Raw genomic sequence first — 57671 nt, forward strand, 5'->3', positions numbered from 1 at the left:
AGGCCTCGTCGCTGCGCACGGTGATGACGGTGCTGACCGTCCCCATGTAGTCGCAGCGGCGTCCGAAGGTGTATTGATTACCGACCTTCTCCGGCTTGTCCGAGACGCAGCTTCCGATCGGTCCCGAGGCAAAGGTCGCCTTCATGGCGTGGGTCGGGTCGACGCAGCGCGTCGTCTCCGCGTTAACCATCCGATACTTGAAGTTCTTGTTGGCGGTCCTGACCACATCGAGCGTTCGCACGAAGCGCCACAGACCTTTGCGGAAGCTCGGGCCAGAAAAGGCTTGATCGCCCTGAGCCGGCGCTGCTGCCGCGGCCCGGCCGTTCGCCGGTTGAGGAGCTTGAGTCTGCGCATGAGCTGCCAGCGCAGGCAGTGAGACAATCATCAGGGTCAGTAGCGAACGTGCGATGCCACCACGGAAGTCCATTCCCACCCCCGATGTCGTCCGAATGCGTTCGTGATGCGATCCGGTCAGCTCATTGAAGCAATCTCCGGAACACGACTCAATACATCACACCACTTGCAGGGCGAATTGTGGCCAGTAAAGGTGCATTAACGCTACCGGCCAGCTTGCAGCCGAATTCAGACTCACTGCAGCAAACTTGCAACACCTGACGCGCCATTCGCAATAGTGCCGGCCGATCTCCCCGCACCGCACTGGGCAGAGAGGTTTGACCTTAGAGGTTTTTTTTGCTCATTTAGCGCGAGATATTTTCCTCAATTACTTAGCCTATCGCTGGACGAGGGGGCACTGATGCGTATTCGATTTGGCTACACGGTCGCAGGCATTTTGGCCTTGGGCGCAACGCTGTTCGGCAACTCCGGGCCAGCGGCGGCAGCGGACCTTGGTCTGGTCACAAAAGCACCGGTCGGCACCTGCACCGAGATCGTCTTCACCTGCGAGAACGGCCATCAATATCCGCTGTGCCCCCGCGCTGTGTCGGTCGAGGGCGAAGTGGTCACGGCCTCCCTGCTCACCGGCCGTGGCGGCATCCATGTGCGGCACGTTCCGATGGGCGTCGGCTATCGCTATGCGGGCCGCGGCGTCTGGCTGGACGGCTTCCGGGAGAACGCGCTGCTCAACTTCGGCAAGCGTCACCAGGTGGCGTGCACCATCGCGCATTCCTGAGTTCGCGCTCTGCGTCGCTCCGATGGGCGTGACGCAGAGCACCTCAAGCGGCCGAACTCCTCACCCCTTGGTGCGGAGCACGACGCGCGACGAGCGCGAGAACATATACGCCTTCGGATTGACGTAGACCGGGCAGTAGTCCTGCCACTGGTACAGCTGCCAATTCCATTTCCAGCAGCCCGATACGATCTGGGGCTCTTGCACGTAGTCCAGCCGGTACGGCGGATCGCCAAACGGATAGTAGTCGCCGCACCGCGCCGCCGTCGAAGACAGAACGACGATGGAAGCGGCGGCGGCAATGATCACGGAAAATGACTTGTTCATAACGCCCCTCGATCGAATGACGTGACCGCGCGAGAGTGCCAAATCCGCCGGTCCTTATCAAGGTGCCGCCCGCCTCGTGACCGGCTCGCCGACTGTTCTAGACGGCGCGATTCTGCGTCGGCGCGCGGCCGCCGCCATCGGCGACCAGCACCGCGCCGGTCACGAAGGACGCCTCGTCGGAGGCCAGGAACAGGCAGCACGCAGCGATCTCGGCGGGCTCGGCCATTCGTCCGAGGGCAATGCGTCGTTCGACGCCGCGAATCTCGACATCGGCAGTGGTGCCGTTCTGGTCGGCGAGCAGCTGCATTTCATGGGCGCTCATCGGCGTGCGCACCCAGCCTGGCGCCACCGCATTGGCGCGGATGCCGTCGACGCCGTGCGCGTAGGCCAGGGAGCGCGTGTAGGCGACGACGGCCGCCTTGCTGGCGGCGTAGCTTGCGCTATCCGGGCTGGCATTGAACGCGGCAACCGAGGCGACGTTCACGATCGCGCCGCCGCGCTGCCGGAGCAGCGGCAGGGACGCGCGACAGACGCGCATCGTCCCCGTGAGGTTCACGTCGAGCGTTTTGGCCCAGACCTCGTCGGAGACGCTGGCGGGCTGATCCGGCACGATCAGGCCGGCGGCGTTGACCACGATGTCGAGCCACGCCCCGCAGGCGGTGACGGCCTTGGCGATGTCGTCAGGCTTTGTGACGTCGCCATGGATCGCCTGCCCGCCGCACTCCATTGCTGCGGCCCGCAGGTCGTCGTCGCCAAGGCCGAACAGCACGACGCGCGCGCCGCTCGACGCCAGCAGCGCCGCCGTCGCCCGGCCGATCCCCGTGGCTGCGCCGGTCACCAGCGCCGTCTTTCCGTCGAGCCGCGGCATCAGGGCATGATCCGAAAAAGTGGAAACCGGTTTTCCGAGAAGACCTTGCCCATCTAGACTCCCCACTGCCGTTCGACGGCAAATCCGGTTTCCGGCAGCGTCGAGCCGCCGTCGACGACGATGGTCTGCCCGGTAACGTATTTGGCCTCGGAGGAGGCGAGATAGAGCATCGCGCAGGCGATGTCGTCGGCGCTGCCCATGTGCCCCATCGGGATAAAGCGCTCGAGCTTCGCCCTGTTCTCCGGCGCGCTCATGGTGCCGCGGCCGGGCTTCTCGATGAAGCCGGCCTCGACGCCGTTGACCGTGATACCGTCGCGCGCGAGCTCGAAGGCGGCGCCGCGGATGAATGCGTTGACGCCGGCTTTCGCCGCCGAATAATGCGCGCCGCCGCCCATCGCGACGCGCGCGGAAACCGAGGACGTCACGAGGATGCGCCCGAACCTGACGGCACGCATGTGCGGAATTGCGGCCTGTGCGAGCCAGATGCTGGCGCTGAGGTTCAGCGCCAGCGTTTCCTCGAGTTTCGCTTCATCAAGCTCTTCAAGCGATGACCACGGACAGCCGCCGGCATTGTGCACGACGATATCGAGCCGGCCATATCTCGCGGCCACACTGTCAACCAGAGCCCGCAAGCTGCCGCGATCGAGCCCGTCGAACGGGACGCAATGCGCTGACCGTCCTTCGACCACAAGTTCGCGCGCCAGCGTCTCGGCCACATCAAGCGTCCGGTTGGCGATCACCACGGTCGTGCCGGCCTCTGCGAGCCGTCTGGCGATGGCGGCGCCGATCCCCCTGCCGCCGCCGGTGACGATGGCAACCCGGCCGTCAAGATTGAACGGAGGCGCCTGCATCAGATCGCTCCCGCGCCGCGCAGCAAGTCGATGAAACGCGCCAACACCGCCGAGTGTGTGTCGACGTCGCGCGCCGACGTCGCCGGACACATCAGCAGCATGGTGTGGAACGGGGTCACCAGAATGCCCTCGTTGATGTAGAACGCATGCAGCAGGGTCTCGAGATCGGGTTGCCGGCCGGCAATGACGTCGGCGCCGCTGCGTGGCGGCTGCGGCATGAACATGATCTCGGCGCGCGCGCCGATCTGCGTGACGTGCCAGGGCAGACCGGCCGACGCGATCAGGCGGCGAGCTTCCTGCGCAAGCCAGCTCGCGGTCCCGATCATCCGCTCGTAGTTCGCAGAGGTCAGCACCTTCTCCAGCACCGCGCGCATGGTCGCGACCGTCAGCGCGTTGCCGGCGAGCGTGCCGCCGAATCCAAGATGCGCCGACTGCCGTTCGCGCGGATTGACGTGGGGGACGATCTTCCAGAGCCGCTCCGCGATCTCGTGGCTGAGACCAAACACGCCGGCGGGGATGCCACCCGCGATCGCCTTGCCCGCGACGAAAATATCGGGCTCGAGCCCATGGCTCTCGGTATAGCCGCCCGGCCCGCAGGACAGCGTGTGGGTCTCGTCGATGATGAGGACGGCGCCGGCGCGGCGCGTCAGGTCACGCAACGCCCGGTGAAAACCGGGATCGACCGGGATCATGCCGAAATTCGTCATCAGCGGCTCGGTCAGCACGCAGGCGACGTCGCCATGCGCAAGCGCGGCCTCCAGCCCGGCGACATCGTTGAATTCGACGACCCGGCTCATGGCATCATGATCGATGCCGTTGGGGTGGATCATGTTGCGCAGGCCGACGCGGCCGTCGCGGATCTCGACATGCGCCTCCTCGACGCCGCCGTGATAGCAGCCGGAGAACACCAGCACCTTGCGCCGGCCGGTGATCATGCGCGAGATGCGGATCGCGGCGCGGTTGGCGTCGGTCGCCGACGTCGTCAGTGTCCAGTATTTCGGACCGAAGCGGCGAGACAATTCGGCGCCCACCCAAAGGCTGTCTTCCGTCGGCAGCATCATGGTCGCGCCACGCTTGAGCTGACCGAGCGCAGCCTCGGTCACCGCCTCGGGCGCGTGGCCGCACATGCCGCCGGTGTCGCCAAGGCAGAAATCGATGTAGTCGCGGCCGTCGATGTCCCTGATATGCGCACCCTGCGCCTCCTCGGCATAGACAGGGAAGCCGCCGGCCCAGCGCCGCATCCAGTGCGACGGGCCGCCGTAGAGGTAGTGCAGCCTTCCCTCCTGCCAGGCCGCGGCCGATCGCGGGTGCAGCACGCGAAAGCGCTCCTGCTCGGCATCGAGCAGTCGGTTCAGAACGCCGGCGCGTTCGGCAGTTGCGGCCGTCATAGCGCGATCCAGGCGGTCTTGAGGTCGGTATAGGCGTCGAGGGCGTGCAACGACTTGTCGCGTCCGAAACCGGATTGCTTGAAGCCGCCAAGGGGCACCGTGATGTCGGCGCCGCCATAGGCGTTGACGTGCACGACGCCGGCCTTGATGGCGCGCACCATGCGATGCGCCGTCGACAGACTTGCGGTCCACACCGCCGACGCAAGCCCATAGGGGGTCGCATTGGCGAGCGCTATGGCATCTTCCTCACCCTCGAACCGCGTCACTGCCAGCACCGGGCCGAACACCTCCTCGCGCCAGACCTGCATTGTCGGCGTCACCTCGGTGAGGATCGCAGGCGCCATGAAGTTGCCGCCGCTCTCGACGCGGATCTGCTCGCCGCCGACCAGCCGCGTCGCGCCCTGCGCTTCCGCGTGAGCAACGGCGTCCAGGTTCTTGCGCAACTGTGCTTTGCTCGAGATGGCGCCGATATCCGAGGTCAATTCGAGGGGATCGCCGACGCGGAGCTTGGCGGTGGCGTCGAGCAACTCGGCCATGAAGCGATCGTAGATCGAGGACTGCACCAGCAGCCGCGATCCGGCCACGCAGACCTGGCCGGAGTTTCTGAAGATCCCGCTCGCCGAGACCTTGGCCGCATGCCTGATGTCGGGAGCATCGGCGAACACGATGTTGGGCGACTTGCCGCCAAGCTCGAGATGGACACGCTTCAGGTTCGATCGCGCCGAGCATTCCAGGAGACGCCGGCCCACCGCACCCGATCCGGTGAAGGCGAGCACATCGACATCCATGTGCAGCGCAAGCGCCTCGCCGGCGGATGCGCCGCGGCCGGTGACGACGTCGAGCACGCCATCGGGTAACCCCGCCTCGGCCGCGAGCTCGGCAAGCCGCAGCAGCGTCAGCGACGCGAGCTCTGGCGGCTTGACCACGACCGAATTTCCGGCGGCAAGCGCCGGGCCGATCTTCCACACCCCGATCATCAGCGGGAAATTCCACGGCACGATCACACCGACGACACCAAGCGGCTCGCGATGCACGAGCCCGAGCACATCGCCTGAGGTCGGCGCGATCTCGCCATAGACCTTGTCGATCGCCTCGGCGTAGTAACGGATGGTGCCGGCGGCCGAGAGCGGTTCGGCCTTGTAGGCCATGCTGATCTCGGTGCCGTTGTCGCGCACGCCGAGCACCGCAATCTCGAGCGCGTGCCGCTCGACGAGGTCGGCAAATCGCAGCAACACCTTCTTGCGCTGCGCCGGCGCCGCGCGCGACCAGCTGCCCTGCTCGAAGGCCTGCCGCGCATGTCTCACTGCGGCGTCGACATCGGCCACGTCGCCGTCAGCTATGCTGGTCAATAGCTGACCGTCGATCGGCGACACGACATCAAGCCGTGCCTCGCTGATCGCGGGCGCCGGCCGGCCGCCGATGAAGAGCTGCTGGGCCGGAATGACCGCCGCGCGTAGTCGATCGATCTGGGCTTGCTGCATGCGAGATCATTATGACGATGACAAAAGCGGCTTCCGAGCAAGACCGCTGACACGGCGCAATCCTCGCCAAATCAAGGCTTTGGCAGCAATCAACCGATAGGTGGATGTCACGGCAAGGCCCGTCCCCATAGCGTGATCGCACGATGGCCGAGCGCTCCGCCTGCGTTATGCAAACCGGTTGTCACCCTCCCTTACGCCTGCCGGCGAGCCGAAGGTCATGCCTGAGATGACGCAGCCCCGCATTCTCCTGATCGGAACGGGAGACACCAAGGCCGACGAACTGCTGTTCATGAGCGAGTGCATCGCGCGCGCCGGTGGCCGAACCATCATGATGGACATCAGTGTGCTCGGCGATCCGCCGTACCAGGCGGCCCATGACAAGCACGCGGTCGCGGCCGCCGCACAGACCACGATCGAGGCGATCGCATCGAGCGGCGACGAGAATTCCGCGATGTCGCTGATGGCGGTCGGCGCCGCCAATCTGGCGCGCGCGCTCGCGGAGCGCGATGCCATCGACGGCGTCATCGCGATCGGCGGCACGATGGGCACCGACCTTGCGCTCGACGTCGCGCAGGCGCTGCCGCTCGGCCTGCCGAAGCTGATCGTCTCGACCGTCGCCTTCTCGCATCTGATCCCGCCCGAGCGCGTCGCCGCCGATCTGATGATGATCCTGTGGGCCGGCGGCCTTTACGGCCTCAACGGCACCTGCACCGCCGTGCTGTCGCAAGCCTGCGGCGCGATCGTCGGCGCCGCCAGAAGCGCAATCAAGCCGCGCAAGGACCGGCCGGTTGTTGCGATCACCTCGCTCGGCAAGAGCTGCCTGCGCTACATGGTCGAGCTCAAGCCGCAGCTCGAACGGCGGGGCTACGAGGTGGTCGTCTTCCACACCACCGGCATGGGCGGCCGCGCGATGGAATCGATCGCCGCGCAAGGTGGCTTTGCCGCGGTGCTGGACCTCAGCTTGCAGGAGGTCGCCAACCAACTCACCGGCTCGGTGGTCAATTCCGGCGCTGACAGGCTGGAGAATGCGGGCAGAGCCGGCATTCCGCAGATCGTCGCGCCGGGGGCGATCGACATGGTCGACTTCCCGGCATGGCTTGGGGTTCCGAACGAGCTGTCGGATCGTCCATTCCACGCGCATAACCGGCTGCTTGCGTCGGCAACGTCGGGATCCACTGATCGCCGACGGATCGCCCGCGCGATTGCCGAGAAACTGTCCCAGGCTAGCGCTCCGGTTGCCTTCGTGCTGCCCGCCGGCGGCATCCAGCAATGGGATCGCGAAGGCGAAGCCTTGCACGATTCCGACGCCCTCGCCGCCTTCGTCGACGCCATGCGATCGGCGATCAAGGCGCCGGTCGAGCTGCACGAGATCAAGGATCACATCAACAGCACCGTATTCAACGAAACGGTGCTCGGCATCTTCGACCGATGGGTCGCTGCCGGCATTGTCCCTCGCGGCCGCACCACGGCTGCCGCATGAGGAGGCCGCTTGCCCAGGCGCTGGTGCTCGACTTCGGCGGGGTGATCTCGAAGACATTGTTCGAGACCCATGACCTGACCGAGCGTACGCTCGGGCTCGCCCCGTGCACACTGAAATGGCTCGGACCGTTCGCGCCCGACGGCGATCCGCTCTGGACTTCCATGCAGAGTGGCGAGATCTCCGAGCGCGACTACTGGCTGACCCGCAGCCGCGAGGTCGGGCGCCTGGTCGGCGAGGACTGGCGCGACATGGAGACCTTCGTGAAACGCGCGCGCGGCGCCGATCCCGACACCGTGATCCGCCCCGAGGCAGCGCGCGCGATCACCCTCGTCGCCGATGCCGGGTTCCGGCTCGCCATCCTCTCGAACGAACTCGACCTGTTCTACGGCGCCGATTTCCGCAGCCGTCTTTCCATCCTCAAGCGCTTCGACACCATCGTCGATGCCACGCATACCGGAATCCTTAAACCCGATCCCCGCGCCTATCAAAGCGTGCTGGACGAACTGGCGCTGGACGCAGACAATTGCGTCTTCGTCGACGACCAGCGCCGCAACATCGCAGGCGCCGCCGCATGCAACATGCGCACGGTGCTGTTCGATGTGCGCAATCCGGCCGCGTCCTACAGCGAGGCGCTGCGGCATTTCGGGCTGCAATTCGACTAAAACGTTTTCGAGCGAAGTGGGAACCAGTTCGTGTGAAGAAAACGCGTCAAAACCAAAATCTGGAGCCCCGTTCCGATTCCGTCGGAACGGAAAAGGCTCTAGCCGGACAGAGAGCGATCATGCGCGACAGAAATTTCCTGGTTGAGAACAACGCCAAGCCGATCTGGCACCCGATGGCCCATCCCGCCGAAATGCGGGCGCAGCCGCCGCGGATCGTCATGAAGGGCAAAGGCGTTGAAGTCACCGATATCGACGGCAAGACCGTGATCGATGCGGTCGGCGGATTGTGGAATGTCAATCTCGGCTACAGCTGCGATCCGATCAAGCAGGCGATCGCGGACCAGCTCAGCGCCCTGCCGTATTATTCTGGCTTCCGCGGCACCTCGAGTGGCCCCTCGATCGAGCTCGCCTACGAGCTCACCGAATGGTTCAAGCCGGAAGGCATGGTGCGCACCTTCTTCACCTCGGGCGGATCGGACTCGGTCGAGACCGCACTGCGGCTCGCGCGGCAATACTGGAAGATCAAGGGTCAGGCCGATCGCACCAAGTTCCTGGCGCTGAAGAAGGGCTACCACGGCACTCATTTCGGCGGCGCCTCCGTCAATGGCAACGCCAATTTCCGTCGTAACTATGAGCCGATGCTGCCCGGCGTGTTCCACATCCCCGCGCCATCGACCTATCGCAATCCCTTCAACGAGACCGATCCCGCAAAACTCGCGCAGCTGTGTGCAGCGGCGATGGAGGAGGAGATCGCGTTCCAGGGCGCCGACACCATCGCGGCCTTCATCATGGAGCCCGTGCTGGGGGCCGGCGGCGTGATCGTGCCGCCGGACAGCTTCATGAAGCTGGCGCGTGAGATCTGCGACCGTCACGGCATCCTGATGATCGCGGACGAGGTCGTCACCGGTTTCGGACGCACCGGCGCGTGGTCGGGTTCGCGGCTCTGGGGCGTGAACCCCGACATGATGACGATGGCCAAGGCGATCACCTCGGGCTATTTCCCGCTCGGTGCGACGCTGATCGGCGAGCAGGTTGCGGAGGCCTTCGAGGCCGACACGACCACGTTCGGCTCGATCGGACATGGCTATACCTATTCCGGCCATCCGGTCGGCTGCGCCGCGGGCCTCGCGGCGCTCGCCGAGACCCGTCGCCTCAAGCTTGACGAGAATGCCGCCGCGCGCGGCGAGGAGCTCGCACGGGCGCTGGCCGCGCTCAAGGCGAAGCACGCGCTGGTCGGCGACGTCAGGGGCAAGGGCCTGATGGCCGCGCTCGAACTGGTCGCCGATCGCGACAGCAAGAAGCCCGCCGACAAGAAGACGATGGCGAAGGTTGCCGATGCCGCCTACGACGCCGGCGTGATGCTGCGCGTCTCCGGCAACAACCTGATCCTGTCGCCGCCCCTGATCCTGACGCCGGCCGACGTGAGGCGGATCGCCGAAGGAATCGACGCCGGGCTCTCAGCGGCTTCCTGACAGCGCACTCACACAAGTCATGGCACGCTCGAACAGCGCACCGTCAGCCTTGTCGCGGTCGAGGCAATCGGCCAGCGATGCGGCCGACATCGTCTGATCGGTGCAGAAGATGCGCATGAAGTCGGCCGCCAGCGCGACCCTGCGCGGCGCGGACTGTCGTTCCCAGTCACTACTGCTCAGATAGAGCAAGGACGCATCGTCAACACTGCTTTCGGGCGAAGCTGTCGCACTTCGCGCAGCCTGCCCGATCGCCAACAACAGCAGCAGCACGGGGGCCGTTGTACCGATGCAATGCACGCGACCGCCCATTTGATGTCCTGGCATTCGCCATCGAGGTTGACAGCGCAGCGATGCTGAAGCTTGTGCGCAACCGTGTCAACCGGCGATCAAGCTTGACCGGGTATCGACGCCCAATTCGGTCCCACTTTGGGCAAGCCTTCTTGACGCCAGCGGAGAAATTCAGCGAACGGCGCGCAAGGCGCGTCAAGTTCCACTGATCGCGCTCCGGCGGCCGTCGCATGCCATGATCATTGGCAAAGGGAGTTCCACATCGAGGTGAGATGTATCGCATGCACGATACTTGCACGCGAGAATCCGACCTCACTGAACACAACCCAGGATAGTAATATCACGCCGAAGTCACGCCACATGCAGAACATCACGATTGCAACCTGCCGCCACATAAGCGCCCTCAGTTGCTCCTTGAATGAATGCGAGCCGCATGATTGCAGCTTGGGACTCAGGGACAGCGATGATGCCGATAGCCGTACACTGGTCGATACGCCTACTTATTGTGCTTGCGACGGCAGTCTCCTCGTGCCCTGTCACCGCTCAGGTGAGCAAAAGCAAACCTTCCACCGTGGCGTCAGCGTCATCAGCCAAGGTCACATTGGGTGCTATCAGGTGGGACAATTGGAGTCTCGACAGTCCCTATGGGCAGGTCCTGGCTGACCCCGGATTGCGGGAGCGCACCCCATATTACGCAGAGCGCCTGCCGAATGGGCAATTGGGCTTTCCCGGAAACACCGAAAGGGCACTCAATGCGGACGTCCATTATGCGAAGTCCGCAGGCCTGGATTACTTCATCTTCGGCTACTACCTGGAGAGTTCCGCCTGGGGGCGTGATCCAAAGCGTGCCGTGGCGCTCAATCGCGCCATGGAGAATTTCGTTCGCCTTCCCAACAAGCTCGGTATCAAATACGCGTTGAATTTCAACCTGTCATTTCCTTCCCGTGACGTGCCAATGGTCAGCGATGCGATCACCAAGGCAGTGCGCGGGCCCGACTACATGCGCACGAACGACGGCTCGGCGCCCGTGTTCTTCCTGGTGAATACCATGACTCCATGGCTGAAAGGCCTCGGGGGCGAGGACAGCGCAAAGGCAGCCCTCAAAGACATCAGGGATCGTGTCAAGGCCGCGACGGGCCAAAATCTCTATCTGGTCGCCTTGCTCTTCAACTTGCCAGAAACAGGACCCGTGGCTCACAGGATCGGATTTGACGCGACCAGCACATATGCCACCGCCCTTGGGTCGAATGGAAAGTCCCTGCCCTATGCAAGTTGCGCCGCCCTTGCGCAGAGCGCATGGCACGCGGAAGCCAAGGATGGCACGGGAGGCTTCCTGCCAACCGTTACGCTCGGGTGGGATTATCGTCCGGCGTTGCGTGATCCGCAGGAAAAGAAAACTCGCAAGCCGAATCCTGATTGGTGCCAGCCCGCCACCGATGAGGAATGGACGCGGCAGATCCGCGGTGCGATCAGCGAGGCGGCCAGCAATCCGCGCAACGGTCGCTTCCAGAGCGTCGTGATTTATGCCTGGAACGAAAGTTCGGAAGGTGGCTGGATTCAGCCAACGTTGTCAGAGGGCGTACGACGGCTCAAGGTGATAGCCAGTGCGACGGGTCGGCATCCGACAATTCCGCCCTTCAAGCTCGTGTGGCCGACCCGGATTGACCCGAAGGCCTGCGCCGTTGCTTCGTCATCCATATCGACTACAACGGCAAGTGCTGGGTGCAAATCCGCCGATGACTCGATGACAACTGCGTGGCCATGTCCGCCGGGCATGCAGGTTGCCAGCGAGGAATTGCGCGAAGGGCCTTCAGAGGAAGGCGACGAAACACCGCTCATCTGGCGAGAGAGGCTCTGCTCACCGCGGGGCAAATGACAGCGACGATCCTATAGCGACAGGGGGTTCCAATGGATGAAGTCTGGAGTGATGAGAACAACTTCGTGGTCAACAACATGAAGTTTAATATAATTAGGCAGAACTTCAACGACGCCAGGACGACGAAAGACACCGTAGCGATCATCAAGAACCGCGGGATGATCGATCGGTACAAGAGCCTCATTCGCGAGAACGAGGTAACCAATATCCTGGAATTTGGTATCTTCGAAGGCGGCTCGGCTTTGCTGCTCGCTGCAATCGAAGAACGCATCAAATTCGTCGGTATCGACATCAGGCCTGCGAGCCCGGCGGTGCTTGGCCTGATACGGGACCACGGTCTGACGGATCGTGTAAAGCTTTACTACAATACATCGCAGGGTGACACCGCGCGTGTCCAGGACGTCATCAGGAAGGAATTCCCTGGACAACGAATCGATATGATCATCGATGATGCCTCGCATCAATACGAGCTCTCCCGAGCAAGCTTTGAGGCGTCGTTCCACTATCTCAAGAGTGAGGGTCTTTATCTGATCGAGGATTGGGCCTGGGCTCATTGGGAGGAGCCATATCAGACGCAGCAATGGACCGACATGCCGGCGCTCACCAACCTGATTTTCGAGCTCGTCATGCTCTGCGGAAGCAGGCCTGACATCATATCGGAAATGAGTGTTCAAAAGGCGATCGCGATTTTTCGCAAGGGTAGCCAGGAAGTCGGCAATTTCAGCCTGTCAAAGCTCTACCGTCATCGCAACAGATGGACCCCCGCCCTGTAGAGACGGCGTCTCACATGCATCTCGGGTGCACCCAACATTGGTGACCCGTCAAAGGGATCACCAATGCCGGCGGCGCGCAGGCCCCCTCATTTCGTTTCCCCGACCGTGGCGACAGGCGGCACGTCGAGCGCGGGATTGCGATCAAAGAAGTTGAACGGACGCAGCCGGAAGCCGTGCCACAGGCCCGGCATAACAGGCCAATCCTCGGCGCGCGGCACGTGGCGGAAGCCGACCGTATACCACAGCACGAGATCGCGGTCCTCGATCGGCCGCTTCGCCGCGGTCCATTTCGGCAGGCCGTCGACCTCGGGGTTTCCGTTCGGATACATGCCCGCAGCGTAACGCTCGTCCTTGGCGTAGGCCGAGGTCCACAGCGTGTAGGCACTGAAACCGGCGCGCAGCTGGATCGGATCGTCCTTGGCGAGCAGCGAGACGTCGGAGTGGCCGGGCATCAACTGATAGCTCGTGCGATAGCCGCGGCCGTTGGTCTTGCCCGTGCTCTCGATCCTGAACTGCGCCGCGTTCAGCGGCATCGTGATCGGCCCTTCGGTCGCAACCGGCCTGGTGTCGACCTGCCAAAGGCTCTTGCGCTGGCCCTGCTCCAGCCGGCGGACATTGAAGCGATCCTCGACCAGCCGGTTCGAGGTGCCGTCGACGTCCATGTCGATCCGGAACGTCATGTAGTGATCGTGATTGACCGCGAGCAGCCGTTCGTCGACCAGCGTCCCAAAGGCGGTATCCTGCGCAGCCGTCGGGTCGCTCAGTGTCTTGCTCGCGACGCCCTTGGTCGCATCGATGCCGTAGGCGCCGAGCCGCACGTCGATATTGCCGGCACGGTCGAACACGTAGTCCACCAGATAGTCGTAATTGCCGACCACCGGCGCCATCCGCACCACCAGCTCGTTGTTCGGCCGCACCTCGGCGGTGTTGTTGATCAGCTCGCTGTGGCGCCAGATCGGATCGCCGGTCGGGCGCTCGAAGATGCAGACCGCGCCCTTGGAAACGACCGGCGCGCCCTTGGTGTCCGAGATCGTCAGGTCGAGATAATGCGCGCCTTCGGGACAATCCACGCCGCGCTGCAATTCGCTGGAGAGCACGCCAAAACCGTACTCGCCGATATCCATATAGGCGCGGAACGACCAGGTCGGCGCAGGATCCATATAGGGCACGAACATCTCGCTCGCAGAGATCTGGTAGGCGATGTCGCGGAGCGTGCCGTGGTCATCGTAGCGGATCAGCGACAGCACGGCGCCGACGCGCGGCTCGAGACGGACATGGAACGACCAGTTGTCCCAGCGGACCTGGCCGCCCTCCACCTTCACATTGCTGCCTTCGGGCGCGGTGATCTCGATCGGCTTCGGCGGCTTGCGATATGTTCCGGAGTCGGCATAGGCGTGCGAGGGCGTCTGCGGCGGTGGCGGCACCACGCCGAGATCGGTCACCGACAGCACCGTCTTGCTCTTGAGATCGACCTGGGCGAACAGGTTCTCGATCGGCTTGCCCCAGAGGTTGTTGGCGGCGCCCGTGGTGTCGACACAGGGAACGTTGAGCAGGCGGCGCCCCCTCAGGGCCGGGTCGCTCACCGGTCCGACGGTCAGCGGCAGACACATCACGTTGCGGAAATCGGTGATGCCGCGCTTGGCCATCGCGGCGATCCAGCGCGGGTCCTGCTTCGGCAGGTCGCCGGCGGAGATCAGCTCGTCGATGGTCAATGCGGCCTCATGATCCCTGACTTCCTGCCAGCCGAGCAGGCTCCGCGCGGCGAGATCGATATGGGCCTCGTAGAGATTCCCGCCGCTCAACAGCGTGGCGCTGGCCCGGCGCGTGAATGGCTGTCCGGGCTTCCACGCCCGCACCTCGTCCTTGGGATCCTCCTCGACCGACATCGAGACGATCCGCGCCGTATTGTCGAGCTTGCCGGCGCTGCGAAGGATATCGGAGACCGAACGGATTTCGTCGGTGGTGAGCCCGTCCATCGGATGCGTTGCGGCCGCCTGCGGCCACATCCGGCGCTCGGCCTGCGCCGGCAGGGGCGCCGCCAATGTCGCTACCATCAGACCGGCCACTGCCCATACGCCATGCCCGGATATCAGAGCCATTCCGCCCTCCACTCAAAGCCAGAACCGTCAGAATACAAGCAACGGCGGCGACGTGAAGGCCCGCCTCATCCGGTAACCTGTTCCGACGCCGCCGGCAGGATCGCGGCCGCGGCCGGGCGTGGCGCGGCGCGGTGGACATCGAGCAGCCGCACGCCGATGCGATCGCGCAAGGCCGGCCAGATGCCGCGCGGCGCCACGATCATCAAGACGACGGCGATGATGCCGAGCCCGACCAGATACCAGCCGCCGGACAGGCCGAGCGGTCCAGTCATCAATTCGCGCAGGCCGAAGAAGATGATGACGCCGAGGATCGGGCCTTCCAGGGTTCCGATACCGCCGATGATCACGATGAACATCATGTAGACGGACCAGTTGACGTCGAAGGCCGCCAGCGGCGCGATGAACAGATTACCCATGAAGCTGAGCGCGCCGGCCAGCCCGCATCCTGCCGCCGAGAGCACGAAGGCGACGAAACGATTGTGCCGGACGTCGACGCCGACGCTCATCGCGGCAAGATCATTGTCGCGTACGCTCATCAGCCCGAGCCCGAAGCTCGACGTCATCATCCTGTACAGCGCCGCGATAGTGACGAGCGCCAGGCCGCCGGCCAGCCAGAACATCGTCGGCTCGAACCAGTCGAAATCGATCAGCTTGCTGGTCGCGAGCGGCACGCCCGACGTGCCGCCGACGGCCTGCGACTTCATCGTGAACGCGCCGATGATCTCGGCGAACACCCACATCGCGATCGAGAAATAGGCGTCGCGCAAACGAAACAGCGGAAAGGCGATGATCGCCGCAACGGCACCCGCCACCAGCGGCGCCACCGGCAGCACCCAGATCGGCGTGACCTCGAGCCAGCCCGAGGTCAGGAACAGCGCATAGGCGCCGAAGGCGATGAAGACCTGGTGGCCGAGCGACACCAGCCCGGCATAGCCCGCCAGCAAGTTCCACATCTGCGCCATCGTCAGCAAGAGCAGGCACTCGGTCGCGAGCCGCAGAAAACCCTCGTTCAGCACGAAGGGCGCGCCGGCAATCAGCGCGACGAGCACGATGGCAGAGGCGGCAAGAATGGTCCGTGTCGGCATCGCCATCACACCCTGCTCGACACGAGACCCGACGGGCGGATCAGCAGCATGATGAAGAACAACAGGTGCGCGTAAAGCAGCCCGGCATTCGGATCGATTTTCAGCCCGATCAATTGCGCCATGCCGAGCGCGATGCCGCCGAGCAGCGCGCCCCAGAACGAGCCAAGCCCGCCGAGCACCACGACCTCGAAGGCGATCAGCAGCCGCTCGGCGCCCGAGAACGGCGTGAAGCTCGAGCGCACCGCGAGCAGCACGCCGCCTATCGCGCCGAGCGCGAGCGACAGGCCCATGACATAGTTATAGACCCGGTCGGGCTTGACCCCGGACAGCCGGACGATATCGCGGCGGTCGGCGGTGGCGCGCACGATCCGGCCGAACTCGGTATGACGCAGCACGAGTTGCAGCGCCATGAACAGCAACGCGGCGAGCACCAGCGTCAGCAGCGGCATGATGCCGATATTGAGACCAGCAATCTCGAGGCTCGCGCGCGACAGCTCGCCGACCTGGAGGCTGCGCACGTCGGCGCCGAACACCTCGACCATGACGTTGCGCAGGATCACCGAGACGCCGAAGGTCAAGAGCAGCGGCGAGAGCGGATCGGGCGACGTCACGACGCGGTTGACGATGGCGGCCTGGTAGAGCCAGCCGACCGCAAAGGACAGCGCGATCACCGGGATCAGCATCAACAGCGGCGAGACCTGCGGAAACAGATTGGCGAGCAGCACGGCGCAGAACGCGCTCAGCACCATGAACTCGCCATGGGCGATGTTGACCACGCGCATCACGCCGAACACCAGCGCGAGCCCGATACCGAGCAGCCCATAGAGCCCGCCGAGCAGAGCCCCGTTGATCAATGTCTCAACCCAGATCATGTCGTGCCAATCCTGGCTAGTTACCGAAATAAGCGTGCGTCAGCTGCTCCGGCTGCAAGCCTTGCGCCGGCCCGGTCAGCGACACGCGCCCCTTCAACAGGCAATAGATCCGCTCCGAGGTCGCGAGCGCGCGCTTGACGTCCTGCTCGACCAGCACGACGGCGGTACCCTCGCGGCGGATGTCGGCAAAGGAGCGATAGATCTGCTCGACCACGACGGGGGCGAGCCCGAGCGAGATCTCGTCGCACAAGAGGAGCCGCGGATTCGACATCAACGCGCGGCCGATCGCCGCCATCTGCTGCTGGCCGCCGGAGAGCTGGCCGGGAAACATCCGCCGCCGCTCCTCGAGGATCGGGAACAGGTCGAACACCCGCCGCAGGGTCCAGCTCCCTTTGCGCCGGTTGACGCTGCCCATCAGCAGGTTCTCCTCGATCGTCAGCGAGTCGAACAGCAGGCGGCCCTCGGGCACCATGATGAGGCCGAGCCGCGACACCTCTTCGGCCGGCATCTGCGAGACGTCGATGCCGTCGAACTCCACCGTCCCTCGCCGCTCCTCATTGAGACCGACCAGCGCCTTCAGGAACGTCGACTTGCCGGCGCCGTTGGCGCCGACCAGCGCCACCGCCTCGCCGTCCGCGACGGTGAAATTCATGTCGAACACGGCTTGCAGATCGCCGTAGAAGATCTGCAGGCCGTTCACATCAAGCAACGCCATCGGCCTTCAATCCCATGTAGATCTCGCGCACCACCGCGCTGTCCATCACCTCGGCCGGCGGCCCCTCCAGCACCTTGCGGCCAAAGTCGAGCACCAGGATGCGATCCGACACCGCGCGCAGCGCGTGCGGAATATGCTCGATCCAGATCATGGCATGGTCCGCTTTCACGCCCTGGATGATGGCAACAAGGCGCTCGACCTCGGGCTCGGTCAGCCCGGCGGCGATCTCGTCGAGCAGGATCAGCTTCGGCTTCGAGGCCAGCGCCTTGGCGAATTCCAGCCGCTTGCGGTCGATCAGCGGCAAGGCGCCGGCGAGCTTGTCGGCCTTGGCGTCGAGCCCGGTGCGCTGCAGCACCTGCATCGTCCAGCTCGATGCCGCCTCGCCGGTGAGGCCGGCGCCATAGGATGCCGCGACCAGCGCATTCTCGTAGACCGACAGATGCGGGAACGGCTGCGGAATCTGGAACGCCCGCCCGAGCCCCATTCGCGCCCGGCGATACGGCGGCAGCGCGGTGATCTCCTTGTCGTCGAGCATGATCGAACCGCCGTCGGCCGTGAGCAGGCCGACGATCAGGTTCAGCAGCGAGCTCTTGCCGGCGCCGTTCGGGCCGATCACGCCGAGGCACTCGCCGCGCGCCAGCGCGAAGCTGACATTGTCTGCGACCACGATCTCGCCAAAGCGCTTGGACAGCCCGCTGACGCGCAGAATCGGTGCCATCTCAGACCAGCTTGGAGAGCAGCTGGAGATCGGCCTGCTTCGGGATGAACGGCGCCGTTCCGTTGTGCACGATCAGGAGCTCGTATTGCGACTTGCCGCCCTTGGCCTTGCGCCATTGCCCGCCCGACAGCGAGGTCACCGCGACGTTCTTGATCGGGCTGTCCTTGAACTTGACCCGGCCGACCACGGTCTCCATGTCGAGGCCGGCGATCGCATCGCGCAATGAGTTCTTGTCCTTGGGATCGCTGTTCTGCAACGCCGCGAGCCCGACCTCCCACAGCGCATGGGCGTAGCCGATCGGCTGGGTCCACTGCTTGCCGGTGGTCTTCTCCCACTCTGCGGCGAGCTCGCCGGCGCTCTGCCCGGTCAGCGAGGACTTGAACGGATAGGCCGGCGTCCACCACACCTCGGTCGACATGCCGTCGCCGCGATCGCCGAGCGCATTCACCGCGGCCGGGAACAGGAAGGCCGCCGCCACCGTGCAGATCTGCGGCTTGAAACCGGCCTGCGCCGCTTGGTTCCACAGCGTCACCCAGTGATTGCTGAAGGTGAAGCCGGAGACGATATCGACGCCGTTGTTCTTGAACAGCGCGATCTGGTTGGTGAAGTCGTCGGTTGCGATCTGGAATTTGCCGGCCGAGAATTCCTGATAGCCGGCCGCCGAGATGCCCGCCGGCAGGCCGAGCTTCGGATCGGAGAATGCCTGGCCCGGCGGGTTGTCGATGTAGAGCGTGCCGACCTTCTTGTTGGTCTCGACCGACTGCCACATGCCCAGGAAATTTTTCGCGACGTCGTCGGCGCCCCAGAAGAAATGGTAGCTGTACGGAAAACCCTTGTCCGGCGTCGACTTGCGCGGGAACATCCAGCCCTGCCACGGCACCATGGTCGAGATGGTGGGAATGCCGCGCGCGTCGGCGAGTTCCTGCACTGGCGGCTGGGCGTCGCCGTCCTCGATCAGGATCAGGTCGCACTTTTCACGCAGCACCAGCTCACTGGCGATCACCGACGAGCGGTTCGGATCGGATTGATTGTCCTTGAACACCAGCTCGACTTGATAGGTCTTGCCGCCGATCTTCAGGCCATCCTTCAGCCGCGCCTTGATGCGCTCATGGATCCAGGGATCGGGCTCGGCGAACTGCGCCCGGACGCCGGAGAGGCAGCCGACCCAGCCGATCTTGATGGTATTGCCGGCGGCCCGCGCGACATTGACCAGCGGCACGCTCATCGCCGATGCGAGACCGGTGGCCCCCGCCGCCTTCAAAAGCGTGCGCCGATTGAGCCGGCCGGATGCCGTATCGTTCTTTGTCTCAGTCATGTCCCTCTCTCTCCACAACCAATGATGAAAATGCCTGACCGCGGCTCACGCAGCCGATCGCTGGATCGCCGCACGGCTCACCGCGGCGAATTTGCACAAGGTGTTTTCGATGATCTGGCGCGGGATGCCGCGCACGATGAAGACGAGCCGCGAGCGCCGGTCCGCCGACGGCCAGTCGACCAGCGTGATCGGCGGATGGAACACGTGCTGCACGCCGTGCACCACCATGGGCGCGTCGGGCTGCTCGGCGACGTGCACGATCGCCTTGAAGCGCAGCAGGTCCTCGCCCTTGAGCGCCGCGACATAGTCGAGCCAGCGCGCGATCGCCTCGCGCTGGATCGGCTCGTCGATGATCAGGCTGTAGGATGACACGCCGGCATCGTGGGCGTGATGGCTGTGGTGGCCGCACGCCTCGCTTACGCAGTGATGATCCCCGTGATCGTGCGATGCGTTGGCCGCCTGCGACGCCAGATCGAACCAGCGCACGACATCCGCGGAGCGCGCCCCCGGATCGAACAGCCCCGCATCGAGGACCTTCGCCGGATCGACGATCCCGTTCCGCACTTTCGTGCGCGTCGCGACCGGATTGATCGCCGCAAGCTGCACCTCAAGCCGCGCCAGCGCATCCTCGGCAGCAAGATCGGTCTTGGTCACCAGCAGCCGGTCGGCGACCGCGATCTGCCTGATGGCCTCGCCATGCGCCGCAAGGGTGTGCGTACCATTAACCGCATCGACGGTCGCCACCACGCCATCGATCCGGTAGCGGGCGACGACATCGGGCGCCGTCATCAGCGTGTGCAGCACGGGCACGGGATCGGCGAGCCCGGTGGTCTCGACCAGCACCCGGTGGAACGGCGGGATCGTGCCGTCAGCGCGGCGCGATGCGAGGTCGGCCAGCGTCTCGATCAGATCCTCGCGCACCGAGCAGCAGATGCAGCCATTGTTGAGCACCGCCAGGCGGTCCTCGCTGCTCTCGACCAGCAGATGATCCAGCGCCACCTCGCCGAACTCGTTGATGATGGCGACGACGCCGCCAAGCTCGGGCTGGCGCAGCAAATGGTTCAGCACCGTGGTCTTGCCGCTGCCGAGGAAGCCGGTCAGCACCGTCACCGGGATCTGATCCGCAGCAATCATCACGCGCCCCGCTCGTAGACCTTGCGGCCCTCGAAGAAGGTCATCTTGACCCGCGTATCGGCCAATTGATCCGGCGGGATGTCGAAGATCATCTGGTCGAGCACGATCAGGTCGGCGGATTTGCCCACCTCGATCGAGCCGATCGACTGGCCGAGCCCGGCCGCGCGTGCGGCGTCGATGGTGTAGATGTCGATCACGGTTTTGAGGTCGAGCGCCTGCTCCGCCCACAGCGACTTGCCGGGAAAATCCCCGGTCGGATTTTGCCGCGTCACCATGCCCTCGATGCCCTGCCAGGGATCGGGGATCGGGATCACCGGCCAGTCCGAGCCGCCGGCCATCAGCGCGCCGGCCTCTTTCAAATCCCTGTTCGGCCAAAAGCGCTGCGCACGCTCCTCGCCCATCGCGGCCTTGTGCGCCTCGAGGAAGATAGTCGGATACCAGATGATCGGCGACAAATCGGCTGCGACCCCGAGCTCGGCGAAACGCTTGATATCGTCGGGCGCGATATAGCTCGCATGCGCGATCTGATGGATCAGATGAGTCGGGCCGTTGAAGCTGCGCACGACATCGATGGCGTCGAGCGCCTGGGTCACCGCGGCGTCGCCCGCGCAATGGATCTTCGCGGCAAGGCCGAGCTTCTCGCAGCGCCCGAGCCAGCGGATCAGGTCCGGCACGGTCAGCATGGTGGCGCCGCGGAAGCAGCAGCCGCGCACGGGATCGGCCACATAGGGCTCGTGGAAGGCCGCGGTCTTGGCACCCGGCACGCCGTCCAGGAACACCTTCACATAGTCGGGTTTCACATGCGCACCGCGGTAATCCTCGCGCAGCGCAAACAGCTCCTCGCCGGCCTTGCCGAACATGAAGCCCGGCTCGACCACCGGCATCGCGCAGACCGCCCAGGCGGTGAGCTCGCCGCGGTCGTCGAGCCCCTTCAGCGCCGCCATGATCGGCTGCATGCTGGCAGCGTCGATGAAGGCGGTGACGCCATATGCGTTCAGCACCGAGATCGAGCGCGCCACCGCCGCGCGGTCCATCTCGGCCGTGTAGTGACCGGAGGCCGCGAGCGTCCGCTCGACCAGGCCGGAGGCGGCCTCGATCATGATCCCGGTGAGCGTTCCGGTCTTGAGGTCGCGGCCGATCTCGCCGTCGGTCGGATCAGGAGTGTCGGCCGCAACACCGGCCAGCCGCAACGCCGCCGAGCTCGCCCAGCGATTATGATAGGTGTCGTCGCGCAATACGACGGGATGCCCGAGGCAGGCCGCATCCAGCAGGGCGCAGGATTCCGCGGTGTTCATCTCGTTCAGCAGGTTGTTGCCGAACTGCCCGCCGACGATCCAGGCGCCCGGCGCAGCCACTGAGGCAGCCTTGTGCAGGGTCTCGGCGATCCTTGGAATGCTGTCGGCGTTGGAGAAACGCAGCTCGTAGAGATCGGCCTGCCCGCCCATCATGATGTGATTGTGGATGTCGACGATCCCCGGCATCGCCATGCGCCCGCCGAGATCGACGGTTGCCGTCCCCTCGCCGATGAGCGCCGCGACGTCGCGCTCCTCGCCCACGGCGATGAACCGGCCGGCCTTGACGGCCGCGCAGCTCGCCCAGGGTTGCCCGCGGTTCGACGTGTAGATCCGGCCGTTGCGGAAGACCGTGTCGGCGAATGTCCTGTTCATACGGATCAAACTTCTCGATTGGGAAAGCCTGGAGCGATCAGCCTCTCACCGTGCGGTGCACGGGGCTGAACCGCGCGCGACGCCGGCATGATGGCCAAACGTTCGGCATGTCGGCATTTGGAACAATCCACCGGACGGTGGATGCTCCGCCGCCTGCCGCGATGCGGCCGGCGGGGCGCCTAGAGCGCGGTGACTTCATTTCAAATCGTGCGGCAGGCCCCGCTTCACCTCGCCCCGCTTGCGGGGGAGAGCCCGGAACGCATCGTAGATGCGTTCCGGGCGAAGGGGAGCCTCCGCAAACGCACTATCGCCGGATACGCGGAGACAGCCCCTCACCCCAACCCTCTCCCCGTAAGAACGGGGCGAGGGCGCAGTTCCGTTGCGGCCGTTAGTCGATATAGTCCCGTCGCACTTCAGAAGCCCAGCGCCAGACCGTCCTTGCGGTGGTCGGAAGCGCCGAACAAGACACCCCTGGCATGGTCGATGCGGATCGCCTGGCAGCCGCCGATCGGCTCCTCCGAGAACCGGGCATCGTGGCCGCGGGCGCGAAGGTCGTCGCGTATCCCGGGAGAAATGGTCGTCTCCAGCGACAGCGCGCCGTCGAAGGCAAAGGAGCGCGGCGCCTCGGCCGCCGCCTGGATGTCCATCTGCATGTCGAAGATGTTCGACAGCAGATTGGCATGGCCCGCGGCTTGGTAATGCCCGCCCATCACGCCGAACGACATCACGGTCTTGCCGTCCTTGCGCAGCAGGCCCGGGATGATCGTATGCATCGGCCGCTTGCGCGGCCCGAGCGAATTGGGATGTCCGGATTTGGCGCGAAAGCTCCAGCCGCGGTTGTGCAGCAGGATGCCCGACTTCGGCGCATAGATGCCGCTGCCGAACGGATAGAACAGCGAGTTGATCAGCGAGACGGCGTTGAGGTCGCGGTCGACCACCGTGACATAGACGGTGTCGCGATGCTCGATATCGTCCCAGGTCACGGGCGTGGACGCGCGGCCCATGTCGATCTTGCTGCGTATCCTCCCGATATGGTCGTCGGCAAGGAAAGCGGCCGGATCGATCTTACTCATGGCGGGATCGCAAAAGAAGGCGTTGCGCGCGCGGTAGGCGGCCTTGGTGGCTTCGGCCAGCAAATGGATGCGATCGGCCTCTCCGAGCTTGCCGACGTCGAAGCCGGCAAGCGTGCGCAGGATCATCAGCGCGGCCAAGCCCTGCCCGTTCGGCGGACACTCGACCACATCATGATCATGGTAGCGTGCCGAGATCGGGCGTACGTAGCCGGAGGTCTGGGCGGCGAAATCGTCGGTGCTGTGGGCGCCGCCCAGGGCGCGCAAGATGGCCACCATCTCGTCGGCGGCCTCGCCCGCGTAGAACGCGTCGCGTCCGTGCTGCGCGATCCGGCGAAGGGTGCGGCCGAGCGCGGGTTGCGTGCGGATGTCGCCGACCTCAGGCGCCTTGCCCCCGGGCAGGAACTGCGCCGCCGCATTGCTGTCGATCTCGATCCGGGCCCGGAAGCGGCGCCAGTCCTCCGCGACGCGCGGCGTCACGCAAAAGCCCCGCTCGGCAGCCGAGATCGCCGGCCGGAAGATCTCCTCCAGCGACCTGCTGCCATGATCGGCGACCAGCCGGCACCACGCATCGATTGCGCCGGGCACGGTCACGGCCTCGGGCGCGGTCGGTGGAATGTCGCGCGCGCCGCTTGCGGCAAATTTGCCGACATCGGTCGCGGCCGGCGTGCGGCCCGAACCGTTCAGCGCGATCGGCTCGCCGGCGTCAGGCGAATACAGCGCGAAGCAGTCTCCGCCGATCCCGGTCATCTGCGGCTCGACCACGCCCTGCACCGCGACCGCCGCCACCGCGGCATCGACGGCATTGCCGCCGGCCTTCAGCATCTCGACCGCGGCCAGCGTCGCCTGCGGATGCGAGGTCGCGGCCATGCCGCGCTCCGCAACCGCCACCGAGCGGCCGATGGCCATGAAATCGCGCATGTCGAATCCTCTGATGTTGTGAGCGGCCGCCGCTCGCCAACATTGTCGAAAACGACACCGGTCCTCGTGGAGGACTCTCGTTTGGCCACTGGGCAGGCAGCAATCCACCTAACGGTGGATCGGTGAATACGGACGAGGTTTGTCCCCGCCAGACGCTTCTTGGACGCGGCGAATTGATCCGGCGTCAAACCTGCGTGTGAGAAATTCTTTCGGTCTATCTGAATAGTAGCGTGCTCGGCGGCAATTCTGTGGTGGGTAACTGGTTGCCAAGCCCGGAGCGCGATGGCACGCTGCCATGATCAATTTAGCTCATGTCGATTGCCAATGCCGATGTCATCTCTCAAAGGGCTTCATGGCGCCAGGCGAGGTCGGTTCGGTTGCGGAGCTGGTTGGTTACGCATTGCCTCGTCTCTGGTTTCACTGTCATGCTGCGCCGTCGTCCGTGACGTGCGTGCAGCGGCCTAATGAGGAGTCGAGCCGACAGGTGACGGCATCCGAACCGTCGGCTCAATCCGATGCCAACGGGAGCCTATTGCCAGATGAGGACCGAGCGTCGCCCGAGGCCCTGCCGACGACGCCAGGCGAGAAGCAACCTGAGCAGGTATCTACGGCCACCATTGTCGACCCGCTCAAGGTCGCCCCCGACAATATTGATACAGTCTTGGTCCTGGACGAATGCTTTGTCGCCGAAGCATGCATCGACCGGTTCCTTGGCGCGCTTTACACGCGCGCGCCGAAGACCGACTGGATCGTCGTGTACGAAAAAAAGGACGTGATCATCAAACGGAAGCGCAAACTGGATCACCGTCACGCGCAGCGAGCGTGCAACCGAGACCAAGCGATTATGGAAATGGATCGACGAGCACGAAAAGCAGTTGGGAGTTGGACGTCCATATTTGAACGAAGTTCCAGCGCATCTCGCACCGGTCGATGGTCGGGAGTATGCTGCTCATCGTACGGTATCAAGGCACACAAGGCTGGCCGGCAAGCGACATACCCGAATTGCAGCATCTTCCAGACGTGGCGTGACGACGCGCGCAAAGTCAAAGGCAGCGTCGAGAGCCGCGACGACGAGACTCAGCTCGCGCCTCTGATTGGCCTACCCCTCCTGCGCTTCGTGCGCTCCGGCGCGCCCCAGCTCAGGGGGTGAGCTGGGGCTAACGGCGGCTTCGGAGGCCGTAGCGGCCAGCCTCCCACCCATGACATTAGGCCTCTCTCCCGACTCTCATCTACCAGGAACCGCGATTGCTGCGCCGCGCTACTACTTCTGCGCTGTGGAGCCTGCTTGCCGCTGAATCTGTTACTCAGGGCTAGTCCAGAATGGCAATTGCAGCGTGCGCTTGTCGATTTATGATGTCCCAAGTCGTGCGGATTGGCCGACATTCACCCACACCCGACCATGCACCTCGCGCGATCAGGGATCGCCGCTTCGGGCCCACGAAGCGACGGTCCCGCCCAATTCCGGATGCGACAGATCCGCCCGACGGGCAACTCAGCAAAACCTGTCAATCCTCGCGCGCGAAAATATTTCGCTTTATCCGAAGCGTAACTCAGTGTATGAATTCCCCGTCTCACCCGATCGAGGGGCGCTTCGCGGTCGTCACGAACGTGGGTCGAGATGCGGTGGACGCTGCGCGTGGTACTGACGAGAGCACGCAAGGCGGACGGCGAAATCGTGCAGGCCTGACGCCCTAGCGGCAGGTGTCCTCTCGCAAAGCGCGCAAGCGGCTTGCGAGGGCGGTGACAAAAAAGCCCAGTCTCGCCGGGGAGAGCACGTATAAGCCGTAGCCCATCGCGCAGGGAAAGCCGGGTTGTTCCCGGTTACACCTGTGGTCCTGCCCCCGAGCTTTCTATCCTATGCTCGGGGCCCATGGGTGCGATCGGCACCCGGCTTTCCCTGCGCCCTCTTCGAAAGAGAGGGCGGAACGAAGAGCAAAGCTCGGGCAAATCATGTCGCGAGAACGCGAAGGTATGACCACAAGCAGCGCAACACACTCAATGTCGTCCTGGCGAAAAGCCAGGACCCATTACCCCAAATGGGAGTTGTTGCGCGACGCTGGGGCCACGATCCCGTTCGTGATCAAATGCGGTGGTTATGGGGTCCGGGCTTTTCGCCAGGACGACGTGCTGAAAGAACCGCGGACCCTAATCGGCCCGCGCCTCAATGCGGCCGCGACATCATCGCCACCACCGCGGAGCGGGTCTCGACGCCGAGCTTCTCGAAGATATGGATCAGATGCGTCTTCACCGTCGCGAGACCGATGTTCAGGCATTCGCCGATCTCGCGGTTGGTTCGGCCGCAGCACAACAGCTCGACGACTTCCATCTCGCGCGAGGTCAGGCCAAAGCGCGCCGGCTCATCGGCATTCGACGACAGGCGGCTGGTCAGGTTGAACTCGAGATAGTCGTGGATCTTCTCGGCGATGTGCATGCTGCCCTCGGGGATCGCGCAGCCCGGCGCCCACAGCACGCTCATTCCGGCGACGATGCGGTCGTTGCGGCGGAAGAAGAACTCGATCATGTCGGCGACGCCGCATTGGCCGGCGAAGGCGCGGTAGGTCGCCGCCTCCTGGGTCGCGCATTGGTCGAGAGCTGTACTCAGCCGGGCAATCGGCCGGTTGCTCGCCGAGCGTGGATGCAGCGGATCGAGCCGGTTCATGCCGGCAAGATACTGGTCGTGGAAACTCGGCGGCACGTTGCTGCTGAGCACGAAGCGGTTGAGGGTCAAATTGCCGTCGACCTGGTAGAACGCGGTCGCCGACCCCTCGAGAATGCCGCGCGCGAACTGAATGGCCTGCGTGGTTGCCGGATCCGGTCGGCCCAGAAGCGCGATCATGACCTACCTCCCCGATGTTTCCCGATGGCGAACGTCTGCGCGTCGCATGTCCGTCACGCTGGGGCAGCCGCGGGCCATAGTCAAGCAAATTGCGGGCCAAGCGCACGAAGTGCGCATCCGGGGAAATGGTTACGCCGAAGTAACCCAGCGGCCCCCTCCACCATCCGGTTGATTGCGAGCGACGCGAGCCATGCGGAACTTTCGCACATCATCCGATGTCATTGCTGGATCAAGAATGAATTCGCGTCGCATCATGGCTGCCTTCCCGTCGGCGGCCGACGAACAGGTCACGCTCGCCAACTGGCGTCAGCATCCCTTCAGCGAGTGGGCATTCCGCAATGTCCGCGAATTGCTGCCCACCGCGAATATCGCGCGCGCCGCGGCGCCGGCGCCGCTGTCCTTTGCGCCGCGCTATCTCGACGACGTCAGCTTCGCCAACCCGCGCGGCGAGACGGTCGGCGTCGGCGAGGCGCTGCGCGCCAGCCACACCGACGGCATCGTGGTGTCGCATCGCGGACAGGTCGCGTTCGAATGGTATGCCCATGGCCTCACGCCCGATACCCCGCACCTGATCTTCTCCGTCAGCAAGTCGGTCGCCGGAACGCTCGGCGGCATCCTTGCCGATCACGGCAAGCTCGATCCGGATGCTCCGGTGACGCGCTACATCCCGGAGATGGAAGGCTCGGTCTATGGCGGCAGCTGCACGGTGCGGCATCTGCTCGACATGAGCGTCGGCATCCGCTTCGACGAGGATTACATGGCGCGCGACGGCGACGTCATGAACTACCGGCGCTCGACCGGCTGGGAGCTGCCCGATCCGGCGATTCCGCCGAGCAATCTGCGCGACTATCTGCGCACGCTGCGGCCGAACGGCGCACCGCATGGAGAGACCTTCCACTACGTGTCGACCAACACCGATGTGCTCGGCTGGGTCTATGAACGCGCCTGCGGCTTGTCCTACGCAAAAATCCTCTCGCACTATCTGTGGCAACCGATGGGCGCCGAGCACGATGCCTACATCACCGTCGATTCACGCGGCGCAGGCCGCGTCGCCGGCGGCATCTGCGCGACACTGCGCGATCTCGCCCGCTTCGGCGAGATGATGCGCAATCACGGCATCAGCAACGGACGACAGGTCGTCCCTGGCTGGTGGATCGACGACATCAGGCAGAACGGCAATGTTGAAGCCTGGTCGCGCGGCGACCTGACGAAGGTGTTTCCAAACGGCAATTACCGCAACAAGTGGTACACGCTCGACCGGCGCGAAACGGCGTTTGCGGCGGTCGGCATTCATGGCCAGTGGATCTACATCGATCCGGCCAACGAGACCGTGATCGCACGCGTCTCCTCGCAGCCGCTGCCGATGGATCTCGATCTCGATCACATGTGGATGCGCGGCTATCGCGCGATCGCGGCCAGGCTTGCCGGCAAGAGCTGACCGATTGCGACAGGGGGACACCATGGGACCATCGATCAATCGGCGCCGTCTGTTGCAGATCGGTGCGGGAGCAAGCCTCGGCGTTCCGATGCCGCGCATCGCGCGGGCCAGTTCGAAGACGATCACGGCCGTCATGCACGCGCCGCTGCGCGCAACGGACCCGATCACGACGACGGCGTGGACCGCGCGCAACCACGGCTACATGATCTACGACACGCTGTTCTCGACCAATTCGAAATTCGAGATCAAGCCGCAGATGGTCGAGGCCTGGGAGGTCTCCGCCGACGGCCTGACCTACACCTTCCGGCTGCGGCCCGGCCTCGCATTCCACGACGGCAGCGCGGTGACGTCGGCCGACGTGATCCCCTCACTGCAGCGCTGGGCCAGGCGCGACACGATGGGCCAGAAACTGTTCGAATTCGTCGCCGAGCTGAAGGCGGTCGACGAGCGGACCTTCCGCATGGTGCTGAAGGAGCCGTGCGGCTTCGTGCTGGCGGCGCTCGGCAAGCCGACCGCCAACGTGCCCTTCATCGTGCCGGCGCGGATCGCCGCGACGCCCGCCGACCAGGCCATCACCGATCACCTCGGCTCCGGACCGTTCCGCTTCGTGACGGCGGAATTCCAGCCCGGCGTCAAGGCGGCCTACGAGAGGAATCCGGACTACGTCTCGCGCGACGAGCCATCCGACGGCACCGGCGGCGGCAAGGTCGTCAAGATCGGCCGCTACGAATGGATCAGTGTGCCGGACTTCCAGATCGCGACCAACGCGCTTGTCAACGACGAGATCGACTATTTCGAGGTGCCGCCGCACGACCATCATCCGATACTCGCGCGCGCTGCGAATGTCGAGCTGACCGATTACAACACGCTGGGTTTCTCCGGCATGTGCCGGATGAACTGGCTGGTGCCGCCGTTCGATCGGCCGGAGATCCGCCAGGCCGTGCTGCACGCGGTGAACCAGAAGGACTGGCTCGACACCCAGATCGGCAATCCCGATTACTACAGGATCACGCCGGCGATCTTCGTCGCCGGCACGCCGTTCGAAAGCGCGGTCGGATGGTCGACCAAGGCGGACACCGCGAAAGCCAGGGAGCTGCTCAAGCAGGGCGGCTACAAGGGCGAACCGATCACGATCCTGCACGCGACCGACGCCCCGATCATCACCGCGCTCGGCACGGTCACCGCCGAGGCGCTGCGCTCGATCGGCATGAACGTCAACCTGCTGGCGATGGATTGGGGTTCGGTGGTGGCGCGGCGCGCCAAGCAATCGATGCCGGCCGAGGGCGGCTGGTCGCTCTACCATTCGACCTGGGCCAGCGCCGACCTCGTCAATCCGATCGGCAATGCCTGCGTCAACGGCAAAGGCAAGAACGGCGGCTTCTTCGGCTGGGTTGAGGACGCCGAGCTCGAGCGGCTGCGCGACAGCTTTGCCCGCACCGCGGCGCCGCCGGACCAGAAGGCGCTGGCCGACAATATCCAGGCACGCGCCTACGAGGTGGTCACCCACGTCCCGACCGGGCAGTACAATCAACCGGCCGCGACGCGCAAGGCGCTGAAGGACATCGTCCGCGCGCCGGTGCCGCTGTTCTGGAATGTCGACAAGACCGGTTGAGGATCCCCTATTCGATCGGCGGCCGGCGCGTATGCCAATCCGTCACCGACTGGAACGCGGCGCCGGCGCGGACCAGCACGTCTTCGGAGAGATGCGGGCCGACCAATTGCATGCTGAGCGGCATCTGGTCCGAGGCCATGCCCATCGGCAGCGTGATGGTCGGGCTGCCGGAGAAGTCGAACACCGCCGTGAAGCGCAGAATGCTCAGGAGCACGCTGGGGTCGGCGCCGTATTCGCTCATTTTGGTGAGCGTCGGGATCGGCACCGGCATCGTCGGGATCAGCAGCAGGTCGATATCTTCGAACATGGCGGCGAGGCTGCCACTGAACTTCAGCCGCTCGTGATGGATCGCGGCAATATCGACGCCGCTCGTCGCCCGGCCCTGCTCGATCAGTTGTGCGAGGTCGGGTCCGTATTCCGACTTGCGCGACGGGTAGGTGTCCAGATGCGCCTCAGCCGTCTCCACCGAGCACATCGCAATCCACTGACTGACGAGCTTCTGATAGGGTGGGAAATGCACCTCGCGGATGTCGGCGCCGAGATCGGCGAGCGTGCGCTCGGCTTGCACCAAGGCGGCGACGACCTGCCGATCGATGCCCTCCTGGGTGTATCTGCGGTCAACGCCGATCCTGAGGCCCCTGATGCCGTCGCCGATGCCGGCCAGATAGTTCGGCACCGGAGCCCGCAGGGCGGTCGGATCGTTGATATCAGCTCCCGCAATGACGCCGAGCATCGCCGCGGCATCCGCAGCGCTGCGGCACATCGGCCCGACGTGATCGAGCGAATCCGCCAGCGGGAAGATGCCGTAGCGGCTGACCCGGCCCCAGGTCGGCTTGATCCCGGTCAAACCGCAGGTCGCCGACGGAAAGCGGATCGAGCCGCCGGTGTCGCTGCCGATCGCGCCGTAGCAGAGCCCCGCCGAAGTCGCGACGCCCGATCCGGTCGACGAGGAGCCAACCCAGTAGTTCACATTCCACGGGTTGAGCGGGGCCTGGATTGCAGGATGGTGGCTGGTATAGGCCCCCTCCGTCATCTTCAGCTTGCCGAGCGTCACCGCGCCGGCGACTTCGAGCCGGTCCACGATCGTGGCATTGAAGGACGGCACGAATTTGGCGTGGATCGTGGTGCCGCCCGCAGTCGGCGCAAACGAGGTGTAGCAGAGGTCCTTCAGCCCGATCGGAACGCCATGCAGCGGGCCGCGCCAGATGCCCTTGGCGATCTCCGCATCGTACTGCTTGGCCTGGGCCATCGCCCGCTCCGCAAGGACCAGCGCATAGCCGTGAAACTGTCCGTCCAGCTTCGCAATCCGGCCCAGCATCGCCTCGGTGATCTCCGAGGGCTTCGCCTCCTTGCGGCGAATGAGCTCGGAGATCTCGGTGATGGATTTGTAGTGCAATGGATCCGCTGACATCTGACGCCCCGCTGTTATCGGAATATGCCTGCCCGGACCGCCGCCGCGGGCGGCGACCTCGCGACTCTGCTGACGGCGCGCCCCGCCTAGAACTGGACGCCGCGCGTCAACGCGCCGTCCACCACGAGGTTGGTCCCCGTGATGAAGCTCGCCGCTCTGCTCGCCAGGAACACGGCGGCGTTCGCCATCTCCTGTGGCGTGCCCATGCGGCCGGTCGGGTTGAGCGCCAGTGCGGTCTTGTACAGTTCGGGATTGCCGTCCTTGATCATGTTCCAGACGCCGCCCTCGAAATAGGTGTTGCCCGGCGACACCGAATTGGCGCGGATGCCCTTGGCCGCGAGCTGGTAGGCGAGGCCCTGCGTGTAGTGGATGATCGCGGCCTTGAACGTTCCGTAGGGACCGCTGGCAAAATCGACCTCGCGCCCGGACACGCTGGAGATGGTGACGATCGCGGCCGCCGCACTCTTCTCCAGATGCGGCATCGCCGCGTTGACGAGGCGCACCGTCCCCATCATGTCGGTGGAGAATTCCTTCTCCCAGCTCTCCTCGTCCTGCCCGATCGACAGCGCGCTGACATTGGCGACCACGACATCGATGCCGCCGAGCTTGGACGCCATGTCGGCGACCCAGGCCTTCAGGGCCGGACCGTTCGAGACGTCGACGGCACTACCGAACGCCGCAACGCCCTTGGCCTTGAGCGCTGTCACCGCAGCGTCGACGTCGCCCTGGTTGCGCGCACAGATTCCGACATTGGCGCCTTCGGCCGCAAACGTGTCGGCGATCGCCCTGCCGATACCCTTGGTGCTGCCGGTAACGAGAACCTTTGCTCCCTTGAGTTCGAGATCCATGTCCATTCCCTCCGTTATTATCAATTATGCAACGCACAGATCCTCACCGCATGGCGCGGTCGATCACAGCAACAGCTGTGCGCGAACGTTGTCCGCGTTGACCTCCTCACCGGCCAGCGATCGCGTGATCTTGCCCTTCTCCATGATGTAGCAGCGCTGCGCGATCTCCAGGATGGTGTCGAGATTCTGCTCGACGAACACGATCGTGGTCCCGAGCTCCGCTCGGAACGATTTCAGCGCCTCGCAAATGTGCTGCACGATCGACGGCTGGATGCCCTCCGACGGCTCGTCGAGGATCATCAGCGCCGGATTGCCGATCAGCGCGCGGCCGATCGCAAGCTGCTGCTGTTCCCCGCCCGACATGGTGCCCGCGATCTGGCGCCGGCGCTCCCTCAGGCGCGGAAAATACTCGTAGACCAGTTCGGGCAGCTTCTTGCCTTCGGGGCCGCCGATCAACTCGCCGACCTGCAAATTCTCCTCGACGCTCATCTGCGGAAACACGTCGCGGCCTTGCGGGATGTAGCCGAAGCCGGCACGCGCCCGCGCATCGGCCTCGAGCTGCGTGACATCCTGATCCATGAAGCTGATGGTGCCGCGCCAAGTCTGCAGCAGACCGATCAGGCACCGCATCAGGGTCGACTTTCCGACGCCGTTGCGGCCGATCACGCCGACGATCTCGCCGCGCGAGACCGACATGCTGACGCCCTGCAGGATCGGCGTCGCGCCGTAACCCGCCCAAAGTCCCGACACCTCCAGAATGCGATCAGTGGGCATGAGTCTTACCCAGGTAGATTTCAGCGACTTTCTCGTCTTCCAGGATGGCCTCGAGGCTGCCGCGCGCGAAAATCTTGCCAAGATGCAGGACGGTGACGCGCTGAGCGACCTGACGCACGAACGCCATGTCGTGCTCGACGACGAGGACGGTCATGCCCTCGGCATTGAACGACTTGATCAGCTCGCCGGTCTTGAAAGTCTCCTCGGGCGACATGCCGGCGGTCGGCTCGTCCAGCAGCAGCAGCTGCGGCTGCAGCGCCAGCGCCATCCCGATCTCCAGCCATTGCTGCTGGCCGTGCGACAGCGCACCGGCGAGCTTGCCGCCATCATCAGCCAGATTGAGCAACGCGAGCAGCCGCTCCTGCTCGGCACGGCATTCCGCGCCCGAAATGCGTTCCTGCAGCGCGATCTGGATGTTCTGCCGCACCGGCAGTTCCTTGAACACGCTCGGCGCCTGCATCTTGATGCTCATGCCGCGCTGCACCCGCGCGTAGGGCCGCTCGGCGGTGATGTCGATCGAGTCGAAAAAGATGCTCCCCGTGGTCGGCGGATAGAGCCCGACGATCAATTTGAACAGCGTGCTCTTCCCGGCCCCGTTGGGCCCGATCAGGCAGTGCACCTCGCCGGCATTGACCGTCAGGTCGACGTCGGACACGGCGGTCAATCCACCGAAACGTTTCGATACGCCTTTTACGTCGACCAACGCCATGATTCAGGTCTCATCCGATTGCAGGCGGGCGGTATCGGCCAGCGCGGGGGCCTCCTCACGGCGCCGACGCCGCGTCCACCAGTCGACCACCAGCTTGCCGATGCCGAGCACGAAGCCCTGCGGCGCCAGCATCACGGTGGCGAGCAACAGCACGCCCATCAGCACCAGCGCCGCCTGCTGGCTGTAGACCGTGATGGTCTGGAACCCGAACAGCAGCAGGAACGACCCGACCAGCGTCGCGGTCAGATCGTTGCGTCCGGAGAACGCCACCCACACGATCGGCATCGCCGCCGCCGGCAGGCCGATGCTGGATGGCGTGATGAACTGCCCCCAGGACGTGTACAGCGCACCGCTGAGGCCTGCGAGGCCGCTGCCGATCACGAAGGTCAGAAGCTGATACTTGCGGACGTCGTAGCCGAGCATCTCGGCGCGCTGCGGATTTTCCCGCGTCGCCACGATCACATTGCCGACGCTCGAGTTCACCAGCATGCGCAGCGCGATGTAGACGATCACGATCAGCGCGATCATGACGTAATAGAGCGCCGAGCCCTCGATGTCGAAGTCGCCGACCGTGAGCGGGTCCATCCCTTTCATGCCGTTGAAGCCGTTCAGCCGGGCCGGACCGATATGCCATTCGGGCCCCGCCGTCTGCCCGAGGAAGAAGGCCAGCACCAGCGTCGCCGACAGCGTCACGATGCCGAAGAAGATCCCGCTGATGCCGCCCCAGATCATGAAGTAGCCGAGGATCCCGGCCGCGATCATCGCGATGACCACGGAGAAAACGAGCGCGGCGATCGTGGCCGTTCCCCCGCCCATATTGATGGCGAGCACGCCATAGCCGTAGCCGGCGATGCCGAAGAAGAAGGTCTGGCCGAATGACAGCATGCCGCCGTAGCCCCACATCAGGCAGAGACCGAGCGCCATGAAGATCCAGATCAGGAAGTAGGCGAAATTGCCGACATCATAGGAATCAGCGAACAGCGGATAGATCAGTGCCCCCGCCAGCACGGCGAGGAAGCAGGACCAGAAGATCTTCCCGCGTCCGAGCGTCTGCGGGCCCTCGAGCAGCTTCAACATCAGAAATTCCCGTCTAGCGCCCACGACGAACCAGCACGCTGGATAGTCCCTCGGGCAGCACACGTATGATCAGAATGACAGCAAACAGCATGCCGATCTGGCCGATGATCTGCCCGTAGCTGGCATTCAATGCCATTCGGATCATCGCCAGGAACACCGCGGCCGGCGCAGTTCCGAGCAGGACATTGGCGCCGCCGATCACCACGGTGACAAAGCTCTCGACCACGAAGGTCGCGCCCATGGTCGGGATCAGCGTCATGGTCGGCGCGTAGAGCGCGCCGCAGAGCCCCGCAAGCGCGGTGCCGATGCCGAAGCTGATGGAATAGATCCGCCCGGTGCGCGCGCCGAGCGCCTTCGCCATTGCCGCGTTCTGCATCGTGGCGCGCGCGATCACGCCAAAGCGCGTCTTCATGAAGATGATGTAGAGACCGGCCAGCACGGCCACAGCACAGCCGAACAGCACAAGGCGGTAGGTCGAAAACGTGTAGCCCCCGATCGCAAAGCTTCCTTCCGGCGTGCCGATGCCGCGCACGGCGGACCCGACGATCAGCAGCATCGACTGCGTCACGATCAGGCTGAGGCCCCAGGTGGCGAGCAGCGAGTCGAGCGGACGCCTGTAGAAGCGCCGCACGACGAGATACTCGACGATCATGCCGATGATCCCCGCGGTCAGCGCGGCCAGAATCTGAGCAATCGGAAGCGGGACGCCGAGGTTGACGAGCCCCACGGTGACGTAGGCGCCGCACATGATGAACTCGCCATGCGCCATGTTGATGACGCCCATCATGCCGAACACGATGGCAAGGCCCGCCGCTGACAGGATCAGGAACGCGAAGACATCGGCGAACTGATAGAATACCGAGAAGAGTTCAGCCGACATTCCGGTCTCCCTGATCGCGGCGCCGCATCATTGCGGCGCCGGCTCGGTTCGAAGTCGTGATGCACAACACGAGCAAGATTCGTGCCTGCGCGCGTCACGATTTGCTGGGGAGATGACTCGGCGTGTACTGATCCTTGTCGTTCTTCTTGGTGAGGTCGCAGCCGATCTCGCCAAGCCAGTACGGCTGGATCGTCCCGTAGTCCTTCTCCACCGTCACCTCATGCTTGGGCCCGACCGAGATCAGGCGCATGCGGTGCGACGTATGCTGGCTCTTCGGGTCGATGCAGACCTTGCCCTCGGGAGCGTCGATGCAGGCATCACCCGTCGCGATCACCTTGCGCATGTCCTCGAGCTTGGTCGACTTCGCCTTCTCGACCAGCGTCTTGTACATGTAGAGCGCGTTGTAGGCGTTGTAGCCCATGTCGTTGATGTAAAGCTCATCGGGGAATTTGGCGTGCCAGCGCTTCTTGAAATCGTTGGCTTCGGGCGTATCGATCTCCTCGAACCAGTTCGCGGTCGCATGCATGTTGTTGAGCGCCGGCGGCTTGAACCGTTTGTGCTCGAAGCCGAGCATGATCTTGATCGAAGAGCCCATCGGCAAATTGAGGTTGGCCGCAGCCGCCTGCTCGAAGAACGAGTCTTGCGCCGCGCCGACATTGATCGTCAGCAACCAGTCCGGCTTCGCCTTCTGGATGTTCTGGATCGTCTGCGCGAACTGCGACACGCCGAGCGGGATGAATTCCTCTCCCACGACCTCGCCGCCGAGGTCTTTCATGATCTTGCGGTTCCACTCCGCGGAGATCTGGCCGAAATTGTAGTCGGCCGCGATGACATAGACCTTCTTGCCGAACTTCTGGACCATCCAGGGGATCAGGGTCGAGAACTGCTGCTCCGGCACCGCGCCCATACTGATCATGCTGGCGTCGCAGACACCGCCTTCATACTGGTTCGTATAGAAGTACGGCGTGGTGGTGCGATCGACGATCGGGCGCAACGCCTCGCGCGACGCAGAAGTGATGCCGCCGATCAGCACGTCGACCTTGTCACGATTGAGCAGCCGGCGGCCGAACTCCTGATAGCGGGCATTGTCACCCTGGGGATCAAGGTGAATCAACTCGATCTGCCGGCCGAGAATGCCGCCGCTCTTGTTGATCTCCTCGACCGCCAGCTGCGAGCCGTGCAGCTTCGGCATACCCATGAAGGCGAGATCGCCGGAGATGTCTTCCAGCAAGCCGACCTTCAGCGGCGGTTCTGCCGCCTGGGCGGCACCTATTGCTGCGGTCCCGAGCATTGCACCAAGCAAAGCCATTCCGACTATACGCCCCGAATACATCGCGATGTCCTCTGTCGTTGAAGGATGTTTGAAGTCACGCCTTGAGGTAATTCTTCAGGATCGACGCCCCCATCGTGTATTTGGGGTCGACCATGTTGCCGAGCCGCATGCGGCCGGCCTGGCTGAGCAGCATGTAGGCGTCGATTTCATCGAAGCCGTAATCGGCGCTCATCCAGCGCACGAGCTCGCGATAGGCGATGCGCGCAGCGTCTTCGAGCGGGCGTGCGCTGCCGATCGTCATGATGAAGTCGCGCGTCTCGAGCCGCGGCCAGGCGAAGCTCCAGTTCTTGATCAGATCGATCTGCAAAGTGACAGTCGCGCGCTGCTCCAGCGCGACGCCCGAGAGCTCGCCGTCGCCCTGTGTGGCGTGGCAGTCGCCGACATAGAGCAGCCCGCCTTCGGCATGCACCGGCAGATAGATAATCGCGCCCGGTGCGACGTCGGGCAGGTCCATGTTGCCGCCGTGATAATCGGGCTGCAGCGAGGAGATCGCCTCGATCTCCGGCGAGACGCCGATCGTGCCGATGAACGGCTCATAGGGCAGCGTGATCTTGTCGTTCCAGCGCACGCCGTTGCGGTCGACATGCAGCTTCTTGACGCGTTCCGGCAGCGGCGGATTGAGCAGCGCCGTGGATGCGGTCCCGACCAGGCCGCCGAATTCCGGAATGATGCAGGTCGTTCCGGCCGGCTGCGCGCCGCGGGTCTCGACGTCGCGGATATAGACGGCGAGGCAATCGCCCTTCCTGGCGCCCTTGACCGCGATCGGCCCGCATTGCGGATTCAGATAGGGGAAGTTCAGCTTCGCCGTGGGGCTGTCGCTTTCGCTGGTGAGCACGCCGCCGAAGGCGTCTTCGGTCTCGACAACGACGACCCCGCCCGGATCGATCGACAGGGTCGGCTTGGCATAGGGCCCATAGACGTAATGGAAGCCGCCCTGCTGCTCGATCGTCAGGCTATGGGTCGTACCGGTCGCGCCCTTGGCAAGGGCGCGCTTGGCCATGATGGAACTCTTCAACCAATCTTCGGACATGCGAACGGCTCCTCGATTCAGATCGCGGGATGGCGCTTGTGCCAGTCGGTGACGCGCTGGAAGGCATCGCCCGCGCGAACGAGGCTTGCTTCGTCGAAATGACGGCCGACGAACTGGAAGGCGACCGGCCCGCCGTTCGGCGCGAAGCCGCCGGGAAGCGTCACGGTCGGGCTGCCGGTCATGTCGAACGGACAGGTGAAGCGCAGCAGCCCGGTAATCAGCGACGGATCCTCACCCAGCGCCGCCATCTTGGCCAATGTCGGCGCAGCGAACGCCTGGGCCGGAACGGCGATCAGATCGACCGTCTCGAACAACAGCCGCACCGCGCCGCGGAATGCTTCGCGCCGCAGCACGATCTTCTGATAGTTCATGCCGGATTGCGCCCGGCCGAGGTCGAGCAGGCCGGCGAGCGCCGGACCATATTCATCCTTGCGGGCCGGATAGGTCTCTTCATGCGCGACCGCCACTTCGATGCCGCACAGCGGGAACCAATCCTCGATCACGGCCTTCGGATCAGGAAACGTGATGTCCTTGATCTTCGCACCCAGATCGGCGGCAACGCGCAGCCCTTCGCTGAGCACCTTACCGGCGGCCTCGTCCGTGCCCTCGCTGGTCCAGCGCCGATCGACCCCGATGGTCATGCCGCGCAAATCGCCGGACAGGCCGGCGAGATAGTTCGGCACCGGCAGCGGCACGGAGGTGGTGTCCTTGGGATCCTGGCCCGCGATCACGGCGAGGATCGCGCCGCAATCGGCCGCGCTGCGCGCCATCGGCCCGATGTGATCGAGCGTCGCCGCGAGTTCGAACGCGCCATAACGGCTCACACGTCCCCAGGTTGGCTTCAGCCCGGTGATGCCGTTGGCGGCCGACGGAAAGCGGATCGAGCCGCCCGTATCGGTGCCAAGCGAACCGAAGCAAAGCCCCGCGGCGGTGGCGACGCCGGAACCGCTCGACGATGCGCCCGACCACAAGTCCGCATTCCACGGATTCTTCGGCGGATCGATCTTCGGGTGGTGGTCGGCATAGGCGCCCTCGGTCTGCTGCAGCTTGCCGAGGATGATTGCGCCGGCATCCTTCAGCCGCGCGACGACCGTGGCGTCCTCGCTCGGCCGGAAGTCGCGATGGATCGTCATGCCATGCGCGGCTGGCGCGCCCTTCGCCCAGCACAGATCCTTGACGGCGATCGGCACGCCGTGCAGCGGTCCCTTGATCTTGCCGGACGCGATGTCCTTCTCGGCTGCCGCCGCCTCGGCCAGCGCCGCCTCGCCCATCACATAGGCGTAGCTCTTGAGCTTGCCGTCGAGCTGCTCGATACGTCCGAGCATCGCCTTGGTCACCTCGACCGGCGAAAGCTTTTTCGCCTGGATTTGCTGCCCGATCTCAATGAGCCCGAAATAGTGAAGATCCGTCGTCGGCATCGTTTCTCATCCCCGCACTTGACATGACGCAAGCGCAGGCACCGCCCATCACCGCGCACGCGCCTCCGGCTTGGCGGCACGGACGTGTCGCCAATTTGTTGAGCGGCAAAAGCAAAAAGCCACCCGCCCCTCCGAAACGAAGGTGACGAATGGCCCAAATGCCGCGGCTATGAACTATCGCACGGGTCCGGCGTCGAACGGAGCACTCTGCGCGGCGATCGGGACGTCATCGGCCAAATCGACGCACGCAAGGTTCGACAGGAAGCCCTGTAGGAGAAAATTCTAAGGAGGTGTGCAGCGCGTTGTCAACGAGGCTGGCTGCACAAATTTCGCGAGGTGCATGCGCAGCAAATCGGCATGACCTCTTGCACCGACCTCTGCCAAGATGATTTTCTTGATGCGTCGCGCCGCCGAAAGTACTCAATGACCAAGCCCTCCATTCCAGTTGGCATCATCTGCTCGCAGCACGGGCCCTATCAGGCCATGGGACGCGAGATCCTGAAGAGCGCCATGATGGCGGTCGACGAAATCAACAATCAGGACGAGTTCGACTTCGCAATATCTGCGCATGTCCGCGATCCCCGCGGAATCATTTCCGAGTATCACACGGTCTGCGACGACCTCATTCGCAACGTCGGCGTCGAGCACATCATCGGCTGCTACACCTCGGCCTCGCGCAAGCAGGTGCTGCCGATCGTCGAGCGCACCGACCGCCTGCTCTGGTATCCGGCGCGCTACGAGGGGTTCGAATGCTCCGACAACGTCATCTATGTCGGCGCCTCACCCAATCACAACGTACTGCCGCTGGTGCGTTACGTGCTCGATAATCTTTCGCGCGAAATCTTCTGTGTCGGCTCCAACTACGTCTGGACCTGGGAAACCAATCGCGTCACCCGCGAGCTCGTGACGGCGGCCAAAGGACGCATTCTCGCCGAACGCCTGCTCGAACTTGGTGAAAGCGCGGTCACGCACATCGTGGACGAGATCGTGCGGCGCCGGCCGCCGGTCGTCTTCAACACCCTGGTCGGCAGCTCGAGCTACGACTTCATCCGCGCCTTTCATGCGGCGACCGCCGCAGCCGGCCTCGACATCCCGATGCTGAGCTGCAGCCTGTGCGAGCCAGAGCTCAAGATCGCGGGTCCCGCATCGGCCGGATGCATCACCTCGTCGGCCTATTTCGAAAGCATTCGCCTGCCCGAGAACCGGGCCTTCGTGGCACGCTGGAAGGCGCGCTACGGCGAACACAGCAGCCCGTCGGTCGACGGGCAATCCGCCTATGTCGCGGTCTATCTGCTGGCCCGCGCGCTGCAGCGCGCCGGCACATCCAATATCGGCGAGGTGCGGCGCGCCGCGGCCGGCCACCGCTACAATTCGCCGCAAGGTCCGGTCTGGATCGACGGCAGCAACAACCACTGCGTCCTGACGCCGCGGCTGGCCGTCTCGAACGCCGAAGGACAATTTGACATCTTCTGGGAAGCTGAAGCGCCGGTCAGACCGGATCCTTACCTGACGCAGCTCGACATCGCCGCCAGCCCGGCAAGGGACGGAACGTTGCCGAATGCGCCGCATTTGCGGGTTGTGAAATGAGCAAACCGTCTTCATTTTCGCTGCGGGGGCGCAAGGCGCTCGTCGCCATCAAGGATGAGCGCGATGCCTCGATCGTCAGGAGGCAGTTCGAGCGCCTCGGGATCGAGATCGTCACATGGGAGCCCGGTGCCAATATCGACTGCCGTCCCGACGTGACGCTGATCGATGACGAGTTCCTGCCGCTCACCTCGCCGGCGCATCGGACGTCGTTTGGGCGAAGCCCGGTCATCGCCCTGCTCGGCACCGAGACGCCGAGCCGTCTGAAGCTGGTGCTCGACCTAGATCCGGCGTCATTTCTGGTGAAGCCGCTGCGCTCGGCCGGCATCTATGCCGCGCTGGTCCTGGCCTTCGAGCGAAGCGAGCGCACCAGCGAGCTGAAGCAGCAGGTGCTCAAGCTGGAGCAGCGGCTGCGATCCCGCCGCGTCGTGCTCGCCGCGGTCCTTCAGGTCATGCACACCCATGCGCTGGCCGAGCCGGCTGCCTTCGCGCTGATCCGGCGGGCTGCCATGGAACAGCGCAAGACGATCGAGGAACTCTCGGCGGAGATCACCGCAAAGGGCTCCCTGCCCCGGGCAACGGGCTAGCAGCACCCGCTATTTCTTCAGTTCCGCATAGAGCTGCATCACCCGTTGCGGCAACACCTCGATGCGCGGCACGCGGAGCGCATAGCGCTCGCCGAAAATCCGATCGAGCTGGGGAAATCTGTGCTCGCCGATGCCAAAGGCGAAGATATCGGTGCCACGCCGCCGCAGCTGCTGGGCGGCACGGCGGGCGTCCTCGACGAGATATTGCGCATCCGGCACGTCGACGTCGGACGGCTCGCCGTCGGTCAGAACCAGCAGCACCTTCCGGAATGCGCGTCGTTCCGCGAGGTAGCCCCCGGCATGGCGCAATGCCGCGCCCAGCCGGGTGGAATGGCTGCTACCAAGGCCCGCGAGACGCGCACGAACCACTGCGTCCATTGGCTCCGCAAAGCCCTTGATGCGCAGATAGCGCACGCGCTCGCGGCCATCGGAGCTGAAACCATGCACCGCGATCGCATCATTGGCGGCCTCTACCGCGGCTGCCATGATCGCGGCCGCCTTGCGTTCAACGTCGAGGACCTTCCGGCCGCGGCGGTCACGGTCGGCGGTCGATTGCGACAGATCCAGCAGCAGCAGGACGGCGAGATCGCGCGGTCCGGGCGCATCGCGCTGGTAGACCCTGGGCTCGCTGATATTGCCGGTGCGCCGCTCGATCGTCAGGGCGATCGCTGCGTCAATGTCGAGCGCGTCGCCGTCGCGCTGGCCCTTGTGTCGGATACGGCGGCCGATCGACGCGTCGCGGGTCAACTCCGTGATCCAGCGCATCGCCTCGGCGTCCGTCGAGGGATCGAAGGGCTGCGCGGAAACGGCGGCATCGGCTTCCAGAATCGTGGTCCAATCCGGCCGCTCGGTACGCGCCGCATAGTCCCATTCCGGGTAGGTCGCGACCGGAAACCCATCCAGCAGCGTCACCGCACTGGCCTTCGCGCGCAACGTCTCGTCCGGCTTGGCGTTGTCGTCGGCCGATTGGCCACCCGCATCGTCGCGCCGCTCGAACCGCACGGAATCGACGGCAAGTTCGATCGTCTCGGCCGGACTGTCCGGCTGGTCGCCGAAATCCCACAGCGCCAGATTGTCGTCGCGATAGGCGGGTTCGACGACGTAGCTCTTGGCGTTGAACTGCAACCGCATCTGCCCGATGTCGTTGCCGAGCAGGCCACCGATCTCGCGGCTGATGGCAGGATCGCGCCAACGGCCGGCGGCAGCGGCAAACAGCGTCCGCCCCTTGGTCACCCACGCATCCGGATCCTGATAATCGGGATCGATCAGCGCCCGCGCCAGCCGCATCATCAGTCCGGCTGCGGTTGCCTGGCCGGCTGGCGTCGCGCTGTGAAATGGCAGCCACAGCCGGCGCAGCCCGGGCATTTCGCGGAGCGCCAGCGTCTCGACCCGGCCATCCTCGATCAGCGAGACCAGCGCGATCTGCAGCGCCTTCAGTCGCCCCACCGGGAAGCGGGCGGTGGAATGCACCAGATGCGCGCCGGCGTGCGCGACCGCCGCGAGATAGACGGAGTCCGCTTCCTCGCTTTCGAAGCCGGGAAAGGTCTGCGGCAGACCGATGACCCCGGCGGCGAGCGAGGTCCGCCGCGGCACCGGCGTCGGTGCAACGGCAAGTTTGCGGAAACGCGGCTTCCTGTTCCACAACGCGATCGTGGTTGCAGCGAGGCGTTTCTCCAGCCGCGCGAAATCATCCCCGCTCCGGCCGGCTGCGAACAGCTGCGCCGAAAGCTGATCGTCGAGCGCGAAATAGGCACGGCGGCGCGATGCGCGACCGCCGCTCGCGCGCAAGCCAGCGGAAATCCACGCCGCAAAATCCTCGCCGCCGGCATGCGCCAGAAACTGCCCCAGCCGGCCGATCGCGAGGCCCGCCGACTCCGGCCCGACGGCTGCGAGTTGGTCGAGCGCGGCGAGAACCGTGGTGAGTTCTCCTGCACCCGCAAGCCGCGACAGCACCCTGGACAATTCGCTCAGCAACGCATGGGCGACGCGGCTTCCGGCGCTGCAGCCGATGTCCCGGACCGCGCGGCCGATCGCGATCAGATCATCGGCCGATCGCTGCGCCGGCCATTGCTCCGATAGACGCAGAAAGCCCTGCACCACGGCTTGACCGAGATTGGCCTCGAACAGGGCGTGCACGGCCTCGTCCCAGACCGGCAGGTGGTCGAACCAACCGGTTCGCTGCAGAGCGGTGCGCGCCGCCTGCACGGCCGCAGCTACATCGTCGTGGCCGCGCAAGAGCGCCGCGAGCCGACGTCCGGACCGGAAGCTATCGAGCGAACTGATTTGCGCGACCGCCACCTGCAAACGTCCACTTAGCCGCAGGCCGAGATCACGTCGCGCAACGTGTTCCTGGTGTCCGCATCATCGGTCAGGGGCACGACGATCGTGGTCTCGCAGGCCTTTTCGAGGCTGATGCCGCATCCGATCAAGCGGCCGGCATTGACCAGCATGCGGGTCGACGCGCCTTCGTCGAGCCCCTGCCCCTTCAGGTTGCGGCTATGCTGGGCGATCTTCACCAGGAGATCGGCGAGGTTCGGTTCGATGCCGGCTTCGCGCGACACCACCTCGGTCTCGACCGGCCGATCAGGATAGCCGAAATCCAGCGCCGCGAAGCGCTGCTTGGTGGATTCCTTGAGGTCCTTGATCGCGCTCTGGTAGCCCGGATTGTAGGAGATCACGAGCTGGAAGTCGGAATGGGCGTGGATCAATTCACCGCGCTTTTCCAGCGGCAGTACACGACGATCGTCGGTCAAGGGATGGATCACGACCGTCGTGTCCTGGCGCGCCTCGACGATCTCGTCGAGATAGCAGATCGCGCCAAGACGCACGGCGGTGGTGAGCGGCCCGTCGCTCCACACCGTTCCCTGTGCATCGAGCAGCCAGCGCCCCACCAGATCGGCCGCCGTCATGTCCTCGTGGCAGGCGACCGTGATCAGCGGGCGGCCGAGTCGCCACGCCATGTATTCGATGAAGCGGGTCTTGCCGCAGCCGGTGGGGCCTTTCAGCATCACCGGCATGCGATTGGCATAGGCTGCGCCGAACAGTTCGACCTCATCCTTGAGCGGCCGGTAATACGGCTCCTCCCGGATGCGGTACTGGTCGAGCAGCAGGGCAGGATTGGACAAGCTCACGCCTCCCATCATCGCGCAGGCAGCCGTTCGCAACCGGTCGATATCACGATGCGAGCAGTTCCTTGAGCTTGCTGTCGATGAAGGCGACATCGACCGGATTGGTCCCGGGCCCGCCGGCGAAGTGGCCCCAGATCGACGGTACCTGCACGAGCCTGGCATTCGGCATGTTCTCGACCTCGAACGCGCTGTCCTCCGGTGGGAAATACAGATCGGTCTGCCCCGGCATGACATAGGCCTTGGCCTTGATCGCCCTCAGCGCGGCCTTGAAGTCGCTGTTGTAGATTTCGTTGTCGCTGATATCGCCGTGCTGCCAGGTCCACAGCATGGTCAGCAGGTTGTTGGGATCCTTCGGCAGGAAGAAGCCTTCCCAGAACGCCACCAGGAAATCCTCCAGCGACGAATAGCCCAGCGTCTTGATGTCGAGCTGCTCGCGATAGAAGGCCTGCGAAAAGCCCCAGCCGGCATAGACGCGCGCGGCGGCGCGCAGGCCGCGGGCCGGCTTGTCGGTGTACCAGCCCTCCTTCCACGCAGCATCCGCGGTGAGTGCCGCCTTCACGCCCTCGAGGAACACGAAGTTGTGGCGCGAGCATTTGGCCGAGCCGCAGAACGGCGCCAGCAAGTCCATCATATCCGGATACAGCGCACCCCAATGGAACGTCTGCAACGCGCCCATCGACCAGCCGACGACGAGACGGATGTGCTTGATGCCGAATTTCTCGGTCACCAGCCGATGCTGGGCGCGCACATTGTCATAGGCCGTCACCTGCGGGAAACGCGGTCCGTTATACGGTTCCGGCGTGTTGCTCGGCGACGACGACAGCCCGTTGCCGAGCATGTTCGGAATGATGATGAAGTACTTTGCCGGATCGAGCGCCCTGCCCGGTCCGATCAGCCATTCATTGTCGTAGTGCTGACCCGAGTACCAGGTCGGATAGACGATGACGTTGTCCTTGGCCGCGTTCAGCTGGCCATAGGTCTTGTAGGCGAGCTTGCAGTCGCGAATGGTCGCGCCGCGCTGCAAGGTCAAATTGCCGAGATCATGGGTCTGATAGTCGACGCTCATTGATGCACCCTTCTTGCTTGATCGAGCTGATCGCTTACGCCGGACGCGCCACCTTTTCGGTCGGAGACTCCACCCGTGCGATCGCCCCGTACACGATGCCTGCGACCACCGCGGCGGAGATCGCAGTGGACAGTCCCGGCATCAGGTTTTCAACCGCAAAGGCACACAGCGACCCGATGCCCCAGGCGATGAACGGCTTCGCACGCCAGTCGACGTCCGCGCGCGCCTCGGCCCGCAGCAGGTATTGGTCGACCAGGATGATCGCGCCGATCGGCGGCACCAGGATGCCGAGCAGCGACAGCCACTGGATGAAGAACGCCCAGACATTGCCGGCAGCGACCAGGATGCCGAGCGCGCCGAGCACCACTGCCATCAGCCGCATGTTGGTCCCGAGAATGCGCGACCAGCCGGTGGCCGCATTGTACAGGCAGTGCGAGCAGACCGAGCCGAGATTGGCGTAGAGGAAGATGAAAGCGAGGATGCTGAGCCAGGTGAGCTGCTTGCCGTTCATGTAGCCGAACATGTTGTCGACACCGAACGGATTGGCGTTCGGCACGGCGAGCGCCGCCGTCATCACGCCGCCGACCAGCATCGCCGCCAGGTTGGCGAACGGAAATGCGCTGAACGTCGCGAACAGCGAGGCCCGCGCGCTCGGCGCCCAGCGGTTGAAGTCCGCCGTCACCGTGCCGGCGTCGATGAACAGCGCGAGCACCACCGTGAGGCCGACGCCCATCGACATGCTGGCGACGCCATTGTTGCCGGCATAGGCGAAGATCGCCCCTGACGTCGTGGTCGAGGCGGCATCGGCCGCGACCCAGAGGCCGAGTACGACAAACAGCGGCACCGACGCCAGCCCGATCCAGTGCAATCCCTTCACGCCGACAAAAGTAATCCCGATATAGAGCACGCCGGCGACGATGGTCATCGCCACGTAATTGAGGCCGTAGGTCGAGGAGATCAGCGCGCCGGTGATGCCGGTCTGCACCGCATACCAGCCGAGCAGCAGGGTCGACAGCAGGCCCGACGCCAGCACATAGCCCTTTTTTCCGAACACGATGCTGGCGATCAGCGCGAAATTCATGCCGCGCCTGGTGCCGATCAGCCCGAGCGCGCCCACATAGGCGAACATGATCAGGTTGCCGACGATCATCGCCACCAGTGCATTCTTGAACCCCATGCCCAGCACCAGCAGCGAACCGGTCATCGCGCCGGTGATGATCATCGGAAATCCCAGCCACACCATCGTGACCGAGAAGGCGCTGCGCCGGGCGCTCATCGGCACCGGCTCGTGCTCGAATTCATGGCCGAGAAGGTCGTCGATCTGCCCTTCGGTCTGATGAACCAGCCCGCTGTTCGATTGACCGCTCATGATGTCCCCCCTGTTTCCTCCGCGAGGAAGTGTCCGCCGTTGCATCGAACCACGCCGGCGCGAAACATCGCGCCGGCGCCGATCATCGATGTCACCTAGCGATGTGCGACTTTCTGGTTCGGAATGCCCTCGATCGGACATTCATCGGTCCCGACGGTCGGACGGGTCATGGCTTCAACCATCTCCCGCGTCCCTTCGGGGTCCGTGATCCAGTTCTTGTAGAAGGTGTACGGGCAGACCGCGTGGCCGCGATCACCGTCGCCGGAGTTGATCAGGCCGGTATAGCCGCGGTGCATCAGCTTGAAGAGATGGTTCTGCGACTGCATGTTGCGGCGGGCGTCGCGGATCAGCGACACCGAGAGTTGCGCGTACTGGATGCCATTCTCCTCGGTGCCGCACTCCCCAAGGGTCCGGCCGTCGAAGCCGATGAGCGCGGAATGGCCGAAGTAGGAATAGACGCCGTCGAAGCCGGAGGCGTTGGCGACCGCCACGTAGCAGTTGTTGGCCCAGGCCATCGACTTCGAGATCTGGATCTGCTGCTCCTTGGCCGGATACATGTAGCCCTGGCAGCGGACGATCAGTTCGGCGCCGCGCATCGCGCAGTCCCGCCAGATCTCCGGATAGTTGCCGTCGTCGCAGATGATCAGGCTGATCTTCAGTCCCTTCGGCCCGTCCGAGACGTAGGTGCAATCGCCGGGATACCAGCCCTCGATCGGCACCCACGGCATGATCTTGCGGTACTTCTGGACGATCTCGCCCTTGTCGTTCATCAGGATCAGGGTGTTGTACGGCGCCTTGTTGGGATGCTCCTCGTGGCGCTCGCCGGTCAGCGAGAACACACCCCAGACCTTCGCTCTGCGGCAGGCGTCCGCGAAGATCCGGGTCTCCTCGCCCGGCACTGACGACGCGGTCTCGTACATCTCCTTGGAATCGTACATGATGCCGTGGGTCGAGTATTCCGGGAAGATCACGAGGTCCATGCCCGGCAGGCCGAGCTTCATGCCCTCGACCATCTTGGCGATGTTGCGCGCGTTATCCAGCACCTCGGCCTTGGTGTGCAGGCGCGGCATCTTGTAATTGACCACGGCAACGCCGACCGTGTCCTTGCTGCTCGATATGTCTCCATGCAACATGTCTCGACTCCCTTTTCCTGAGCGATAAGTCCCGCTACACGGCCATGTGCAGCTGGATGAGATCATCGGTGAGCTCACCGATCGTACCCTTGGCGACGACGCGTCCCTTTTCGAGCAACGCGAAGCGGTGAGACGCACGCCGCGCAAACGCGACATTCTGTTCGACCAGCACGACCGTGATTCCGCGCTCGCGATTGAGGCTGACGATCACGTCTTCGATCTGCTCGACGATGTTCGGCTGGATACCCTCCGTCGGCTCGTCCAGCAGGATGACCTTGGGCTTGGCCAGCAGCGCACGCGCGATCGCAAGCTGCTGCTGCTGGCCGCCGGAGAGATTGCCGCCGTAGCGATTGAGAAAGTCCTTGAGGACCGGAAACAGCTCGAGAACCCACTCCTCGATGCCGTTGGCCGATTTCGCGGCGAAGGTCCCGAGCGTCAGGTTTTCCCGCACAGTGAACTTCGGCAAAATCCCGCGGCCCTGCGGCACATAGGCGATACCGGCCTTGGCGCGCTGGTAGGTCCGCAGCGGCGAGATGTCGGCACCGTCGAGCGACAGCCGTCCGGTGCACCGGTCCATCAGGCCGAGGATGCTGCGCATCAGTGTGGTCTTGCCGACGCCGTTGCGGCCGAGCACCGAGAGGAATTCGCCATTGCCAACCGTCAGGTTGATGCCCTGCAGGGCGCGGCTGTTGCCGTAGAAGGCGTCGACGTCGGTCAGCTCAAGCATGGCTGATGCCTCCCGATCCGAGATAGGCGCGGCGCACTTCCGGATGCGCCTCGACTTCAGCGGCGGTGCCCTCGGCCAGCATCTGGCCCATATGCATCACCGAGATGATGTCGCCGATCGCCTTGACGAAGCCCATGTCGTGCTCGACCACGATCAGCGTGTGCTTGCCCTTCAGCCGAGCGAACAGTTCGGCGGTCTTGCGGGTTTCCTGCGCCGTCATGCCCGCGGTGGGCTCGTCCATCAGGATCAGCTCGGCGTCCTGGGCGACCAGCATGCCGATCTCCAGCCACTGGGTCTGACCGTGCGACAGATAGGCCGCCGGCCGGTCGAGCTGCTCGGTGAGCCCGACCAGTTCAGCGAGACGCTCGACATGCTCGCGCCCCGAGTTGCCGATATTCCAGCGCAGATTGCCGAAGACGCTCGTGCGCCGGGCTCGCGCCACTTCAAGGTTCTCGGAGACCGAGAGCTCGCGGAACACGCTCGGCACCTGGAACTTGCGGCCGACGCCGGCACGGGCGATTTCGTATTCCTCGAGATCCTGCAGCGCCGTTCCGTCAAAGCTCACCGTGCCGGCACTCGGCTTGACCTTGCCGCAGATGATGTCCAGCGCCGTGGTCTTGCCGGCGCCGTTCGGCCCGATCAGGCAGCGCAGCTCGCCTTTGCGCACGCTCATGTTGAGTGAATTGAGCGCCTTGAAACCGTTGAAGCTGACGGAAACGTCGCGGAGATCGAGATGGGAGCTCATGTGCTGCCCTCCGTCTGGCCGACGCCCTGCGCAACGCCGCCACTCGCGGTTTGTCGTCGCAGCACGATCCAGCGCAGGGCAGCTTGCGCGAGACCGGCGAGCCCCTTCGGCAGGAACAGGACCACGAGCACGAACAGCGCGCCCATCACCAGCGTCCAGGTTTCCAGGAACGCTGCGGACTCCGACAGCGCGCCCTGCATGCCCGCCACCAGTACCGCGCCAAGGAACGCACCGACCAGGCTCTGCCGGCCGCCGACCGCGCACCACACCACGACCGAAAGCGAAAGCTGCACGCCGAGGAAGGTCGGCGAGGCAAACTCCATCACCACCGTGTAGAGCATGCCGGCAAGGCCCGCGATCGCCGCCGACAGCGCGAACACGAAGATCTGGTAGAGCGCGACGTCGTAGCCGAAGTAGCGCACCCGGCTCTCATGGTCGCGGATCGCCTGCACGATCAAGCCGGCCTTGGTTCTTGTGAAGGCGAAGGCGACAAGCAGGCTGAGCAGGACACAGCCGGCCACGAGATAGTAGGTTGCACGGCCATAGGCATCGAACGCGACGCCGAAGATCTCGAGCTGGGCGAGATCGGTGATGCCGTTGAAGCCGCCGGTGTAGCTCTGCTGGTCGATGATCACGAGATTGATCACCACCATGGTGGCGAGCGTGATGATCGAGACATAGACGCCGGTGACGCGCCCCCGGAACATGAACCAGCCGAGCGCCGCCGCGACCAGCGCCGGCACGATCAGGCCGGCGGCGATCGCGAAGGTCAGCGAGCGGAACGGCTCCCAGAACCACGGCAAATGCTGGACATTGTTCCAGACCATGAAGTCCGGCAGTCCGCTCGCTCCCGTGTGCACCGGCACGGTCTTGAGCTTGAGCGCCATTGCCATGGCGTAGGAGCCGAGCCCGAAGCTCATCGCCTGGCCGAGATTCAGGATGCCGCCGAATCCCCAGGACAGCCCGAGCGACACCGTGAGGATCCCCAGCACCAGATAACGCGCGACCTTGTTGAGCAGGAAGTCGTTGTTGAGCAGCACCGGCAGCGCGAACACCACAGCGCAGACGATCAACAGAGGTGCCAGCTGCGCGATCAGGCGCTGCAATCCGTTGGGGTTGGGAACATGCGACGGCATAGATGAGCGATCTGTCTCAGGCCCGCACGCGTGCGGTGAAAAGCCCCTCGGGGCGGAAACGGATGAGCACGACGATGGCGAGCAGCACGATCGCCTTGGCCACCGTGTCGTTCTGCAGGAAGGCGATGCCGCCGGAGAGCTCGCCGAGGATGAAGGCGCTCGCCACGGTGCCGGCGAGGCTCTGCACGCCGCCGAGCACGACCACCATGAAGGCATCGACCACATAGCCGGTGCCCATATCGGGCGACACGCTCTTCAGCGGCGACACCAGCGCGCCGGCCAGTCCCGCCAGTCCCGCGCCATAGGCGAAAGTCAGCGCATAGACCCGCTTGGCGTTGATGCCGAACGAGGCGGCGACCGAACGGTCCTGGATGATCGCGCGCAGCTTCATTCCGACTGTGGTGCGATTCATGAGCAACCAGGTCGCCACGAACAGCGCGATCGACACCACGAACAGGAACACCCGATAGGACGATACCGGGATGCCGAACACGTCCATGCTGTCGGACAGCGCCGGCGGCAGCTGCACGTAGCGCAGTTCGCTGCCGACCATCAGCCGCACCGCCTGCTGCAACATGATGCCGACGCCCCAGGTCGCAAGAATCGTGTCCAGCGGCCGGTTGTTGAGCAAGCTCAGGACATAACGCTCGATGACCCAGCCGAACGCGGCGACCACGAGGAAGATCGGCACCAGGCTCGCCAGCAGGCCGAGCCCGAGATAGGTGTGGAACACCCAGGCCGCGTAAGCGCCGAGCATCACGAACTCGCCATGGGCGAGATTGATGATGCCCATCGACCCGTAGATGATCGACAGGCCCAGCGCGACCAGCAGCAGGATCGATCCGATGCTGAGGCCGGTGACGATTTGTTCGATGAATTGGTCCACGTCGGGATCCGCTTTTCGATGTTCGTTTTGTGCGCCCTGCCCCTCCCACCCGTTCGTGCGAGAGGCCGCATTCGTTTTGGGGATGCAGGCCGCCGGCGCCGCACGCCGACGGCCTTCGTCAGCCCCCGTCGTCAGCTTTTCTCGACCAGGCCCTTCTCGGTGCATGACTGACCGGGATAGGCCGCGTAAGGCACCGGCTTCAGCCACTCCTTGGCCTCGACAAGAATCTCGAACTGTCCGTTCGACTTCGCCTGCGCGATCTTGGGCCACAGCCAGGTGTGCAGGTTCTCCGGCTCGATCCGGACCTTGCCCTGCGGTGCAATCACTTCCTGGCCCTTGACGGCGTCGCGGATGTTCGGCGGCGTGAGGTCGCTGGTCGCGAGCTTCTCGACCGCCTGCTTGAACAGGTAGGTCTGGAAGTAGCAGGCCTCCGACACGAAATGCGTCACCTTGTCGGCGCCCCAACGCTTCTTGTAGGCCTCGACGAACTTCTCGTTCTCCGGCGACTTGTGCACCATGAAGTAAGGCGCCGAGGTGAAATGACCGGCGGCCGCCTCGCCGCCCATCGCAGCGACCTCGTTCTCGGAGGTCGTCAGGCTCGCCATCGGCATCTTCTCGGGATCGAGGCCGGCCGCCTTGTACTGACGATGCAGTGCGACCACGGAATCGCCGACCACGGTGGAGAAGATCACGTTCGGCTGCGTCGAGCGGATCTTGTTGATGACGGAAGAGAATTCGGAATGACCGAGCGGCACATATTCTTCCGCCACGACCTCGCCGCCGAGCTTCTCAAGCAGCTTCTTGCAGTAGTTGTTCTCTTCCTTCGGATAGATGTAGTTGGAGCCGATCAGGTAGAACTTCTTGCCGAACTTCTTGACCAACCAGGGCACGAACTCATCCTGCTGCTGGTTCGGCACCGCGCCGGTGTAGATCACGTTCTTCGAGCACTCGCGGCCTTCATAGAGCGTCGGATACCAATAGAGATTGTTCTGCCGCTCGAACACCGGGAGCACCGCCTTGCGGCTTGCCGAGGTGTAGGAGCCGAACACACTGACGCATTTGTCGCCGACGACGAGCTTGCGAGCCTTCTCCGAGAAGGTCGCCGGATCGGACGCGGGGTCCTCGACGATCGGCACGATCTTGCTGCCCTTGATGCCGCCTGCAGCATTGATCTCCTCGATGGCAAGCAGCGTCGCCTTGTTGAGCGATTCCTCGATGATCGCGGTCGTTCCCGTCAGCGAGAACAGCACGCCGACCTTGATCTCGCCGCCGGCGGCGTAAGCGAGGTCGGCGTTCTTGATCCAGATGTGCGGCAGTCCGGCGCCGGCAAACGCGCCAAGCGCCGCGGTATTCCTCAGCAAAGTCCGCCGTGAAATGCTCATCCCTAGCTCCCTTCAGGACTGAAAAAACAAAAAGCCCTCCCGATGCGCGCTTACGCGAGCATTGGGAGGGCTTTGTTGCCGGTTGTGTCGAAGGCGGCGCTGTCGCCGCCGGCCCCGCTATTGGGGCTTACTGTTGATGATCGTAGCCAAGCAGTTCGAACGAGTCAACAATCGCCGCGGCGACGGCACTTGCCGACACGCGACGATCCATCGCCTGTCGTCTGATGAAGCCATAGGCCTCGGTTTCCGGCATCTGCCGCGTCGCCATCAGGATCGCCTTGGCGCGCTCCACCGTGCGCATCGAGCGCAGATTGTCGTCGAGCTTCTCGATCTTGCTGCGGAGCCGCCGTTCGTAACCAAATTGACTGCGCGCCAGCACGAGGCTGGACAGCACTGCATTTTGCGTGAACGGCCGCGGCAGAACGGCGTTCGGCGTCGCATGACACAGCGCGTCGGCGTGCACGACCTCCGTCGCCGGCAGGATCACAACCAGCGCCGAGCGTGCATCGCCGGGAATCCATGGCAGGCGCCGCGCCAGGTCAGGAGAATATTCGCAGTACACTACGTCGGCATCGGCCGGCACGCTCTCCGGCATCGGCCAGACCTGCCGCACCCGCATCCGGAACCGCTGCAACTCGCGCAGCAACATGCCGACCTGATCGTCGACCGGCGCGACCACCACCGCCGACAGATCGGCAAGTTCCTGAACCATGGTCTTGCGTCCGCCGACGTCTCGGCTCAGCGACGGCTTACGCGACATTTCGTTCATTGGACGCTTCCTGTTTGCGTTGCACGACCATATCCGATCAGGAACGGATCCGCATGCACCGGCTCCTTCGACTGGCTGACGACATCGAACTGCCCCTGGCGGTTGGCGCGCCCGATGCGGGTCCAGAGGTCGGTATGACCCGACATTGGGTTGACGGTGACCGCACCTTGCGGTGCATCGAAGCTGGTGCCGAACACCATCGAGCGGAGCACCTCGGTGTCGAGCGAATTGACCTGCTCGAGCGCCTTCGCGAACAGATGCAGCTGGAAGTACGACGCCTCGGCGCACATGTTGGTCGAGATATCGGCGCCGAACCGCTTCTTGAAGCGCTGCACAAACGCATTGTTGGCGCTGCCCTCGACGCCCTGGAAGTACGATGCCGCCGTGACGTGTCCCTCGCCGACGTCGAAGCCCATGGCGGCGATTTCGGCTTCCGTCGTGGTCAGGCTGGCGATCGGCACCTGCTTTGGATCGAGCCCGACATTCGCGTAAGCCTGATAGAGGAACACCGTGCCCTCGCCAACGACGGTCGAGAAGATCACGTCGGGCCTGACACGCTTGATATCCTGGATGATCGGCACAAAATCCTGCCAGCGCGCATAGACATTGACATAGCGCTCGCCAACGACCGAACCGCCATTGCTCTTGAGCAGCTCCCGCATCACCCGGTTGGACTCGCGCGGATAGATGTAATCCGACCCCACGAAATAGAACCGTGTTCCGAACGTATCCATCAAATAGCGGCACAGTGCGAGGCTGTTCTGATTCGGCGATGCGCCGGTGTAGATGACGTTGGGCGACGCCTCGAAGCCTTCGTAAAGCGTCGGATACCAGAGCAGACCGTTCAGCCGTTCGACCACCGGCAGCACCGCCTTGCGGCTCGACGAGGTGTAGCAGCCGAAGATCGTGCTGACCTGATCCTCGATCATCAGCCGCTTGGCGTAATGGCCATAGGCGGCCGAGTCCGATCCGGGGTCATAGGCAACGGGAACCAGCTCGCGGCCGCAGACGCCGCCCGCTTCATTCACCTCTTCGATCGCGAGTTGCGTGCCCTGATACTGGGTCTCCTCGATCACCGACATGAAGCCGGTTCGCGAGAACAGCACTCCTATCCGCCACGGAGCGGATGTCGTTTGGGTAAGGTTCGACATGATCAGGCCCTCGACAGAATTGGAGGGACGAGAGGGATTATTGTTCTTGTTGCTCTCGAACAGCATTGCCGGCTGCGGAAGATTGCATGCCATCTGCCGCGAGACAAGGACCCTGGCCGCTCATCCTGTCAGCGAAGCTGACGCGAAACCAGGCAGATTAATGTGTCACCCGCGATGGATCACAGGCGCAGCACTCCACGGACCACCTATCTCCGGTAGCCGCAGCGCCGATTTCCCGCATCAAGGCATGTCCGGCCGGTCACCTCGCGTACATCAACCGGACGGTTGAGAGCTGCGACGAGATTGCGCCACGAACAGCTCCCGATCAGGAGGGTCCCATCAGCGCAGGCTGGGCAGATCGAGCCCGTTGGCGCGGGCGCATTCGATCGCCGTGTCATAGCCGGCGTCGGCGTGGCGCATGACGCCCGTGGCCGGATCGTTCCACAGCACGCGCTCGAGCCGGCGCGCCGCCTCCGGCGTGCCGTCCGCGACGATGACCATGCCGGCGTGCTGCGAATAGCCGATGCCGACGCCGCCACCGTGATGCAGCGACACCCAGGTTGCGCCGCTCGCGCAGTTGAGCAAGGCATTGAGCAGCGGCCAGTCGGACACGGCGTCGGAGCCGTCGCGCATCGCCTCGGTCTCGCGGTTCGGGCTCGCCACCGAGCCGCTGTCGAGATGATCGCGCCCGATCACGATCGGCGCCTTGAGCTCGCCGCGCGCCACCATCTCGTTGAAGACAAGGCCAAGCCGATGACGGTCGCCGAGCCCGACCCAGCAAATCCGCGCCGGCAGCCCCTGAAACTTGATGCGCGCCTTGGCCATGTCGAGCCAATTGTGCAAGTGGCTGTCGTTGGGCATCAGCTCCTTGACCTTGGCATCGGTCTTGAAGATGTCCTCGGGATCGCCTGACAGCGCTGCCCAACGGAACGGTCCCACGCCGCGGCAGAACAGCGGGCGGATATAGGCCGGAACGAAACCCGGAAAATCGAACGCCTGCTTCAGGCCCATATCCTTGGCCATCTGGCGGATGTTGTTGCCATAATCGAGCGTCGGGATTCCCTGCGCGTGGAAATCCAGCATGGCCTGGACGTGATCGACCATCGAGGTCTTGGCTGCCGTCTCAACGGCCTTGGGGTCGGCCGCGCGTTTGGCTTCCCAATCGACGAGCGTCCATCCCTTGGGCAAATAGCCGTTGATCGGATCATGCGCGCTGGTCTGGTCGGTAACGATGTCGGGGCGCACGCCGCGGCGCACCAGCTCGGGAAAGATCTCGGCCGCATTGCCGAGCAGGCCGACCGACGCCGGCTTCTGGCTCTTGACCGCTTCAGCAATGATCGCCAGCGCTTCGTCAAGCGTCGTCGCCTGGCGGTCGAGATAACCCGTGCGTAGCCGCATCTCGATGCGGCTCGGCTGGCATTCGACCGCGAGCATCGAGGCGCCGGCCATGGTCGCGGCCAGTGGCTGGGCGCCGCCCATGCCGCCGAGACCTGCCGTCAGGATCCATTTGCCGGCGAGACTGCCACCATAGTGCCGGCGGCCGACCTCGACGAACGTCTCATAGGTCCCCTGCACGATTCCCTGGCTGCCGATATAGATCCATGAGCCTGCCGTCATCTGGCCGAACATCATCAGGCCTTGCCGGTCGAGTTCGTTGAAATGATCGAGCGTTGCCCAATGCGGCACCAGGTTGGAATTCGCGATCAGGACGCGTGGCGCATCCGCGTGGGTGCGAAAAATGCCGACCGGCTTGCCGGATTGCACCAGCAGCGTCTGGTCGCCTTCGAGCTTGCGCAAGGAGGCGGCAATCCGGTCAAAGCTCTCCCAGTCGCGCGCTGCGCGGCCGATGCCGCCATAGACCACGAGCTCGCTCGGGCGCTCGGCGACGTCAGGGTCCAGATTGTTCATCAGCATGCGCAGCGGCGCTTCCGTCAGCCAGCTCTTGGCGCTGATGTCGGTGCCGCGGGGTGCACGGATGATGCGTTCGTTGTCCAGTCGGCGGTTCATGACGGATGTCCCTGCTAAGCAAGTCTTCTAAGTCAGAGTCTTCTAAGTCAGAGTCTTCTAAGTCAGTCTTGGAAATGGATCGGTCGGAAGCACCGCGATCGCAGCGGCGGGCAACGCGTCGGCTTCGATCAGCGATGCGGCCCGCGCGAGATCGTCGGCCATGTAGCGGTCGGCGGCGAGCGCGGGAACGTGCTGCCGCAGCGCGGCGATGACTGCCGCGAGCGGTGCGCTGGTCGCATGCGGTGCGCGCAGCGTGATGCCCTGCGCCGCGACCAGCAGCTCGATGCCGAGGATGGCGGCGAGATTGTCGGCCATGTCCGACAGCCGGCGCGCGGCATGCGCGGCCATCGAGACGTGATCTTCCTGATTGGCGCTGGTCGGCGTCGAGTCGATCGAGCAAGGCAAGGCGCGCTGCTTGTTCTCGGCATAGAGCGCCGCCGCCGTCAC

At 64.4% G+C, this 57671-nt stretch carries 50 protein-coding genes and 1 pseudogene (1 of these 51 running past the window's edge); 11 read left to right on the top strand and 40 right to left on the bottom strand.

Going from position 1 to position 57671, the window contains the following annotated elements; all coding sequences use genetic code 11:
- A pseudogene (locus E2I15_RS28510) lies at positions 1-427 on the bottom strand (hypothetical protein); the annotation flags it as partial.
- Between the two features lie 327 nt (positions 428-754).
- Here E2I15_RS28510 and E2I15_RS28515 point away from each other — a divergent pair.
- Positions 755-1129, top strand: a complete 375-nt coding sequence (locus tag E2I15_RS28515; protein ID WP_016845748.1) for a hypothetical protein — start codon at positions 755-757, stop codon at positions 1127-1129.
- 60 nt (positions 1130-1189) lie between these two features.
- On the opposite strand, the gene E2I15_RS28520 is transcribed toward E2I15_RS28515, so the two are convergent.
- From E2I15_RS28520 to E2I15_RS28540, 5 genes are all read right to left on the bottom strand, one after another.
- Positions 1190-1453 carry a hypothetical protein gene (locus E2I15_RS28520; protein ID WP_076826182.1) on the bottom strand — a complete coding sequence of 88 codons (264 nt, stop codon included), beginning with the start codon at positions 1451-1453 and terminating at the stop codon, positions 1190-1192.
- A gap of 97 nt (positions 1454-1550) precedes the next feature.
- Positions 1551-2321, bottom strand: a complete 771-nt coding sequence (locus tag E2I15_RS28525; RefSeq protein WP_137476233.1) for an SDR family NAD(P)-dependent oxidoreductase — start codon at positions 2319-2321, stop codon at positions 1551-1553.
- 53 nt (positions 2322-2374) lie between these two features.
- On the bottom strand, positions 2375-3172 hold the full coding sequence (locus tag E2I15_RS28530) for an SDR family oxidoreductase (RefSeq protein WP_137476234.1): 798 nt from the start codon (positions 3170-3172) through the stop codon (positions 2375-2377).
- On the bottom strand, positions 3172-4560 hold the full coding sequence (locus E2I15_RS28535; RefSeq protein WP_137476235.1) for a transaminase: 1389 nt from the start codon (positions 4558-4560) through the stop codon (positions 3172-3174). The genes E2I15_RS28530 and E2I15_RS28535 overlap by 1 nt, the downstream gene beginning before the upstream one ends.
- Positions 4557-6041, bottom strand: a complete 1485-nt coding sequence (locus tag E2I15_RS28540; RefSeq protein WP_137476236.1) for an aldehyde dehydrogenase — start codon at positions 6039-6041, stop codon at positions 4557-4559. Before E2I15_RS28540 ends, E2I15_RS28535 begins: the two co-directional genes overlap by 4 nt.
- 217 nt (positions 6042-6258) lie before the next feature.
- Here E2I15_RS28540 and E2I15_RS28545 point away from each other — a divergent pair, with 217 nt between their 5' ends.
- From E2I15_RS28545 to E2I15_RS28555, 3 genes are all read left to right on the top strand, one after another.
- On the top strand, positions 6259-7521 hold the full coding sequence (locus E2I15_RS28545; RefSeq protein WP_137476237.1) for a Tm-1-like ATP-binding domain-containing protein: 1263 nt from the start codon (positions 6259-6261) through the stop codon (positions 7519-7521).
- A complete protein-coding gene (locus E2I15_RS28550) occupies positions 7518-8183 on the top strand; it encodes an HAD family hydrolase (RefSeq protein ID WP_137476238.1) in 666 nt (221 codons plus the stop codon). Before E2I15_RS28545 ends, E2I15_RS28550 begins: the two co-directional genes overlap by 4 nt.
- Before the next feature lie 119 nt (positions 8184-8302).
- Positions 8303-9655, top strand: coding sequence for an aminotransferase class III-fold pyridoxal phosphate-dependent enzyme (locus E2I15_RS28555; protein ID WP_137476240.1), 1353 nt, complete (start codon positions 8303-8305; stop codon positions 9653-9655).
- Here E2I15_RS28555 and E2I15_RS28560 read toward each other — a convergent pair.
- A complete protein-coding gene (locus E2I15_RS28560) occupies positions 9641-9925 on the bottom strand; it encodes a hypothetical protein (RefSeq protein WP_155262616.1) in 285 nt (94 codons plus the stop codon). The genes E2I15_RS28555 and E2I15_RS28560 overlap by 15 nt on opposite strands.
- Before the next feature lie 688 nt (positions 9926-10613).
- Between E2I15_RS28560 and E2I15_RS28565 the strand changes: the two genes are divergently transcribed.
- Both E2I15_RS28565 and E2I15_RS28570 read left to right on the top strand, forming a co-directional pair.
- Positions 10614-11819 carry a glycoside hydrolase family 71/99 protein gene (locus E2I15_RS28565; RefSeq protein ID WP_137476242.1) on the top strand — a complete coding sequence of 402 codons (1206 nt, stop codon included), beginning with the start codon at positions 10614-10616 and terminating at the stop codon, positions 11817-11819.
- 32 nt (positions 11820-11851) lie between these two features.
- Complete coding sequence (locus E2I15_RS28570; protein WP_137476243.1) at positions 11852-12592, top strand: class I SAM-dependent methyltransferase; 741 nt, start codon at positions 11852-11854, stop codon at positions 12590-12592.
- An 86-nt stretch (positions 12593-12678) separates the two neighbouring features.
- Here the strand turns inward: E2I15_RS28570 and E2I15_RS28575 are convergent, their stop codons facing one another.
- From E2I15_RS28575 to E2I15_RS28615, 9 genes are all read right to left on the bottom strand, one after another.
- The gene (locus tag E2I15_RS28575) at positions 12679-14691 is read right to left on the bottom strand and encodes a copper amine oxidase (RefSeq protein WP_137476244.1); all 2013 of its coding nucleotides are present in this window, start codon (positions 14689-14691) and stop codon (positions 12679-12681) included.
- 65 nt (positions 14692-14756) lie between these two features.
- Positions 14757-15782 carry a branched-chain amino acid ABC transporter permease gene (locus E2I15_RS28580; protein WP_155262617.1) on the bottom strand — a complete coding sequence of 342 codons (1026 nt, stop codon included), beginning with the start codon at positions 15780-15782 and terminating at the stop codon, positions 14757-14759.
- Positions 15782-16648, bottom strand: coding sequence for a branched-chain amino acid ABC transporter permease (locus E2I15_RS28585; RefSeq protein WP_057017060.1), 867 nt, complete (start codon positions 16646-16648; stop codon positions 15782-15784). The genes E2I15_RS28580 and E2I15_RS28585 overlap by 1 nt, the downstream gene beginning before the upstream one ends.
- A 16-nt stretch (positions 16649-16664) precedes the next feature.
- Complete coding sequence (locus E2I15_RS28590; RefSeq protein WP_137476246.1) at positions 16665-17363, bottom strand: ABC transporter ATP-binding protein; 699 nt, start codon at positions 17361-17363, stop codon at positions 16665-16667.
- Positions 17350-18081, bottom strand: coding sequence for an ABC transporter ATP-binding protein (locus tag E2I15_RS28595; RefSeq protein ID WP_137476247.1), 732 nt, complete (start codon positions 18079-18081; stop codon positions 17350-17352). Before E2I15_RS28595 ends, E2I15_RS28590 begins: the two co-directional genes overlap by 14 nt.
- 1 nt (position 18082) lies before the next feature.
- On the bottom strand, positions 18083-19396 hold the full coding sequence (locus E2I15_RS28600) for an ABC transporter substrate-binding protein (RefSeq protein WP_137476248.1): 1314 nt from the start codon (positions 19394-19396) through the stop codon (positions 18083-18085).
- A 45-nt stretch (positions 19397-19441) separates the two neighbouring features.
- Positions 19442-20530, bottom strand: coding sequence for a CobW family GTP-binding protein (locus tag E2I15_RS28605; protein ID WP_137476249.1), 1089 nt, complete (start codon positions 20528-20530; stop codon positions 19442-19444).
- The gene (locus tag E2I15_RS28610) at positions 20530-22197 is read right to left on the bottom strand and encodes an amidohydrolase (RefSeq protein ID WP_137476250.1); all 1668 of its coding nucleotides are present in this window, start codon (positions 22195-22197) and stop codon (positions 20530-20532) included. Before E2I15_RS28610 ends, E2I15_RS28605 begins: the two co-directional genes overlap by 1 nt.
- 413 nt (positions 22198-22610) lie before the next feature.
- A complete protein-coding gene (locus E2I15_RS28615) occupies positions 22611-24188 on the bottom strand; it encodes a gamma-glutamyltransferase family protein (RefSeq protein ID WP_137476251.1) in 1578 nt (525 codons plus the stop codon).
- A 484-nt stretch (positions 24189-24672) separates the two neighbouring features.
- Between E2I15_RS28615 and E2I15_RS28620 the strand changes: the two genes are divergently transcribed.
- A complete protein-coding gene (locus E2I15_RS28620) occupies positions 24673-25338 on the top strand; it encodes a hypothetical protein (protein ID WP_137476252.1) in 666 nt (221 codons plus the stop codon).
- A gap of 1011 nt (positions 25339-26349) precedes the next feature.
- Here E2I15_RS28620 and E2I15_RS28625 read toward each other — a convergent pair.
- Positions 26350-27024 (bottom strand): helix-turn-helix transcriptional regulator, encoded by a 675-nt coding sequence (locus E2I15_RS28625; RefSeq protein WP_137476253.1) that lies wholly within the window; start codon positions 27022-27024, stop codon positions 26350-26352.
- 235 nt (positions 27025-27259) lie between these two features.
- Between E2I15_RS28625 and E2I15_RS28630 the strand changes: the two genes are divergently transcribed.
- Both E2I15_RS28630 and E2I15_RS28635 read left to right on the top strand, forming a co-directional pair.
- On the top strand, positions 27260-28462 hold the full coding sequence (locus E2I15_RS28630; RefSeq protein ID WP_137476254.1) for a serine hydrolase domain-containing protein: 1203 nt from the start codon (positions 27260-27262) through the stop codon (positions 28460-28462).
- Between the two features lie 22 nt (positions 28463-28484).
- The gene (locus E2I15_RS28635; protein ID WP_137476255.1) at positions 28485-30074 is read left to right on the top strand and encodes an ABC transporter substrate-binding protein; all 1590 of its coding nucleotides are present in this window, start codon (positions 28485-28487) and stop codon (positions 30072-30074) included.
- A gap of 7 nt (positions 30075-30081) precedes the next feature.
- Here the strand turns inward: E2I15_RS28635 and E2I15_RS28640 are convergent, their stop codons facing one another.
- From E2I15_RS28640 to E2I15_RS28680, 9 genes are all read right to left on the bottom strand, one after another.
- Positions 30082-31485, bottom strand: coding sequence for an amidase (locus tag E2I15_RS28640; protein WP_137476256.1), 1404 nt, complete (start codon positions 31483-31485; stop codon positions 30082-30084).
- Between the two features lie 86 nt (positions 31486-31571).
- The gene (locus E2I15_RS28645; RefSeq protein WP_137476257.1) at positions 31572-32333 is read right to left on the bottom strand and encodes an SDR family NAD(P)-dependent oxidoreductase; all 762 of its coding nucleotides are present in this window, start codon (positions 32331-32333) and stop codon (positions 31572-31574) included.
- Positions 32334-32396: 63 nt separating this feature from the next.
- Positions 32397-33107, bottom strand: a complete 711-nt coding sequence (locus E2I15_RS28650; RefSeq protein ID WP_016845725.1) for an ABC transporter ATP-binding protein — start codon at positions 33105-33107, stop codon at positions 32397-32399.
- Entirely contained in the window at positions 33097-33816 is a 720-nt protein-coding gene (locus tag E2I15_RS28655; protein WP_137476258.1) for an ABC transporter ATP-binding protein, read from the bottom strand. The genes E2I15_RS28650 and E2I15_RS28655 overlap by 11 nt, the downstream gene beginning before the upstream one ends.
- Positions 33817-33819: 3 nt before the next feature.
- Entirely contained in the window at positions 33820-34893 is a 1074-nt protein-coding gene (locus tag E2I15_RS28660) for a branched-chain amino acid ABC transporter permease (protein ID WP_137476259.1), read from the bottom strand.
- A gap of 13 nt (positions 34894-34906) precedes the next feature.
- Positions 34907-35773: an ABC transporter permease subunit gene (locus E2I15_RS28665; RefSeq protein ID WP_137476260.1), complete on the bottom strand. Its 867-nt coding sequence runs from the start codon at positions 35771-35773 to the stop codon at positions 34907-34909.
- A gap of 94 nt (positions 35774-35867) precedes the next feature.
- Entirely contained in the window at positions 35868-37082 is a 1215-nt protein-coding gene (locus tag E2I15_RS28670; RefSeq protein ID WP_137476261.1) for an urea ABC transporter substrate-binding protein, read from the bottom strand.
- A 58-nt stretch (positions 37083-37140) separates the two neighbouring features.
- A complete protein-coding gene (locus tag E2I15_RS28675; RefSeq protein ID WP_137476262.1) occupies positions 37141-38136 on the bottom strand; it encodes an acetamidase/formamidase family protein in 996 nt (331 codons plus the stop codon).
- Between the two features lie 17 nt (positions 38137-38153).
- Complete coding sequence (locus tag E2I15_RS28680; RefSeq protein ID WP_137476263.1) at positions 38154-39554, bottom strand: amidase; 1401 nt, start codon at positions 39552-39554, stop codon at positions 38154-38156.
- 423 nt (positions 39555-39977) lie between these two features.
- Between E2I15_RS28680 and E2I15_RS28685 the strand changes: the two genes are divergently transcribed.
- Positions 39978-41141, top strand: a complete 1164-nt coding sequence (locus E2I15_RS28685; protein ID WP_038379639.1) for a transporter substrate-binding domain-containing protein — start codon at positions 39978-39980, stop codon at positions 41139-41141.
- Complete coding sequence (locus E2I15_RS28690; RefSeq protein WP_137476264.1) at positions 41138-41725, top strand: ANTAR domain-containing response regulator; 588 nt, start codon at positions 41138-41140, stop codon at positions 41723-41725. Before E2I15_RS28685 ends, E2I15_RS28690 begins: the two co-directional genes overlap by 4 nt.
- A gap of 9 nt (positions 41726-41734) precedes the next feature.
- Here the strand turns inward: E2I15_RS28690 and E2I15_RS39735 are convergent, their stop codons facing one another.
- The 14 genes from E2I15_RS39735 to hutH all read right to left on the bottom strand — a co-directional run.
- Complete coding sequence (locus tag E2I15_RS39735; protein ID WP_137476265.1) at positions 41735-44023, bottom strand: nitric oxide reductase activation protein NorD; 2289 nt, start codon at positions 44021-44023, stop codon at positions 41735-41737.
- 14 nt (positions 44024-44037) lie between these two features.
- On the bottom strand, positions 44038-44865 hold the full coding sequence (locus E2I15_RS28700) for a CbbQ/NirQ/NorQ/GpvN family protein (RefSeq protein WP_137476266.1): 828 nt from the start codon (positions 44863-44865) through the stop codon (positions 44038-44040).
- A gap of 34 nt (positions 44866-44899) precedes the next feature.
- The gene (locus tag E2I15_RS28705) at positions 44900-45919 is read right to left on the bottom strand and encodes an alpha/beta fold hydrolase (RefSeq protein WP_137476267.1); all 1020 of its coding nucleotides are present in this window, start codon (positions 45917-45919) and stop codon (positions 44900-44902) included.
- A gap of 34 nt (positions 45920-45953) precedes the next feature.
- Complete coding sequence (locus tag E2I15_RS28710; RefSeq protein WP_137476268.1) at positions 45954-47288, bottom strand: purine-cytosine permease family protein; 1335 nt, start codon at positions 47286-47288, stop codon at positions 45954-45956.
- Positions 47289-47383: 95 nt separating this feature from the next.
- Positions 47384-48421: an aliphatic amidase gene (locus E2I15_RS28715; protein WP_137476269.1), complete on the bottom strand. Its 1038-nt coding sequence runs from the start codon at positions 48419-48421 to the stop codon at positions 47384-47386.
- Between the two features lie 34 nt (positions 48422-48455).
- Positions 48456-49148 carry an urea ABC transporter ATP-binding subunit UrtE gene (urtE, locus tag E2I15_RS28720; RefSeq protein WP_018270839.1) on the bottom strand — a complete coding sequence of 231 codons (693 nt, stop codon included), beginning with the start codon at positions 49146-49148 and terminating at the stop codon, positions 48456-48458.
- Positions 49141-49893, bottom strand: a complete 753-nt coding sequence (urtD, locus tag E2I15_RS28725; protein WP_018270838.1) for an urea ABC transporter ATP-binding protein UrtD — start codon at positions 49891-49893, stop codon at positions 49141-49143. The genes urtE and urtD overlap by 8 nt, the downstream gene beginning before the upstream one ends.
- A complete protein-coding gene (gene urtC / locus E2I15_RS28730; RefSeq protein WP_137476270.1) occupies positions 49890-51029 on the bottom strand; it encodes an urea ABC transporter permease subunit UrtC in 1140 nt (379 codons plus the stop codon). The genes urtD and urtC overlap by 4 nt, the downstream gene beginning before the upstream one ends.
- Positions 51030-51045: 16 nt before the next feature.
- Complete coding sequence (urtB, locus tag E2I15_RS28735; RefSeq protein ID WP_092080021.1) at positions 51046-51915, bottom strand: urea ABC transporter permease subunit UrtB; 870 nt, start codon at positions 51913-51915, stop codon at positions 51046-51048.
- 131 nt (positions 51916-52046) lie between these two features.
- Positions 52047-53297, bottom strand: coding sequence for a transporter substrate-binding domain-containing protein (locus E2I15_RS28740; protein WP_057015919.1), 1251 nt, complete (start codon positions 53295-53297; stop codon positions 52047-52049).
- 127 nt (positions 53298-53424) lie between these two features.
- Positions 53425-54066, bottom strand: coding sequence for an ANTAR domain-containing response regulator (locus E2I15_RS28745; protein ID WP_137476271.1), 642 nt, complete (start codon positions 54064-54066; stop codon positions 53425-53427).
- Entirely contained in the window at positions 54063-55217 is a 1155-nt protein-coding gene (locus E2I15_RS28750) for a transporter substrate-binding domain-containing protein (RefSeq protein ID WP_028331424.1), read from the bottom strand. Before E2I15_RS28750 ends, E2I15_RS28745 begins: the two co-directional genes overlap by 4 nt.
- A gap of 339 nt (positions 55218-55556) precedes the next feature.
- Complete coding sequence (gene hutU / locus E2I15_RS28755) at positions 55557-57224, bottom strand: urocanate hydratase (protein ID WP_137476272.1); 1668 nt, start codon at positions 57222-57224, stop codon at positions 55557-55559.
- Positions 57225-57281: 57 nt separating this feature from the next.
- On the bottom strand, positions 57282-57671 hold the 3' end of the coding sequence (hutH, locus tag E2I15_RS28760; RefSeq protein ID WP_137476273.1) for a histidine ammonia-lyase. Its footprint extends 1170 nt past the window's final position; only the last 390 of its 1560 coding nucleotides appear in the window; its start codon lies off the right edge, out of view; it ends in the stop codon at positions 57282-57284.

This window comes from Bradyrhizobium sp. BR2003, assembly GCF_009720285.1.
Classification (GTDB): Bacteria; Pseudomonadota; Alphaproteobacteria; order Rhizobiales; family Xanthobacteraceae; genus Bradyrhizobium; species Bradyrhizobium elkanii.

Excerpts from the sequence above, each read along its gene's own strand:
- E2I15_RS28515 (WP_016845748.1), top strand. The coding sequence starts at position 755 with ATGCGTATTCGATTTGGCTACACGGTCGCAGGCATTTTGGCCTTGGGC.
- E2I15_RS28520 (WP_076826182.1), bottom strand. The coding sequence starts at position 1,453 with ATGAACAAGTCATTTTCCGTGATCATTGCCGCCGCCGCTTCCATCGTC.
- E2I15_RS28525 (WP_137476233.1), bottom strand. The coding sequence starts at position 2,321 with ATGCCGCGGCTCGACGGAAAGACGGCGCTGGTGACCGGCGCAGCCACG.
- E2I15_RS28530 (WP_137476234.1), bottom strand. The coding sequence starts at position 3,172 with ATGCAGGCGCCTCCGTTCAATCTTGACGGCCGGGTTGCCATCGTCACC.
- E2I15_RS28535 (WP_137476235.1), bottom strand. The coding sequence starts at position 4,560 with ATGACGGCCGCAACTGCCGAACGCGCCGGCGTTCTGAACCGACTGCTC.
- E2I15_RS28540 (WP_137476236.1), bottom strand. The coding sequence starts at position 6,041 with ATGCAGCAAGCCCAGATCGATCGACTACGCGCGGCGGTCATTCCGGCC.
- E2I15_RS28545 (WP_137476237.1), top strand. The coding sequence starts at position 6,259 with ATGCCTGAGATGACGCAGCCCCGCATTCTCCTGATCGGAACGGGAGAC.
- E2I15_RS28550 (WP_137476238.1), top strand. The coding sequence starts at position 7,518 with ATGAGGAGGCCGCTTGCCCAGGCGCTGGTGCTCGACTTCGGCGGGGTG.
- E2I15_RS28555 (WP_137476240.1), top strand. The coding sequence starts at position 8,303 with ATGCGCGACAGAAATTTCCTGGTTGAGAACAACGCCAAGCCGATCTGG.
- E2I15_RS28570 (WP_137476243.1), top strand. The coding sequence starts at position 11,852 with ATGGATGAAGTCTGGAGTGATGAGAACAACTTCGTGGTCAACAACATG.
- E2I15_RS28575 (WP_137476244.1), bottom strand. The coding sequence starts at position 14,691 with ATGGCTCTGATATCCGGGCATGGCGTATGGGCAGTGGCCGGTCTGATG.
- E2I15_RS28580 (WP_155262617.1), bottom strand. The coding sequence starts at position 15,782 with ATGGCGATGCCGACACGGACCATTCTTGCCGCCTCTGCCATCGTGCTC.
- E2I15_RS28585 (WP_057017060.1), bottom strand. The coding sequence starts at position 16,648 with ATGATCTGGGTTGAGACATTGATCAACGGGGCTCTGCTCGGCGGGCTC.
- E2I15_RS28590 (WP_137476246.1), bottom strand. The coding sequence starts at position 17,363 with ATGGCGTTGCTTGATGTGAACGGCCTGCAGATCTTCTACGGCGATCTG.
- E2I15_RS28595 (WP_137476247.1), bottom strand. The coding sequence starts at position 18,081 with ATGGCACCGATTCTGCGCGTCAGCGGGCTGTCCAAGCGCTTTGGCGAG.
- E2I15_RS28600 (WP_137476248.1), bottom strand. The coding sequence starts at position 19,396 with ATGACTGAGACAAAGAACGATACGGCATCCGGCCGGCTCAATCGGCGC.
- E2I15_RS28605 (WP_137476249.1), bottom strand. The coding sequence starts at position 20,530 with ATGATTGCTGCGGATCAGATCCCGGTGACGGTGCTGACCGGCTTCCTC.
- E2I15_RS28610 (WP_137476250.1), bottom strand. The coding sequence starts at position 22,197 with ATGAACAGGACATTCGCCGACACGGTCTTCCGCAACGGCCGGATCTAC.
- E2I15_RS28615 (WP_137476251.1), bottom strand. The coding sequence starts at position 24,188 with ATGCGCGATTTCATGGCCATCGGCCGCTCGGTGGCGGTTGCGGAGCGC.
- E2I15_RS28625 (WP_137476253.1), bottom strand. The coding sequence starts at position 27,024 with ATGATCGCGCTTCTGGGCCGACCGGATCCGGCAACCACGCAGGCCATT.
- E2I15_RS28630 (WP_137476254.1), top strand. The coding sequence starts at position 27,260 with ATGAATTCGCGTCGCATCATGGCTGCCTTCCCGTCGGCGGCCGACGAA.
- E2I15_RS28635 (WP_137476255.1), top strand. The coding sequence starts at position 28,485 with ATGGGACCATCGATCAATCGGCGCCGTCTGTTGCAGATCGGTGCGGGA.
- E2I15_RS28640 (WP_137476256.1), bottom strand. The coding sequence starts at position 31,485 with ATGTCAGCGGATCCATTGCACTACAAATCCATCACCGAGATCTCCGAG.
- E2I15_RS28645 (WP_137476257.1), bottom strand. The coding sequence starts at position 32,333 with ATGGATCTCGAACTCAAGGGAGCAAAGGTTCTCGTTACCGGCAGCACC.
- E2I15_RS28650 (WP_016845725.1), bottom strand. The coding sequence starts at position 33,107 with ATGCCCACTGATCGCATTCTGGAGGTGTCGGGACTTTGGGCGGGTTAC.
- E2I15_RS28655 (WP_137476258.1), bottom strand. The coding sequence starts at position 33,816 with ATGGCGTTGGTCGACGTAAAAGGCGTATCGAAACGTTTCGGTGGATTG.
- E2I15_RS28660 (WP_137476259.1), bottom strand. The coding sequence starts at position 34,893 with ATGTTGAAGCTGCTCGAGGGCCCGCAGACGCTCGGACGCGGGAAGATC.
- E2I15_RS28665 (WP_137476260.1), bottom strand. The coding sequence starts at position 35,773 with ATGTCGGCTGAACTCTTCTCGGTATTCTATCAGTTCGCCGATGTCTTC.
- E2I15_RS28670 (WP_137476261.1), bottom strand. The coding sequence starts at position 37,082 with ATGGCTTTGCTTGGTGCAATGCTCGGGACCGCAGCAATAGGTGCCGCC.
- E2I15_RS28675 (WP_137476262.1), bottom strand. The coding sequence starts at position 38,136 with ATGTCCGAAGATTGGTTGAAGAGTTCCATCATGGCCAAGCGCGCCCTT.
- E2I15_RS28680 (WP_137476263.1), bottom strand. The coding sequence starts at position 39,554 with ATGCCGACGACGGATCTTCACTATTTCGGGCTCATTGAGATCGGGCAG.
- E2I15_RS28685 (WP_038379639.1), top strand. The coding sequence starts at position 39,978 with ATGACCAAGCCCTCCATTCCAGTTGGCATCATCTGCTCGCAGCACGGG.
- E2I15_RS28690 (WP_137476264.1), top strand. The coding sequence starts at position 41,138 with ATGAGCAAACCGTCTTCATTTTCGCTGCGGGGGCGCAAGGCGCTCGTC.
- E2I15_RS28700 (WP_137476266.1), bottom strand. The coding sequence starts at position 44,865 with ATGGGAGGCGTGAGCTTGTCCAATCCTGCCCTGCTGCTCGACCAGTAC.
- E2I15_RS28705 (WP_137476267.1), bottom strand. The coding sequence starts at position 45,919 with ATGAGCGTCGACTATCAGACCCATGATCTCGGCAATTTGACCTTGCAG.
- E2I15_RS28710 (WP_137476268.1), bottom strand. The coding sequence starts at position 47,288 with ATGAGCGGTCAATCGAACAGCGGGCTGGTTCATCAGACCGAAGGGCAG.
- E2I15_RS28715 (WP_137476269.1), bottom strand. The coding sequence starts at position 48,421 with ATGTTGCATGGAGACATATCGAGCAGCAAGGACACGGTCGGCGTTGCC.
- urtE (WP_018270839.1), bottom strand. The coding sequence starts at position 49,148 with ATGCTTGAGCTGACCGACGTCGACGCCTTCTACGGCAACAGCCGCGCC.
- urtD (WP_018270838.1), bottom strand. The coding sequence starts at position 49,893 with ATGAGCTCCCATCTCGATCTCCGCGACGTTTCCGTCAGCTTCAACGGT.
- urtC (WP_137476270.1), bottom strand. The coding sequence starts at position 51,029 with ATGCCGTCGCATGTTCCCAACCCCAACGGATTGCAGCGCCTGATCGCG.
- E2I15_RS28740 (WP_057015919.1), bottom strand. The coding sequence starts at position 53,297 with ATGAGCATTTCACGGCGGACTTTGCTGAGGAATACCGCGGCGCTTGGC.
- E2I15_RS28745 (WP_137476271.1), bottom strand. The coding sequence starts at position 54,066 with ATGAACGAAATGTCGCGTAAGCCGTCGCTGAGCCGAGACGTCGGCGGA.
- E2I15_RS28750 (WP_028331424.1), bottom strand. The coding sequence starts at position 55,217 with ATGTCGAACCTTACCCAAACGACATCCGCTCCGTGGCGGATAGGAGTG.
- hutU (WP_137476272.1), bottom strand. The coding sequence starts at position 57,224 with ATGAACCGCCGACTGGACAACGAACGCATCATCCGTGCACCCCGCGGC.